Source organism: Streptomyces pyxinae (assembly GCF_024756275.1).
In the GTDB taxonomy this organism is placed as follows: Bacteria; Actinomycetota; Actinomycetes; order Streptomycetales; family Streptomycetaceae; genus Streptomyces; species Streptomyces pyxinae.
The window spans coordinates 1-56,736 of sequence record NZ_JANUGQ010000022.1 but is presented as its reverse complement, the minus strand read 5'-3'; the positions used below and the strand labels follow the sequence as shown (position 1 = coordinate 56,736).

Annotated in this window: 47 protein-coding genes and 1 pseudogene (1 of these 48 only partly in view); 18 read left to right on the top strand and 30 right to left on the bottom strand. The window is 76.0% G+C overall.

Annotated elements, in window-relative coordinates:
• The 4 genes from NX801_RS22805 to NX801_RS22790 form a co-directional block, all read right to left on the bottom strand.
• A protein-coding gene (locus NX801_RS22805) for a glycosyltransferase family protein (protein WP_258789722.1) crosses the window boundary here: on the bottom strand, positions 1–600 show its 5' portion. It extends 513 nt beyond the left edge of the window; 600 of the gene's 1,113 nt are visible here — the first part of the coding sequence; it begins with the start codon at positions 598–600; its stop codon lies beyond the left edge, outside the window.
• An 89-nt stretch (positions 601–689) separates the two neighbouring features.
• Positions 690–1,112 (bottom strand): STAS domain-containing protein, encoded by a 423-nt coding sequence (locus NX801_RS22800; protein WP_258789721.1) that lies wholly within the window; start codon positions 1,110–1,112, stop codon positions 690–692.
• A 21-nt stretch (positions 1,113–1,133) separates the two neighbouring features.
• Positions 1,134–1,550, bottom strand: coding sequence for a CBS domain-containing protein (locus tag NX801_RS22795; protein WP_258789720.1), 417 nt, complete (start codon positions 1,548–1,550; stop codon positions 1,134–1,136).
• A 239-nt stretch (positions 1,551–1,789) separates the two neighbouring features.
• Entirely contained in the window at positions 1,790–2,743 is a 954-nt protein-coding gene (locus tag NX801_RS22790; RefSeq protein WP_258789719.1) for a helix-turn-helix transcriptional regulator, read from the bottom strand.
• A gap of 474 nt (positions 2,744–3,217) precedes the next feature.
• On the opposite strand from NX801_RS22790, the gene NX801_RS22785 reads away from it, so the two are divergent.
• Together NX801_RS22785 and NX801_RS22780 are read left to right on the top strand one after the other, a co-directional pair.
• Positions 3,218–3,442, top strand: a complete 225-nt coding sequence (locus NX801_RS22785) for a hypothetical protein (protein WP_258789718.1) — start codon at positions 3,218–3,220, stop codon at positions 3,440–3,442.
• Between the two features lie 430 nt (positions 3,443–3,872).
• On the top strand, positions 3,873–4,535 hold the full coding sequence (locus NX801_RS22780; protein WP_258789717.1) for a hypothetical protein: 663 nt from the start codon (positions 3,873–3,875) through the stop codon (positions 4,533–4,535).
• 305 nt (positions 4,536–4,840) lie between these two features.
• Here the strand turns inward: NX801_RS22780 and NX801_RS22775 are convergent, their stop codons facing one another.
• The gene (locus NX801_RS22775; RefSeq protein WP_258789716.1) at positions 4,841–5,461 is read right to left on the bottom strand and encodes an L-threonylcarbamoyladenylate synthase; all 621 of its coding nucleotides are present in this window, start codon (positions 5,459–5,461) and stop codon (positions 4,841–4,843) included.
• Between the two features lie 151 nt (positions 5,462–5,612).
• On the opposite strand from NX801_RS22775, the gene NX801_RS22770 reads away from it, so the two are divergent.
• Complete coding sequence (locus NX801_RS22770) at positions 5,613–6,536, top strand: MurR/RpiR family transcriptional regulator (RefSeq protein ID WP_258789714.1); 924 nt, start codon at positions 5,613–5,615, stop codon at positions 6,534–6,536.
• A 299-nt stretch (positions 6,537–6,835) separates the two neighbouring features.
• Here NX801_RS22770 and NX801_RS22765 read toward each other — a convergent pair whose 3' ends face one another.
• On the bottom strand, positions 6,836–7,054 hold the full coding sequence (locus tag NX801_RS22765; protein WP_258789712.1) for a DUF5133 domain-containing protein: 219 nt from the start codon (positions 7,052–7,054) through the stop codon (positions 6,836–6,838).
• 344 nt (positions 7,055–7,398) lie between these two features.
• Here NX801_RS22765 and NX801_RS22760 point away from each other — a divergent pair, with 344 nt between their 5' ends.
• A complete protein-coding gene (locus NX801_RS22760; RefSeq protein WP_258789710.1) occupies positions 7,399–7,587 on the top strand; it encodes a DUF2795 domain-containing protein in 189 nt (62 codons plus the stop codon).
• A 107-nt stretch (positions 7,588–7,694) separates the two neighbouring features.
• Here NX801_RS22760 and NX801_RS22755 read toward each other — a convergent pair whose 3' ends face one another.
• From NX801_RS22755 to NX801_RS22715, 9 genes are all read right to left on the bottom strand, one after another.
• Entirely contained in the window at positions 7,695–8,423 is a 729-nt protein-coding gene (locus NX801_RS22755) for a class I SAM-dependent methyltransferase (RefSeq protein WP_258789709.1), read from the bottom strand.
• 184 nt (positions 8,424–8,607) lie between these two features.
• Complete coding sequence (locus NX801_RS22750; RefSeq protein ID WP_258789708.1) at positions 8,608–11,358, bottom strand: SpoIIE family protein phosphatase; 2,751 nt, start codon at positions 11,356–11,358, stop codon at positions 8,608–8,610.
• Positions 11,359–11,718: 360 nt separating this feature from the next.
• The gene (locus NX801_RS22745; protein ID WP_258789707.1) at positions 11,719–12,852 is read right to left on the bottom strand and encodes a DUF5954 family protein; all 1,134 of its coding nucleotides are present in this window, start codon (positions 12,850–12,852) and stop codon (positions 11,719–11,721) included.
• Between the two features lie 131 nt (positions 12,853–12,983).
• Positions 12,984–13,658, bottom strand: a complete 675-nt coding sequence (locus NX801_RS22740; protein WP_258789706.1) for an alpha-ketoglutarate-dependent dioxygenase AlkB family protein — start codon at positions 13,656–13,658, stop codon at positions 12,984–12,986.
• Between the two features lie 247 nt (positions 13,659–13,905).
• Positions 13,906–15,111 (bottom strand): serine hydrolase domain-containing protein, encoded by a 1,206-nt coding sequence (locus tag NX801_RS22735; RefSeq protein WP_258789705.1) that lies wholly within the window; start codon positions 15,109–15,111, stop codon positions 13,906–13,908.
• Complete coding sequence (locus tag NX801_RS22730) at positions 15,108–16,064, bottom strand: DUF6895 family protein (protein WP_258789704.1); 957 nt, start codon at positions 16,062–16,064, stop codon at positions 15,108–15,110. The genes NX801_RS22735 and NX801_RS22730 overlap by 4 nt, the downstream gene beginning before the upstream one ends.
• 2 nt (positions 16,065–16,066) lie before the next feature.
• Positions 16,067–17,158: a DUF6895 family protein gene (locus NX801_RS22725; protein WP_428986203.1), complete on the bottom strand. Its 1,092-nt coding sequence runs from the start codon at positions 17,156–17,158 to the stop codon at positions 16,067–16,069.
• 197 nt (positions 17,159–17,355) lie between these two features.
• A complete protein-coding gene (locus NX801_RS22720; protein WP_258789702.1) occupies positions 17,356–18,075 on the bottom strand; it encodes a hypothetical protein in 720 nt (239 codons plus the stop codon).
• A gap of 11 nt (positions 18,076–18,086) precedes the next feature.
• Entirely contained in the window at positions 18,087–18,275 is a 189-nt protein-coding gene (locus NX801_RS22715) for a hypothetical protein (RefSeq protein ID WP_258789701.1), read from the bottom strand.
• 360 nt (positions 18,276–18,635) lie between these two features.
• Between NX801_RS22715 and NX801_RS22710 the strand changes: the two genes are divergently transcribed.
• On the top strand, positions 18,636–21,494 hold the full coding sequence (locus tag NX801_RS22710; RefSeq protein ID WP_258789700.1) for a hypothetical protein: 2,859 nt from the start codon (positions 18,636–18,638) through the stop codon (positions 21,492–21,494).
• Between the two features lie 28 nt (positions 21,495–21,522).
• Here NX801_RS22710 and NX801_RS22705 read toward each other — a convergent pair whose 3' ends face one another.
• Together NX801_RS22705 and NX801_RS22700 are read right to left on the bottom strand one after the other, a co-directional pair.
• Positions 21,523–22,554, bottom strand: a complete 1,032-nt coding sequence (locus NX801_RS22705) for a polyprenyl synthetase family protein (protein WP_258789699.1) — start codon at positions 22,552–22,554, stop codon at positions 21,523–21,525.
• Positions 22,555–22,751: 197 nt separating this feature from the next.
• Entirely contained in the window at positions 22,752–23,795 is a 1,044-nt protein-coding gene (locus tag NX801_RS22700; protein WP_258789698.1) for a tetratricopeptide repeat protein, read from the bottom strand.
• Positions 23,796–24,351: 556 nt separating this feature from the next.
• Here NX801_RS22700 and NX801_RS22695 point away from each other — a divergent pair.
• Positions 24,352–24,789, top strand: coding sequence for an ATP-binding protein (locus tag NX801_RS22695; protein ID WP_258789696.1), 438 nt, complete (start codon positions 24,352–24,354; stop codon positions 24,787–24,789).
• Positions 24,790–24,948: 159 nt separating this feature from the next.
• Positions 24,949–25,374: a DUF6003 family protein gene (locus NX801_RS22690; protein WP_258789695.1), complete on the top strand. Its 426-nt coding sequence runs from the start codon at positions 24,949–24,951 to the stop codon at positions 25,372–25,374.
• A 279-nt stretch (positions 25,375–25,653) separates the two neighbouring features.
• Here the strand turns inward: NX801_RS22690 and NX801_RS22685 are convergent, their stop codons facing one another.
• Complete coding sequence (locus tag NX801_RS22685; protein ID WP_258789694.1) at positions 25,654–26,238, bottom strand: DoxX family protein; 585 nt, start codon at positions 26,236–26,238, stop codon at positions 25,654–25,656.
• A 139-nt stretch (positions 26,239–26,377) separates the two neighbouring features.
• Here NX801_RS22685 and pgm point away from each other — a divergent pair, with 139 nt between their 5' ends.
• Complete coding sequence (gene pgm / locus NX801_RS22680) at positions 26,378–28,018, top strand: phosphoglucomutase (alpha-D-glucose-1,6-bisphosphate-dependent) (protein ID WP_258789693.1); 1,641 nt, start codon at positions 26,378–26,380, stop codon at positions 28,016–28,018.
• 426 nt (positions 28,019–28,444) lie between these two features.
• Here the strand turns inward: pgm and NX801_RS22675 are convergent, their stop codons facing one another.
• A complete protein-coding gene (locus NX801_RS22675; RefSeq protein WP_258789692.1) occupies positions 28,445–28,996 on the bottom strand; it encodes an RNA polymerase sigma factor in 552 nt (183 codons plus the stop codon).
• Between the two features lie 407 nt (positions 28,997–29,403).
• On the opposite strand from NX801_RS22675, the gene NX801_RS22670 reads away from it, so the two are divergent.
• From NX801_RS22670 to NX801_RS22655, 4 genes are all read left to right on the top strand, one after another.
• Entirely contained in the window at positions 29,404–30,672 is a 1,269-nt protein-coding gene (locus NX801_RS22670) for a polyprenyl synthetase family protein (RefSeq protein WP_258789691.1), read from the top strand.
• Entirely contained in the window at positions 30,669–32,186 is a 1,518-nt protein-coding gene (gene crtI, locus NX801_RS22665) for a phytoene desaturase family protein (protein WP_258789690.1), read from the top strand. Before NX801_RS22670 ends, crtI begins: the two co-directional genes overlap by 4 nt.
• Positions 32,187–32,280: 94 nt before the next feature.
• A complete protein-coding gene (locus NX801_RS22660) occupies positions 32,281–33,318 on the top strand; it encodes a phytoene/squalene synthase family protein (RefSeq protein ID WP_258789764.1) in 1,038 nt (345 codons plus the stop codon).
• Positions 33,315–34,439 (top strand): DUF5914 domain-containing protein, encoded by a 1,125-nt coding sequence (locus NX801_RS22655; protein ID WP_428986202.1) that lies wholly within the window; start codon positions 33,315–33,317, stop codon positions 34,437–34,439. The genes NX801_RS22660 and NX801_RS22655 overlap by 4 nt, the downstream gene beginning before the upstream one ends.
• Before the next feature lie 60 nt (positions 34,440–34,499).
• Here NX801_RS22655 and NX801_RS22650 read toward each other — a convergent pair whose 3' ends face one another.
• From NX801_RS22650 to NX801_RS22640, 3 genes and pseudogenes are all read right to left on the bottom strand, one after another.
• Positions 34,500–36,050 carry an FAD-dependent oxidoreductase gene (locus tag NX801_RS22650; RefSeq protein ID WP_258789689.1) on the bottom strand — a complete coding sequence of 517 codons (1,551 nt, stop codon included), beginning with the start codon at positions 36,048–36,050 and terminating at the stop codon, positions 34,500–34,502.
• 197 nt (positions 36,051–36,247) lie between these two features.
• A pseudogene (locus tag NX801_RS22645) lies at positions 36,248–36,949 on the bottom strand (methyltransferase domain-containing protein); the annotation flags it as partial.
• Positions 36,946–38,580, bottom strand: a complete 1,635-nt coding sequence (locus NX801_RS22640) for a lycopene cyclase family protein (RefSeq protein WP_258789688.1) — start codon at positions 38,578–38,580, stop codon at positions 36,946–36,948. The pseudogene NX801_RS22645 and the gene NX801_RS22640, both read right to left, overlap by 4 nt.
• Before the next feature lie 325 nt (positions 38,581–38,905).
• On the opposite strand from NX801_RS22640, the gene NX801_RS22635 reads away from it, so the two are divergent.
• Complete coding sequence (locus NX801_RS22635; RefSeq protein ID WP_258789687.1) at positions 38,906–41,377, top strand: SpoIIE family protein phosphatase; 2,472 nt, start codon at positions 38,906–38,908, stop codon at positions 41,375–41,377.
• Positions 41,378–41,701: 324 nt separating this feature from the next.
• A complete protein-coding gene (locus tag NX801_RS22630) occupies positions 41,702–41,959 on the top strand; it encodes a WhiB family transcriptional regulator (protein ID WP_258789686.1) in 258 nt (85 codons plus the stop codon).
• A 159-nt stretch (positions 41,960–42,118) separates the two neighbouring features.
• Here NX801_RS22630 and NX801_RS22625 read toward each other — a convergent pair whose 3' ends face one another.
• Complete coding sequence (locus NX801_RS22625; protein ID WP_258789685.1) at positions 42,119–42,688, bottom strand: ATP-binding protein; 570 nt, start codon at positions 42,686–42,688, stop codon at positions 42,119–42,121.
• Between the two features lie 177 nt (positions 42,689–42,865).
• Between NX801_RS22625 and NX801_RS22620 the strand changes: the two genes are divergently transcribed.
• Complete coding sequence (locus NX801_RS22620) at positions 42,866–43,081, top strand: DUF397 domain-containing protein (RefSeq protein ID WP_258789762.1); 216 nt, start codon at positions 42,866–42,868, stop codon at positions 43,079–43,081.
• A gap of 87 nt (positions 43,082–43,168) precedes the next feature.
• Positions 43,169–44,071, top strand: coding sequence for a helix-turn-helix domain-containing protein (locus NX801_RS22615; protein ID WP_258789684.1), 903 nt, complete (start codon positions 43,169–43,171; stop codon positions 44,069–44,071).
• A gap of 138 nt (positions 44,072–44,209) precedes the next feature.
• On the opposite strand, the gene NX801_RS22610 is transcribed toward NX801_RS22615, so the two are convergent.
• The gene (locus tag NX801_RS22610) at positions 44,210–45,022 is read right to left on the bottom strand and encodes an SAM-dependent methyltransferase (protein ID WP_258789683.1); all 813 of its coding nucleotides are present in this window, start codon (positions 45,020–45,022) and stop codon (positions 44,210–44,212) included.
• A 564-nt stretch (positions 45,023–45,586) separates the two neighbouring features.
• Between NX801_RS22610 and NX801_RS22605 the strand changes: the two genes are divergently transcribed.
• Positions 45,587–45,778 carry a hypothetical protein gene (locus NX801_RS22605; protein ID WP_258789682.1) on the top strand — a complete coding sequence of 64 codons (192 nt, stop codon included), beginning with the start codon at positions 45,587–45,589 and terminating at the stop codon, positions 45,776–45,778.
• Positions 45,779–45,836: 58 nt separating this feature from the next.
• Here the strand turns inward: NX801_RS22605 and NX801_RS22600 are convergent, their stop codons facing one another.
• From NX801_RS22600 to NX801_RS22585, 4 genes are all read right to left on the bottom strand, one after another.
• Positions 45,837–46,076 carry a transglycosylase family protein gene (locus NX801_RS22600; protein ID WP_258789761.1) on the bottom strand — a complete coding sequence of 80 codons (240 nt, stop codon included), beginning with the start codon at positions 46,074–46,076 and terminating at the stop codon, positions 45,837–45,839.
• Positions 46,077–46,509: 433 nt separating this feature from the next.
• Positions 46,510–47,430: an isocitrate lyase/PEP mutase family protein gene (locus NX801_RS22595; RefSeq protein WP_258789681.1), complete on the bottom strand. Its 921-nt coding sequence runs from the start codon at positions 47,428–47,430 to the stop codon at positions 46,510–46,512.
• Between the two features lie 337 nt (positions 47,431–47,767).
• Entirely contained in the window at positions 47,768–49,228 is a 1,461-nt protein-coding gene (locus NX801_RS22590; protein ID WP_258789680.1) for a S1 family peptidase, read from the bottom strand.
• A gap of 452 nt (positions 49,229–49,680) precedes the next feature.
• Positions 49,681–52,608: a SpoIIE family protein phosphatase gene (locus tag NX801_RS22585; protein ID WP_258789679.1), complete on the bottom strand. Its 2,928-nt coding sequence runs from the start codon at positions 52,606–52,608 to the stop codon at positions 49,681–49,683.
• A 271-nt stretch (positions 52,609–52,879) separates the two neighbouring features.
• On the opposite strand from NX801_RS22585, the gene NX801_RS22580 reads away from it, so the two are divergent.
• The gene (locus NX801_RS22580) at positions 52,880–55,714 is read left to right on the top strand and encodes a SpoIIE family protein phosphatase (protein ID WP_258789678.1); all 2,835 of its coding nucleotides are present in this window, start codon (positions 52,880–52,882) and stop codon (positions 55,712–55,714) included.
• A 339-nt stretch (positions 55,715–56,053) separates the two neighbouring features.
• Here NX801_RS22580 and NX801_RS22575 read toward each other — a convergent pair whose 3' ends face one another.
• Together NX801_RS22575 and NX801_RS22570 are read right to left on the bottom strand one after the other, a co-directional pair.
• On the bottom strand, positions 56,054–56,233 hold the full coding sequence (locus NX801_RS22575; protein WP_258789677.1) for a CsbD family protein: 180 nt from the start codon (positions 56,231–56,233) through the stop codon (positions 56,054–56,056).
• A gap of 298 nt (positions 56,234–56,531) precedes the next feature.
• Positions 56,532–56,736, bottom strand: a 205-nt coding sequence (locus NX801_RS22570; RefSeq protein WP_258789676.1) for a sigma-70 family RNA polymerase sigma factor, incomplete at its 5' end; no start/stop codon positions are given.

Sequence of the window (56,736 nt, the reverse complement as noted above, 5' to 3'; positions counted from 1 at the left end):
GGCCATGTTGGGCCGGAGGCTCTTGGCGTGCACACCGGCCCGGAAGCCCTCCCGGGGCGTCCGGGGGCGGGCGATCAGCGGTGGCTCCACCACGTGCGGGTGCGGCAGCACGGTCGCCGTGCGGCCCCAGCGGGCGGCGATCTCGGCCGCCGCGCCGGGGGTGAGGGTGAGCAGTCCGTCGGCCGCCGGGACCAGCACGTCCAGTGCGGCCAGGTGGGGCCCCGGGTCGGCCTGGTGCGGGTTGCGCAGGTCGTGCGCGGTGTATACGAGCGGCTTGCCATGCCGGCGCAGCGCGGCGACCAGCTCGCCGAGGGCGGCGGGGCCCTGGGCGTCGAAGCCGAAGTGCAGATGGAAGACGTCGAACTCCCGGTGGTGCGCGTCCACCCACGCGGGATCGAGCATCACCGGTGGCCACCAGCGCTGTGAGGTGCTGGGCGCGCCGTTGGGCCGGGGATCGGCCAGCCGTACGACCCGGTCCGCCCCGGTGGGGTCGGCGCAGTGCCGTACGTAGACGTGCCCGGCCGGAACGGACGCCACCCGCACCGCACCACGGTGTGCCGCGTCCTGCCGGAGCGGCGGCGGGGCCACCTGATCGGTCATGTGTGCGCACTCCTCGTGCTCCGGTTCGGGTTCGGGCACGCCCGGGGCGACCGGAGGCCCTCGGTGGGCTCCGGTCGCCCCGGGCGTACTCATGGCGTGGTGGGCTCCGGCCCGTACGCGCCGTCCCGCCCGGGGTGGACGGGTATGGACCCGCCCGCGTCACACAGCGCCGGCAGCCGGGCCATGCGGACGGGCGGGGCCACCGGGGCGAGGCCACCGGCCCCGTGCGGTGCCCGGCGGTGCGGACGCGGCGGGCTGTTGAAGCCGGAGGAGTCGCGGACGGTGACGCCGGACAGGTCGAGGGCCGGCCGCCGGCCGCGCCGCGGGGCCGTGGCGCCCTTCCGGTACAGACCCGGAGCCGTCTCCCGGTCCAGCTCCCCGGACAGAGCCAGGACCACCGGGCCCCGGCCCTCCCGGCTGGCGGGACGGCTCTCCGCGTGCGCGGTGAGACGTACGGCGGCGGTGTCGGCGGGCCCCGCGGCTTTCCCCGGGGCGGTCATGGCGGTGCGCACGGCGCGTCTCCCCGGCGTCGTTCAGTCGGTGGAGAGCGCCGCGAGGAGTTCTCCGGCCTGTGGGTCCGACAGCGCGCGGGCGACATCGGCCTGGGCCACCACCCCCACCAGGTCGTGCCCGTCGATCACGGGGAACCGCCGCGCCTTGTGCTCGGTCATGGTGCGCGGGATCTCCCGGGCGTCGTCGGCGGCGCCGGCGGTGACCGCCTCCCCCTGGGCGAGGTCACCGGCGGAGCAGGTGAGGGGATCCTGGCCGGCGCCCAGCACCGCCACGACGATGTCGCGGTCGGTGAGCAGGCCCTTGAGCCGGTTGTCCGTGCCGCGGACCGGCAGGGCTCTGACGCCGGGCTCCGTCATCTCCCGCGCCGCGTCCAGCACCGTCTCCCCGGCGCCCACGCATCGCGCGCCACCGGTCGTGATCTCGCGTGCCGTGGTCATCGCACGTGCCTCCTCCAGCAGGGGCGCCGGCTCTCCCGCCACGTCCGTGACCGGGCCGCTCGCGGCCTCCTGGTGCCCTCGCGCCCACCGGCGAACCCCGTTCACCAGCCGCTCGGCCGGAGCATTTCGCCATGGCGGCCGCGGCGTTCGTTTTCCGGCCGGCCGGTCCCTTCCCGGCGGGAAACCGGCGGGACCCGGGCGGAGTCGGGCGGTGGGAAGGCGGCCGCGTGCCGGGGGCGTCAGGCGCCCGGCCGGTGCAGGGTGGTGGCGGGCGGCGCCCCGTAGGCCGAGCGGTAGGCGGCGGCGAAGCGGCCCTGGTGGGTGAAGCCCCACTTCGTCGCGATCGCGGAAACGGTGGTGGTACGCGGGTTGGCGGCCTTCAGTTCGGCGTGGGCCCCGTCGAGGCGGACGCGGCGCAGATACCCCAGCGGCGTGGTGCCCGCGTGGCGGCTGAAGGCGTATTGCGCGGCGCGGGGCGTGACGTACGCCGCGGCGGCTATGTCGGCGAGGCCGATGTCACGGTGCGCGTTGTCCTCGATGTACGTCATCGCCCGGCGCAGGGTCTCGGTACCGGCGTCGCGGCTGTCCGCGCGGTGCGCCTCCTCGGCCAGAGCGGTGTTGGGCAGCGAGGCCAGGGCGACGGCCGCCAGATGCCGTACGGCGGTGGCGACCACCAGGCCGTCGGTGTCCGGGCCGGCGAGCACCTGGTCGCGCAGGAACGCCATGGTCGCGCCCAGCCGCCGGTTCGCCACGGCGTCGACCGCGCGGTGCCCCGTGAGTTCGACCGGCCCCCGGCCGCCACGGGAGCCGGTGGCGGCGACATCGGTCAGCAGGGCGGGGTCGAACATGGCGACCGTGTAGCGCGCGGCACGGACCTCACCCGTGTAGGGGCGGTCGGGCCGGGTGATCAGGAACGTCTCACCGGGGCCGTAGACCTCGTGGCGGCCGCCGGTGGTGTCCACCACCGTGCCCGCGTGGATGGACAGCAGGGTGACCTTGTTCAGCACACCGGCGTCGTAGGCCATCGTGTAGTCGAGGGCCAGCCGGTCGACGCTGATGCCCTGACCTGCCCTGCGGACGACCAGGGTGCGGGTGTCGTGCGGCCGGCCGCCGATCCGCATGGGCGTGTACGCCCGCGACATGAACTCCTCGGTCGCCTCCAGACTGCCGCTGTCGAAACGAAGGGTTTCCATCCACTGCCTTTCACTCTTCTCGCGCCGGTCCCGCGCCGGGCGCCTACCCCCGTTCGGGGAACCCGCTCCTCCCGACCGTACGTCCGGCGCCCCCCGGACCCCGAAGGGGCCGATCGCGCCGGGCTCGCCCGGTCCCCCCGTGACGGGCACGGAGCGGCGGGGCCTCGCCGGGGGTGGCACCGGCACGACCCTCCGGCCCCCGCCGGGCCGGTCCTGTCGCCGGCGCCCGCGCCGGGCCCTCCCGTGGCTCGCGGATTGCCCGTCGCCGCTGGTGACAGACCGCCGTCCGGCACGGACAACAGCCGGCGGGCGCAGGCTTCCGGCCGAGGACGGTGGCCCGGAGGAGCGGCCACCGCATGCGCACAAAGGGTCTGATCATGGGAAGTCCGACAGCGCCTTCCGCCATCGGCGCCCCGCGGCGGGGCCGTCTTGTCCTGGCCACCCTCGCGCTCGCCGCGGCTGCCGCTTGGCCTGGTGGCGCCCCCGGCCGCCGCGCAGGTCAGCGGCTGCGGCAAGGGCTGCGTCAACGGCCGGAAGGCGTGGGGAACCCGCACCTCCGGATCCGGGCGCTGGAGCCTGACCGTCCCGTGCCATTTCCGGGGCGCCAACACCGCCTACGGCGACGGCCCCGGCAGCATCTACGCCACCTGCCCCCAGACCTCGTACATCACCGGCATCAAGCTGCGTGCCGAGGTCTGAGACAACACGGGCCGGTCCCCCCACCGCGCAGCGACGGGGGGACCGGCCGCGTCCGGCGCGGGCGGCATGACCGGGGCCACCGGTGCGGCCCGAGCAGCGGCGGCCCGGCGGGCCCGGTGCCGCTCCGCCTCGTACGCCTTCGCCCGCGCCCCGGCCGCCGCGCCCCGGCGCGGTCGCGGCTCGGTGGCCGTGCGCCCGGTCTCCCCGGCACCCGGGCACCGCGGTGGCGGCGGCCGTACGGGCTCCGGCCCTGGTCACGGGTGGCTGACGGGCCGCCGGCCGCGGCGGAGGGGCCGCCGCGCCGGAACGTCCGCCGGACGCCAGGGGGCGACCTTCTGCGGCTCACGGTGGTCCAACCGCCTGAACCGACACGGGAGGAACACGGCTCATGCGTACCGGACGACCGTGAACAGCCCCGGTCGGCGTCGGCGTGGCGACGCTCCTCGTGCTCGCGGGCTCGGGCTGCACGGCGGCGTCCGAGGAAGCCGACACCAGGGGATACAGGCTCGCCCCGCCGCGGTCGGTCGGCGAGTACAAGGAGTACCGCCGGTACGGGAACATCCATGTCGGGACCGTGGACTGCGCGGGCGAGCCCACCGACGCGGACTGCTACGCGGCCAAGACGGAACTCCGGGGTATCGGTATCGAGCCGGATGACGCCAACAGAATCGTGCACGAAGCGACCGGCACGGGCGCCGACTACGTGACGGGCGGCCTCGATGCGGACGGTACCCGCCACCTGGTCTTCCGAGGCCTCCAGGGGCAGATCCCCGACCCCGGCGAAGCGGTCGCCCGTATGTTCCGCTCGATCGAGAAGGACGAGCGGTTCCCTTTCTCCTTCGACTACACGAAGTGGGTCGGCGGCCCCGAAACGTTCGAACTGGAGAACTCCGCGGACGCGGTGATGAGGTGCCGGAAGCGTCTGCACACCTTCAAGGACGTGTACCGGAACAGTGTGACGAGGACACCGGGCGTGATCTGCGTCTGGGCCGACCACAGCACCGTGGCCGCCACCGGGCTCCTGAACGCGTCCCCGTCGAGGCCGGCCGAACTCACCGCCGAGCTCTACCGGACTTCGCGCGTCAGGATGTGACCCGCTCGGCGGCGACCATGATGCGGGCGGCATCGCGCGGCACGCTCGGCGTGCCCGGCACGATCGCGACGGCGCACAGCGGCGGTACCGACAGGACACGCCGTCGAGCCGTGCGGCAGGAGGCTTCCGTGTTCCGCGTCGTCGGGTCGGCGGCCCGCAGCGTGCGGACGGCGTCCGCCCCGCTCCGCGGCGGAGCCGGTGGACGCCGTCCGGCCGGGCCCCGCCCGGCGGGTCGGGCCGCCGGGCGGAACGGCTTCAGTGACCGGCGCTTCCCGGAGGGTGACGGCGGTGGCGGCCGCACCCCGTCACTCGAACCGCTCGGTGCTCCCCGCCCCCCGCCGTACGATCTCCGCCTCGCCGCCGGAGAAGTCGATGACCGTCGTCGGCACCGTCCCGCAGTCCCCCGAGTCCAGCACCGCCTCCACCACGTGATCGAGCCGTTCCTTGATCTCCCAGCCCTGGGTCAGCGGCTCCTCCTCGCCCGGCAGGAGCAGGGTGCTGGAGAGCAGCGGTTCGCCCAGTTCGGCGAGGAGGGCCTGGGTCACGACATGGTCGGGGATGCGGACGCCGACCGTCTTCTTCTTGGGGTGCTGGAGCTGCCTGGGCACCTCGCGGGTCGCGGGCAGGATGAAGGTGTAGCTGCCGGGGGTGGCCGCCTTGATCGCCCGGAAGACGTCGTTGTCGATCTGGACGAATCTTCCGAGCTGCGCGAAGTCCTGGCAGACCAGGGTGAAGTGGTGCCGGTCGTCCAGGCCGCGGATCGTCCGGATCCGGTCGACGCCGCCCCGGTTGCCGAGCCGGCAGCCGAGGGCGTAGCAGGAGTCGGTGGGGTAGGCGACCAGCGCGTCGCCGCGGATCGCGTCGGCGACCGCGGTCACGGTGCGCTGCTGGGGGTTGTCCGGATGGACGTCGAAGTACCTGGCCATGGGGCGAGGGTACGGGGTCGGGGAGGCGGGCCGGACCCTGAGATGCCGCTCCCCGTCCGTGCGGGGCCCCGCCGCCGTGACGGTCCGGCTCCGGGTCCCGGGCCGGTCGGTACTGTGGGGGCACCCAGCAGGACACGAAGGAGGCACACCGGTGCCATCAGGCCAGCAGGCGCGCGCTCAGGCGGCCGCGATCACTCCGGGCAGACGCTCCCCGGAGGAGCCGGCACCGCCGACGGACCGGGTGCTGGCCCTGTTCGGCGGTCACCGCCTCTCCCCCGGCCAGCGGCGCATCGCGCGGTACATCGTCGACCATCTGACCGAGGCGGCGTTCCTCTCGATCACCGATCTGGCCGAGCGCGTGGGGGTGAGCCAGCCGTCGGTCACCCGGTTCGCCACATCGGTGGGGTACACGGGCTATCCGGCGCTGCGGGAGGCGCTCCAGCCGATCGCGCTGAGCGCGGTGGCGGGTTCGCCGGACTCGCGCGAGGAGATCCGGCGCAATGAGCTCCAGGCGGCGATCGACGCCGAGATCGAGAACCTGGAGAATCTGCGCCGCCTGCTCGCCGACCCCCACCAGGTGCTGGACGTGGGCCGCGAGCTGGCCTCCTCGGTGCCGCTGACGGTGCTGGGGCTGCGGATCTCGGTGTCCCTGGCGGAGTACTTCGCGTACGCGGCGCGCCGCGTCCTGCCCGATGTGCGGCTGGTGACCAGGGGCGGGAGCGTCGCCTACGACGCGCTGCTGCAGTCCCGGGAGGCGGGCGGCAGCTGGGTGCTGGCGTACGCGATGCCCCGGCACGCCCACGAGACGCTGGCCGCGCTGCGGGCGGCCCGGCGGACCGGGCTGCGGGTGGCGCTGATCACCGATCTGACGCTGGGCCCCCTGGTGGAGGAGGCCGATGTGACGCTCACCGCCGGTACCGGATCACGGCTGGTTTTCGACTCCTACTCGGCGCCGGGTGTGGTCTCGGCCGCGGTGCTTCAAGCCATGGCGGACGCCTTCCCGGAACGGACCCAGGCCCGGCTGGAAGGCTATGAACACGTCGCCGAGGAGCACTCCTTCTTCTTGGAGGACTGAGAGGGCCGCGCCGGTGGCCGTATTTTTTCGGCCACCGACGGACATGAAATTTTTCATACTCTTGCTTACTCAACGGTATATATGTTTACTGCTGCCACGCCCGTCGTCCGCCTCTCTCCCCGGACGCGGGGCGGAAACCGGACACTCAGTGGCGACGACTCCTCCTCACGTCGCCCCGTGGTGTTCATCCGGGCGTTCCGCTCTCCCCTCGCGGAACTCCCGAAGCGGCGGCCCCGGTCAACCCCTGGACCGGGGCCGCCGAAGGCCCGTGCCACGCGAGCGGCCGGGGCCCCGCCGGCTCAGGTGGCGGGGACGGTGGCCAGCCTCGCCCGGGCCGCCGCGAGCGCCTGTTCGACCTGTCGGGTGCCCGTGGCCACACAGAGCGTGTACGCCACGTCGTCCAGCCGGCGTTTCAGGTCGGGCGCGACGGCCGGCCCCCGGTCCGGCCCGCCGGCCGAGCACAGGGACTCATAGCGGGTCACGAGCTCGCGAAGCACTGCGGGATGCGCCAACAGCATGGACGTACCTGCCTTTCCCACGCCACGAACACCGAACCCCGAGAAACACAGCGAACACCGGGAGCACCGGGAAGCCGCGAGGGAGGCACGGGGACACCGGTCTCCCGGGGCCGGTCGGTGCGCCGGCCACCGGACCGGGGCGCCCTGCCCCGCACCGGGGTGTGCCCGCGACCACCGGTCCGCTTACGACATTGTGCGGCAACCCCGACGGGTTCGCTCCCCCGGCGCCCCGGGCCGGACGAGCCCCGCCGTGCTCCGTGCCGGGCTCCGTCGCCGTGCTCCATTGCCGTGAAGACCCGGCGCCCCGCGTCGGCGGCGGCGACGGCGCGGGTACGCATCGGACCATGACCGTGAACCCCATCGCCATGCAGAAGGCCCTCGGCGGGATCAGCTACCCCGCCGCCAAACAGGACATCGTCGACGCGGCCCGCTCGAACGGCGCCGACCAGGACATCGTCAGCGCCCTCGACGGCATCCCGGACAAGGAGTACGAGACCCCGGCGGAGGTGAGCAAGCAGGTGGGCAAGGAGTAACGCCCCACCGCACCGACCGCGCGCATCGCACGGCGCCCGGCCGCCCCGGTCTCCCCGGACGGCCGGGCGCCGTCGGCTGCGGGCACCGGACGCGCACCACCCCGGGCTCAGTCCCGGCGGGCGGTGACCAGCCGGCAGCGGGGTGCTCCGTCCGGCCGGGTGCCCAGAGCGGCGAGCGGGGGCGCCGTCACCGAGAACCCGGCCGCCGTCAGCTCCCGCACCACGTCCGGGAGGCGGAAGGTGCGGTAGTACATCACGAACGGCGGCCGCCGGAGCAGATTGCGCGCCCGCATGGCGGTGTCGAAGCCCCACAGCGCCCAGTACGGCACCGAGCCGACCGGCGGCGGCGCGGCGACCGGGAAGACGAACCGGCCGCCGGGCCGGAGCGCCCGGCGTACTCCGGCGAAGAGCGCGGGCCGCTCCCGGGGCAGGAAGTGCCCGAAGGCGCCGAAGCTCACCGCCAGGTCGAAGGCCCCGGTGAACGGCAGCTGCCGGGCATCGGCCCGGACCCACTCCGGCCGGGGCGCTCCGGGCCGCGGCGGATGCGCGGCGGCGGCGCGGGCGAGCATCCCGGCGCTGAAGTCGACACCGGTCACCCGCCGCGTACAGAGCTCGCGCAGCATCCCGGTGCCCGCCCCGGTGCCGCAGCAGAGGTCCAGACCGGCGCCGAACGGGCCGAGCGGGCGGAGCGCCCCGGCCACCGCCGTCAGCACCCGGTCCGGCGTCCGGTAGGGCGTGTGGTCGAACTTCGGGGCCAGCAGGTCGTAGCCGGCACGGGTGGAGGAGAGCGCCTGCCCGGCCAGTTCGCGGAGGGTCGGGCCCTGGGGGGAGAACATGGCGGCCCAGCCTAGTCACCGGGGCCGGGCGGCGGGCTTGCCGAGGCCCGGGCAGCCGCCCGACAGCCACCGGAGCCGCGCGCCGGAGCCGTACGGCGACCGCCGGACCCGTACGGCGGAGGCAGACGGGAAGGGACGGCGACGGGCCGGGCGCGCGCCGGGAACCGGCGTACCGGGGCGGGACTCAGATCATCTCCGCGTCGAGTACGTCGAAGGCCGCCAGGCCCGCCGCCTCGGCGGCCTTGCCGCCCGCGCCGGGCTGCTGGGACAGCTCCGCCCAGATGACCTTGCCGTCCGGGGTGTACCTGGTTCCCCAGCGCTCCGCGAGCTGGGCGACCAGGAAGAGGCCCCGGCCGCCCTCGTCGGTGGTGGCCGCGTACCGCAGATGCGGCGAGGTGTTGCTGGAGTCGGAGACCTCGCAGGTCAGCCCCCGGTCGTGGAGCAGCCGGACCCGGACCGGGGCGGCGCCGTAGCGGATGGCGTTGGTGATCAGCTCGCTGAGGATCAGTTCGGCGGCGAACGTCAGGTCGTCCAGCCCCCACTCCTCCAGCTTGCCGACGGCGGCGGCGCGCATCTTGCCGACCGCGCCCGGGTCGAAGGGCACCTCCCAGTCGGCCACCCGGTCGTCCGGCAGGGCCTTGGTGCGGGCGACCAGCAGGGCCACGTCGTCCTTGGGGTGCGCGGGCAGCAGGGCGTCCAGCACCACCCGGCAGGTGTCGTCGGGGGTGCGGTCGGCGGCGCCGGCCAGGGCCGTGCGGAGCAGTTCCAGGCCCACGTCGATGTCCCGGCTGCGGTCCTCGATCAGCCCGTCGGTGTAGAAGACCAGCCGGCTGCCCTCGGCCAGCTCCAGTTCGGCGGTCTCGAACGGTATCCCGCCGAGACCCAGCGGCGGCCCGGCCGGCAGGTCGGGGAACTCCACCCTCCCGCCGGGGTGCGCCAGGGCCGGCAGCGGATGGCCGGCCCGGGCCATCACGCACCGCCGGGAGACCGGGTCGTAGACCGCGTACAGGCAGGTGGCGCCCGTCATCCCGGCGCCGGTGTCCCGGTCGCCCTCGTCCATGTCGATCCGCCCCACCAGGTCGTCCAGCCGGCCGAGGAGTTCGTCCGGAGGCAGGTCCAGGGTGGAGAAGTTGTGCACCGCCGTGCGCAGCCGGCCCATGGTGGCGGCGGCGTGCAGCCCGTGGCCCACGACGTCCCCGACGACCAGCGCGACCCGGCTGCCGGGCAGCGGGATGACGTCGAACCAGTCGCCGCCGACCCCGGACTGGGCGGGCAGATAGCGGTGCGCCACCTCCAGGGCGCTCTGCTCGGGCAGGGCGCGGGGCAGCAGGCTGCGCTGGAGGGTGACCGCCATGGCGTGCTCGCGGGTGTAGCGGCGGGCGTTGTCGATGCAGACGGCGGCCCGGGTGACTAGCTCCTCGGCGAGCGCCAGGTCCTCGTCCTCGAAGGGCTCGGGCTTGCGGGAGCGCCAGAAGTTGGCCACGCCGAGGACGACGCCGCGCGCCTTGAGCGGGACGGTGATCAGCGAGTGGATGCCGTACGCGACGATGCTGTCGGCCCGCTCCGGGTCCTGGGCGCGCCAGCCGGGCGCCCGGGAGAGGCGCGGGACGATCTCCGCCCGCCCGGTGCCGTAGCCGCGCGCCTGCGGGGTGGACGGTACGAAGTCGATGCGCAGCCCGCGCGGATAGAGCGGGTGGTCGTCGCGGACCCCGCTGACGGCGGTGCGCCGCATGTCGGCGCCGTTGCGGGACGGCTCCTCGCCGCGCAGCACCGGGTCGGCCAGATCGACGGTCACATAGTCCGCGAACCGGGGTACGGCGACATCGGCCAGCTCCTGGGCGGTGCGCACCACGTCCAGGGTGGTGCCGATGCCCACTCCCGCGTCGTACAGCAGGTTGAGCCGGTTGCGGGCGCCCTCGGCACGGCCGGTGAGCGCCTGGAGCTCGGTGGTGTCCCGGATGGTGACGACGGTCCCGGCGGGTCCGCCGTCGCGGTCGGTCGGGCGCTGGTTGACGGCGAGCAGCCGGTCCGCCGACGGCACCACCTCGTCGGTGGCCTCGCGGCCGGACATCAGCAGCTCGGAGATGCCGGGGGCGAGTCCGGGCAGGTCGCGGATGCGGCGCCCCTCGGCGTCCGGCGGCAACCGGAGCAAACGTTCCGCCTCGTCATTGGCGAGCAGCAGCCGGCCGTCGCCCGCGACGATCACGACGCCCTCGCGCACCGAGTGGAGAACGGCGTCGTGGTGCTCGTACACCCGGGTCATCTCGGTGGGTCCGAGGCCGTGGGTCTGGCGCCGGAGCCGCCGGGCCACCAGGGCGGTCCCGGCGGTGGCGAGAGCGAGTCCGGAGGCGCTGATGGCCAGGATCAGCGGCAGCTGCCGGTCCACCACGCCGGTGACGTTCTTGACCTTGAGCCCGGCGGAGACCAGGGCGATCACCTCGCCGTCGGGGCCGGTCACCGGGACGACCGCCTGCATCTCGTCCCCGAGCGGGCCGTTCACCCGTTCGGTGTACACCCGGCCGGCCAGCGAGGGTTGGATGGTGCCGACGAAGCGGCCACCGATCCGCTCGGGCAGCGGGTGGGTGTAGCGGATGCCCCGGGTGTCCATGACCACGATGAAGTCGACCCCGGCCCGGGTCCTGGCCTGCTCGGTAAGCGGCTGAAGCTCGGCGGTCGGATCGGGCGAGGCCAGCGCCTCCCGCAGCCCCGGCGCGTACGCGAACGCCTCCGCGACGGCGACCGAGCGGTTGCGGGCCTCGCGGTCGCTGTCGTGCCGGGACTGGAGGAGCAGGGCCAGGACCGCCCCGAGCACCAGCAGCACCACGAGCGCCACTTGCAGGACGAACACCTGCCCGGCGACGCTCCGGGGGCGCCGCTCGGTCAGTGACCGAACCGATACCCGGCGGAACCGGTCGAGAAGGGTGACCACGCTCATTTCTAACACTGTGACGGCGGTCACGACCATGAGTGGGCGCCCGCTCGCGCAAGAACCGGAACCGGGCGGTAACCGGAAGCCCGGCGGCGAGGGGCCCGTGCGGGCCCGGTGAGCGACGGCCCCGTCGGCGGCGGTCCGGTGGAGACCGCCGCGTGCGGTGGCCGTACGGCCGTCCCGCACGAAGGCGCCCCCGTACGGCGGCGGTCCGGCGCGGGCCGTCGCCGCGCCGGTGCTGCCGCCCGGGAGGCCGGCGCGGTCTTCCGGCCCGGCCCGCGCGGAATTCCGGCCCGGGGGGGGCGGGGCCGGGGCACGCGGCCCGGGTACGGGCACGGGGCCGCGCGGTCCGGACACGGTCCCGGATCAGCGGCGGCCTCGCTTCCGCTGTCCCTTCTGCCGTTCCTTCCGCCGCTCCTCGTCCTCGTCGCAGAGGGCCATCAGCCGCCGGGTGTCCTCGGACAGCTCCAGGGGCTTGGCGTCCTCCTCCTCGACGTTCACCCCCGCGTCCCGGAGCTGCTGGTTCTGGACCAGGACCGGGGGACAGGGGTCGGGGTCCGAGGGGCGGGGCGGCTCGGGGCCGTCCGGGCCGATCCGGACCAGCCGCTCCACCCGGACGATCCGGAAGCGGCGGCCCGCCACCTCCAGTTCGTCGCAGCGCTGGGCGTCGATGCGGTCGGCGGCCTCGTTGTAGGGCTCGCGCTCGGCGGGGCTGAGCTTCTCCTCCCAGGGGATCATCACCCGGAGCCGGTCGGCGATGCCGTCCCGGGCCGACTGGGGCGTGGCGTAGCAGACGGTGGAGTCCGGGCGCCACACCCCGCCGATCCGCTCGGAGGTCATGAAGGCGGCGGGCATCAGCACCCCGCCGGGATGGGTCCGGGCGGCCAGCAGGGAGTCGTGCCGGACATCCTCGGGGACCGATCCGACGGGGCGGACCAGGCCGAGCAGCTCGGTCTTGAGGATGCCCTCGGACATCCCGGTGGGGGACGCCGGGTCGATGACGAACCCCTCGGAAGGATCGGGCGCCCCGAAGCTCTCGCCCGCCCGGAGGGCGTCGGCGTCGGAGGGGCGCGGCGGCTCGGGCCCGTCGGGGCCGGAGCGGATGAAGCACTCGGCCCGGATCACCCGGTAGCGGACACCGAGGACGGTCAGCTCGTCCAGCGCCTCGCCCTCCAGCCGCTCCGCCGCCGCCATGGCCTCGTCGTGTCCGGCGGTGTCGCCGTTCTCCGCCTTGACGCGCTGGGCGAGATCGCGGAACTCCGGCCCCAGATCGTCCCGGGACATCTGCGGATAGCGGTTGCAGAAGGGGCCGAGCACTTCCCAGCCGCCCGCCTCCCGCTCGCGGACCAGTCCGAAGACGGGGTCACCGGCCGAGAGGATGTCGGGGTACTTGTCCCGGGCCTGCCACGCCTCCAGATCGGCGACGACGGCCACCGGCTCCTCGGGCGCGGTGATGCGGATCTTGCGGTAGGACGGCACATTCTCCACCGATTCGGTCATGCCAGCAGCTTGCCGCTCGCGGCACGGCTTCGGAGGCGTTTCCGGCAAAGAGCGCACCGCCGGGTGCACCTGCGGTACACGGGTCCCGGACCGGGCCCGGACCGGCCGGTGGATCCGGGGCCGGCCGGCGGTCAGCGCACCCCTCGGGGGCGGAACTGGACGCTGATCCGGGGGCCGGCGCCCCGGGCCGTCTTGGGTACGGCGTGTTCCCAGGTGCGCTGGCAGGAGCCGCCCATCACGACCAGGTCCCCGTGGCCGAGGGGCACCCGCCGGGCCGGCGCCCCGCCCCCACGGGGCCGCAGGGCGAGGTCGCGCGGTTCACCGACGGAGACGATGGCGACCATGGTGTCCTCGCGGGAGCCGCGCCCGATCCGGTCGCCGTGCCAGGCGACGCTGTCCCGGCCGTCCCGGTAGTAGCAGAGGCCCGCCGTCACGAAGGGCTCGCCCAGTTCGGCGGCGTACCGGGCGGAGAGCGCGTCCCGGGCCGCGTCCAGCGCGGGGTGCGGGAGCGGGTCGGCGGCGCCGTAGAAGGCGAGCAGCCGGGGCACGGCGACCTCGCGGTCGTACATGCGGCGCCGCTCGGCCCGCCAGGGCACCGTACGGGCGAGGTGGACGAAGAGGGCGTCGGCCCCGCTCAGCCACCCCGGCAGCAGATCGAGCCAGGCCCCGTCGCCCAGCACCGAGCGGCGGACACCGGTCAGCGGGCCGGGCCCGATCCCGCCGGCCCCGTCCGTACCGCCGGCGCGGCCGGCCGGGTCGATCGGGTCGGTCTGATCGAACAGGGAGCCCTGGAGGTGCGCGGCCATGGGGGCAGCGTACCCATGAATCGAACTAGCGTCCTATTTGATCACGGTCGCTCACCTACCGGCGGCTCGGCCGGCCGGCTTCCGGCGATCGCCCGGTCACCGGCCGGTGACCGTTCGGTGCCTGTGGTTCCGCCGGTGGCCGCCTGGCGCACGCGCTCCCGCCGGTGCCCGGCCTGCGCGTCCATGCCCCGCGCTCCGCCGTACTCCCGTCGACGGCTGCCCGTACTCCCCCGTCGACAGGGGTGGCTCACTCCCCCGCCAGCAGGGCGTGGGCGGTGGCGACGAACCGGTCCCGCCGGCGGAAGCGGCGGGTGCAGAGGGCCGCCACGGCGGTCCCGGTCTCCGGATGGAAGCCGAGGAACGCCTGCTGGCCGCTGGTGGCCCCGGCGTGGAAGTACATCGGCCCGTGGTCCGTGGGGTGCTGGAACCAGGCCAGGGTGTGGGTGTGCCGGTGACCGGCCCCGCGCCGCAGCACCGGCCGCCGCAGCGCGCGCAGCTCCGCCGCGGCCGGCGAGCGCCCGGGGTCGAGGTGGGCCTCCAGCAGGGTGAGCAGATCACCGGGGCGCGCCCGGACCGCGCCCGCCGCCCGGAAGCCGCCGATCCGCAGGGGCGGCACCGGGGTACGGCCGTCCGCGCGGTGGCCGGTGGCGTCCCCGGCCGAGCCGTCGCCGGGCACGGTGGTGGTGCCGGTCAGCCCGAGCGGGGTCAGCACCCGGTCGGCGAGCAGGGTGTCCCAGGGCACACCGGTGGCGGCCACCAGGGCATGGCCCAGCACCGCCACCCCGAAGTTGGAGTAGCGCCAGCGGGTGCCGGGGCGGTGGCGGGGACGGGCCCGGAGGAAGGCGCGGACGACCCGCTCCGGGGGGTAGTCGGCGTACGGGTTGGTGGACCACGCGCGCAGGGCCCGGGGGTAGAGGTCGGCGGGCAGCGGCGGGAGCCCGGAGGTGTGGGTGATCAGATGGGTGAGGGTGATCGGCGCCCGGCCCACCGGGCGGCCCGGCAGCAGCTGGGCGACGGCCGGGGCGTTCCCGGCCACCTCGCCGTTCGCGGCCAGCCGGGCCAGCAGCAGGGCGGTGTACGGCTTGGACGCCGAGCCCAGTTCATAGCGCAGCTCCTCCCGGGGCACGGGCGGCGGCGGGGCGGTGCCGCCCGAGCGGACGGTGCGCCGGCCGTTCCGGGAGAGGGCGAAGACCACGTCGGGGGCGTCCACCGCGCGGACCGCCGCCGCCAGCCGGGCCCCGTCGGAGCCGGGCGGATCGAAGCCGGGCCCGTCGGGGTCCGGCCGCCCGGGTCCGGCGTCCGGGACGTCGCTCGCGGGCCCGCCCGGAGCCGGTCCGCCGGGTTCCGTGCCCGCCCCGGGTGCTCCCCGCGCCGCGCTCGCCCCGGCCTCGCCCGGCGGCCCGGCCGCCCCGGACTCCCCGGCCGCCCCGGACTCCCCTGGCGCCGCGCTCACACCGGGTCCGCCGGGCCCTGGCCCGCCGGATCGGCGGAGAGCAGCGCCAGTGCCCGGGAAGTGGCCAGCACCGAGGCGAAGGCGGCGACCAGGGTGGAGTGGTACACCACGTCGAAGACCTCGTCGGGGTCGCCCTCCGGCATGGCGTCGATGGCGGGCATCGCGCCGTCCGGCTGCTGGGCGGCGGCGAATCCGGCCCAGGCGCGGGCGTCCAGGGTCGGCCGGGGCAGGCAGGCGTCCACCACGAGGAGTTCGCCCAGCAGGTCCCAGCGCTTCAGGTCCAGCCAGTCGTCCAGCCAGACCGGCAGCCAGAGGGCGAGGTACTCCGCCACATCGGCCGGCAGGCCGTCCGGGTTCTCGCCCCAGTCGGTGAGATGGAAGACGGTGTGGGTGATGTCGTAGCCGGTGTGGCCCTCGACCGTCCAGGGCTCGGGCCGGTGTCCCAGCCAGGTGCGCTCGGCGGCCTCCGGCAGCGGCACCCCGGGCAGCAGCCCGTACCGGTTCTCGAAGGCGGAGAGGCCGAGCCGCCGGACCGGGGTGTATTCGCGGTCGGTCCAGCTGCTGGTCCGGTGGCACAGCTCGACCATCCGCTCCAGCTCGGGCTCGTGGTAACCCAGTTCCCTGAAGGGCAGGTACACCTCGAACGGGATCGGTGACAGCGGCTCGGTCCGCTGACCGCGCACCAGCATCCGGCCGCCGTCCAGGTGTTCCCGCCAGGCGTGGTCGATGAGCTTGCGGGCGAGGTCGGTCTGCCGGGAGCCGGACACCCCCTCGCGGAACAACACCTTCGCGATCAGGGCGAGTTCACCGATGGGCTTGAACCGCTGGAGAAAGCCGGTCTCCGGATCGGCGTCCGGCTCCAGCCGGAACCGGTCCCGCTCGGCGTGGAGCCATTCGACGGCCCCCACGCCCACGGCGTGGACGAGTCGGGTGTCGGCGGATGCGATGGCCATGGTCATGACGGACCTTCCCGGCCGGCCGGTGCCGGGTCCCGGCGGAACCGGGCCGCGACCAGGGTCCCGGCGAAGACGGCCATCAGCGTGGAGTGGTAGCAGTGGGCGAAGTCGCGCGGTACGGGCCCACCCTGACTCCCCGGTCCCACCTCCGGGATGGCGCCCCCGGCGTCCCGCGCCCCGGCGAGCAGGGACCAGACGGACGCGGACCGGGCCGTCTCCGGGCCCGACCGGAGAGCGGCGGGCCGGGGCGGGTGGCCGGAGCGCCCGGGCGCCGGGGCGTCCGGCAGGCTCGCGGCGACGGCCAGCAGTTCGCAGCCGAGGTCCCACTGCTCGTCGTCGAGACAACCGTCGAGCCAGGCCGGCAGCCAGTCGTCCAGATAGCCGGCGAGCCCCGGCGGGATGCCCCGCGGCCACCGCCCCCAGTCGGTGAGGTGGAAGACCACATGGGTCAGGGTGTAGCCGGCGGCGCGTTCGAAGAGCCAGGGCTCCGGAAGCGCGCCCAGCCAGGTGATGTCCAACCCCGCCGGGTCCGTCGGCCCGCTGTCCGTCGGCCCGCCGTCCGGTCGCACCGCGTCCGCCGCCGGGCCGGGCCGGACACCGTACGGCCCCGCTTCCGCGCCGGACACCCCGGCGGCCGGGAACGGCGCCGGCCCGGACCTCAGCCCGGCGCGGCGCTCGGCGTTCCGCACGCCCAGCCGCCGGTTGGGGTGCATCTCGGTGGCGCGCCAGCTCCGGGTACGGACCAGGGAGCCGGCCAACTCCTCGTAGCCCGGGTGCCGGTAGCCGGCGGAGGCGAAGACGGCGTATACCTCCAGCGGATAGGTGGCGGCGGGCTCCAGGCGCTGGAGGTCGAGGAGCAGGGCGCCCTCGCCGGTCTCCCGCCAGGCGAAGTCCAGCAGTTCGCCGGCGATCCGCCGGGCCGGGCCGCCGGGGGCGCCGTGCGAGCGCACCCGGGCGCACACCTGGGCCAGTTCGCCGAGCGGCTTCCAGGAGCGGTTGACGTCGGCGGCCGGATCCAGCGCGTCCGGGCCCAGCCGGAAGCCGTCCCGGTGGGCGGCGACCCAGTCCAGCGAGGTCCGGGTCACCTCCACGAGGTCCTCGGGCAGGCCCCCCGGGCGGGGACGGGGGCCCCGGGAGCCGGCGGGACGAACGGGCGCCGCCGGCGCGGTCGCCACCACCCCGCCGCCGGCCGGGTGCCCGCCACCGGCCCCGGTCGCGTACCCGTCACCCCCGGCCCCGGCCGCGTACCCGCCGTCGCCGGGGGCAGGGCGCTCGCCGTTTCCGGGGGTCACACCGGCACCCCCGTCCGCAGCAGCCCGGCCGCCCGCAAGTGAAGGACGACCCTCGGGTCCGTACCGCCCATCAGCCCCACGAACTCGAGACCGGTGCCGAGTCCCAGGGTGTCCGGTACGCCGTCCAGCAGGGTCAGCCAGCGTCCGGCGCCCGCCGCCTGGAGCCAGTCGCGCCGGCGTACGGCACGGACGAAGCCCCGGGCCACGTCGACCGGCCGGGCCGCGGCGACCCGGGCGATCCCGGAGTCGCAGCCGGGTACGGCGAGGGCGGCCAGGACGGCGAGCTGATGGGTCAGCACCGGCCAGGGGGCGTACTCGAGCCAGGCCGTGTCGGGTTCGGCGGTGGCACCGCCCGGTTCCCCGCTGCCGCCCGGTTCCGCGCTGCCGGGCGCGAGGCGGCGCAGGGCGCCGGCCATCGCCCAGTGGCTCCACGCCGTGGTGGGCGCGGGCGAGGCGCCGGGCGGAAACGCCCGTACGGCGCGCGCGACCAGCGCGACGGCGGCGGGGTCGGCGGGCCGGAACGACAGAGCGTCCGGCAACAGGGTGTCGGCGCCGAGGACGCGTACGGCGGCGACGGTGATCTCATCGTCACCCGTGCTCGGGGGGAAGGCCCCGCCCACAGGGGAGTGGCCCCCGCTCCGAAGAGCGGAGACCACCTGTGCGGCGAGGTCCCGCACCGCGTCACTGAGACGGGTGGTAGGACCGGACTGATCCATTCAGTCCTCCGTCAGCCCTTCTTGGGCCGGGGAGTGGGAGGCGCGAGGAGGAGCTTGCCGCCGCCGCCGAGCAGGGCCAGCGCCGCGCACTCGCGGGTGTCCCGGTAGAAGCCGTCAACCTCGATGGGGTTGAGAGCGGACTCGATCTCGGTGTCCAGAAGCTTGGTGCGGTCCTGAACCTCGGGGTCGATGGAAGACATACCACCATCTCCTTGGTCTGCCGTAGAGACTGCAGTTCCTCCGTCCAGTGGACCGCACCCTGACAAAGCATGCAAATGCGGACAATTGCCACGACCGATCGTGGCTGGTCACGGCCCCTCACTCCCCCACTCACCCGGCGCCGGGTGACATGCCGTTATCGTCCAATTTTCAACGGCAAGTTGAAGGTGCAATATTCACCTGGGCAACCACCCGTTCGCCGTAACCCCACCCCCGTCTGCCACGGCCCGTTGGCGCGTTTTCCCGGCATGCCCTCTAGATGGACCGACGCGCCCTCCTGGCGCGTTCCTGACCGACACGGTGTGTGCCTCACCGCGACGCACGGCGAACGGAGCCGCGCCATGACAACCGAACCCACAACTCCCCCGCCGACGGCCCCGGACGGCGCGCCGGGCCCGTACGGTGCCGCGCCCGGACACCCGGTGGTTCCGCCGGGTACGGCCGGGCCGGCGCCGGACGCGATCCGCGCCGAGCCACAACCGGACCCGGCCCATCTCCCGCCCCGGGTCCCGCCCGAGGTGCTGCCGGGCGCGCTGGGCGGCGTGCCCCGTTCCGAACCGCACCCCGAACCGGTCCGCCGGCCGCTGGCCCCGGAGTACCGGGCCCCGCACTACCTGCCGGAGGGTCAGAGCACCGCCGTACGGGCGGATCCGGCCGGATCGCGGGGCGACTTCGCGGCCCCGGCGGCGGACTTCGGGGCTCCGGGAGGGGACTTCACGGCGCCCGTGCCACCGGACTCCCGGTCCGGTGGCACGGTCCCGGAGTACGAGGCGCCCTCCACCCGGCCGCATCCGCCGGCCCCTCCCGTCCCCCCCGTCGTCCCTCCCGTTCCCCCCGTCGTCCCCTCCGTTCCCCCTGTCGTTTCCGCCGCGCCGCCGGCCGGTGGCGGTGTCAGGGAGTCCGGCGCGGCGGAGACGGGCGAGCGGCCCGCCGCCGTCACCGGTCGCGAGTCGCGGCGGTACGAGGACCCGGAGCGGGCGGGTGAGCCGGCCGCGGCCGAGCGGCCGGCGTACCCCGGGACAGGCCACGGGGCGTCCGCCGGGCCGGAGCCGGCGGCACCGGCCGGGGCCCGGACGACCGGGCTCCCGGCGGCGGTCCGGGAGCAGCACCACCGGGCCGACGGGGCGCCGGAGGACCACACCCACCCGGCACGGCCCGGCGGCCCGGAGCAGCACAGCGGGCCCGAGCGGCACGGCGCCCCCGAGCACCACGGCCGGCCCGAACAGCAGCACGGTGACCCTGGACACCACGGCGGGCCCGAACAGCACGGCCGGGCGGAGGAGTACGGCGCCCCCGGGCAGCACGGCGGGCCCGAGCGCCACGGCCGCCCGGAGGGGCACAGCGGGCCGGAGCAGGAGCCGCGCCCGGCGGAGTCCCGTACGCCGGACCACCGTCCGGTGCCGTTCCGGGCCCCGCACTTCGAGACGCCGGGCTCACCGGCCACGCCGTTCCCGGTCCCGCCCTTCTCGGCGCCGCCGTTCTCCGTCCCGCCGTGGGACACCGCCGCCGCCCGGCCCGCCGCCGGTGCGGAATCCGCCCCGGGCGGGGCGCGGGAGGACGGCACGTCCGGCACCGGCGCACGGCCGCGGGACACCGCTGGGACCGCCGGTCCGGGGACGGCGCCGCGCGGCCGGGACAGCGAACGGGACGAGGCCAGGCGGCGCCGGGTCGCGGCCGGCGCGACGGTGACCGGCACCGGTGCCCAGACCCCGGACAACGGGGACAACCCGATACACACTCTGCTGTGGACGGCCGCGACCCACCGGCCGCTGGAGGAGGTCGCCGCGCTGGTGGCCCTGCTCAAGCGCACCGGCGCGGTCTCCAGCCCCGGCGACGAGGCGCTGCGCGCCGCCGCGGTCTCCCGTCCGCTGGACGAGGTCAGGCAGCTGGTGGTGCTGCTCAACGAGGCGCACCACGACCTGGAGGAGGCCGACACCGCGCTGCGCGCGGCGGCCGTGGGACGCCCGATCGAGGAGGTGGCCCAGCTGGTGAGCATCCTCGGCACCGAGGGCGACACCGCCTGGCCCACCGGCCCCCGTAACGGCGCCCCGGGCGTGCCGGTGCCCCCCACCGGGATCGGCACCCCGCCCGGCGCCCGGCCCGCCGCCACTGACACCGGTACGGCCGCGACCGGCGCTCCGCCGGCCGGCCCCGGCCCGGCCGGCGGCACCCAGGCCCCGGCGCCCGGGTTCGCGGGCGGGTCCGCCGCTCCGGCCGGGCCGGCACCGGGCGGCCCGGCCGGCGGCACGGCGACGGAACCCGCCTGGCTCCGGCCCGCCGCCGGACCCGTCGGCCCCGTCGAGCCGGTGGAACCGGTGGAGCCGGCCGCACCCGTCGAGCGGGCCCGGCCCGCCGCGCCGGCGGAGCCCGTCGCGCCGGTGGCACCCGCCCCGGTGGAGCCGGTCACCTCGGTGATGCCCGCCGTGCCGGCGGCGCCCGCCGCGCCCGTGGTACCCCCGGTGCCGGTGGTCCCGGCCGCTCCGGTGGCGTCCCCCGCGCCGGTGGGGCCCACCCCGGAGTTCGCGTACGGGAGCCCCCAGGAGGACGAGCGGGCCAGGGCCGGGGCCGTCCCGGCCGTGCCGCTCCGCTCCGGGTTCCGGCTGCCGGCCGCGGTGTCCCTGCTGGGCTGCGGGCTGGTGCACATGCCCACCGACATGGGCACCTTCGGCAACGGGGACAACACCGATCTGGTGTGCCTCGGGGTCACCGTGTTCTGCGCCCTGACCAGCGGCTGGCTGCTGATCCGGGACACCGCGCGGGCCTGGACCGTCACCGCCGCCACGGCGGTGGGCGTGGTCGCGCTGCACGCGGTGGCGGCGGTCGGCGACCTGCCGCTGCTGGACGGCGGACTCGGCGCCCGGTTCCCGTGGGCCGAGACGGCCGCCGTGGTGAGCGCGGCGGTGGCCGCGGCCCTCGCCGGTACGGCGCTGCTACGGCACCTGCGGGACGTCGACGTGCCCGGCACCGGCACCGGCGCCGCCTCCGGATCCCCGGGCGCGGCGCCCGAGGCGGGCACGGGCACGCCCGGGCCCACCGCCGGGACGCCGGACCCCGCGCCCGGGGCCCCCGGGGCCGGGAGCCATGTGCCCGCGGCCCCCGGGACGACCGGCGCCCCCGGAGCCCCCGGCGGAGCGTCCGGGACACCCGGGGCCGGGTACGCCGGTCCCGCGGATCTGCCCGGCACCCCCGGTCAGCTCTGAGGCCGGCCGCACGGCGCCGCTCGCCCGGTCAGCCGCTCCGCCCCACGGCGAACGGCAGCAGGGCGAGCAGTTCCGCCGCCGGCTCCGGCCGCAGCGGAACGCTCCCGAGGCGGCGCCGGGCCCGGCCGAGGCGGTGGTCCGCCTCGGCCAGCGCGGCGTCCCGGCCACCGGCCGCCTCCACCAGCTCCAGGGCCCGGCGCAGCCGGTCACCGTCCGGCGCGCCGTCCGCCGTGAGCAGGGCGGCGAGCCGGTCCGCCGCCGGGGCGGGTCCGGCGAGCGCGGCGAGCACCGGGAGCGTCTTCTTGCCCCGGCGCAGATCGGCGCCGACCGGCTTGCCGGTCACTTCCGGGTCGCCCCACAGCCCGAGCACGTCGTCCTGGATCTGGAAGGCCGTGCCCAGGTCCCGGCCGGCCGCCGACAGGGCCTCCACGGTGGCGGCGGGCGCCCCGGCGAGCAGCGCCCCGAGGGCGGCGGCACAGCCGAGCAGGGCGCCCGTCTTCCGTTCCGCCATCGCCGTGTACGCGGCGGGGTCCACCGCCTCGGGACCCGTCCAGGGCCGGCCCTCGAAGAGCAGGTCGTCGGACTGGCCGGCCACCAGTTCGCGCAGGTCGCGGGCGAGCCGGCGCACCGCCGCACCGCCGTGCGGGGCGTCGGCCAGCACCTCGAAGGCGAGCGCCAGGAGCGCGTCGCCCGCCAGTACCGCCGGCCCCGTGCCGTAGGCGGCCCAGAGGCTGGGGCGCCCCCGGCGGGTCTCGTCGCCGTCCATGATGTCGTCGTGCAGCAGCGAGAAGGTGTGCGCCAGCTCCACCGCGACGGCGGCGTCCACCGCGACCGCCCCGGGGGCCCCGGCGGCCTCGGCGCACAGTACGGCCAGCGCCTGCCGCAGCCCCTTGCCGCCGGCCGCCCGCCCGGACTCCGGCCGCCCCTCGGCGTCGTTCCAGCCGAAGGCGTAGCCGGCCATCCCGGCGGGCCAGTCGTGCAGCCGCGCCACCCGGTCCCGCAGCGCGGGCCCGACCAGGGCGCGGCAGCGGTCGAGGACCCGTCCTGCGGTGGCCGCCATGTCCTCCCGGGAGCCGCCGGAACCCGCAGTGCCGAGACCCCCGGGGCCGGGACCTCCGGAACCGGAGCCGTCCGGCCCGCCGGCCGTACCGGTGGCGGCCCCGGGGCGGGGGCCGGCGGCTCCGGGGCACCCCGGGGGGTGGCCGGAGACGGAGTCCTCGGCGACGGGCGCGGACCGTACGGTCGTCGTCCGGCGCGTCACCGGGTCTCCTCCGGTGCCGTCAGGCCCAGTTCGCCGTGGGCCCGGTCGACCATCTCCCGGGCGTGCCGGAGCCCGATCCGGTCCAGCACCACCCGCAGCTCCGCCAGTTCGGCCGCCGTGCGCGCGGGGTCCTCGCCCAGCCTGGCCCGGCACTTGACGCCGCCGAGCCGGGCCAGCGCCTCGCCGCGCGGCTCGTCCATCTCCCGGAACTCCCCGAGCGCCAGTTCGTACATCCGGGCCGCCTCCGGGTAACGCCCGGCCCGGTAGAGGACGTTGGCGCGCATCTTGTGGTTGTAGGCGAGCGCGCTGGACAGGTTCATCGTCCGGCAGGTGGCCTCGGCGCGGGTGAGCAGCTCCAGCGCGTGGCCGGTGTCGCCGTCGCGTACCGAGACGATGTCGGCCAGGCCCCGCAACGCCCAGGCGTGGCCGCGCCGGTCGTCGGCGCGCTCGGCTATCTCCGCCGCCTCCTCGAACATGGCGTAGGCGGTGTCGTAGCGGCCGGTGTTGCGGTGGATCTGAGCGATGCCCTCCAGCGCCCAGACGGTGTGCCGGGCCTCGCCGCGCCGCCGGGCCTCGGCCAGCAGTTCGCCGTGGAGCGCCTCGACCGCCGGGTAGTCGCCCTGGATGCGGCCGGTCTCGGCGAGCCCGGCCAGCGAGTAGCCGTACGCCACGACGTCGCCGCTCCGCTTGCCGGTGTCGGCGGCGTGGCGCAGCAGCCGGAAGGCGAGCGGCAGGGCGCCGCGCTGCCGGGCCAGGGTGCCGCCGCTCCACAGCGCCCAGGCCATGGCGGAGGCGTCACCGGCCGACCGGGCCGTGCGGTAACTGGTCTTCCACGCCCGGTCGGCGGCGCGTATGTCACCGAGCCTGCGGTGTGCCTCGGCCACGGCCAGGGCGGCACGTGCGGTCTCCCGCGGGTCGCCGCCGCGCCGGGCGGCGGCCATCTGTTCCTCGGCCGCGGTGAGTACCTCGGTGAGGGAGGAGTTCACCGACAGGTCGCTGAGGGCGCCCTGGTACTCGGGAGCGAGCGCTTTGCCGTACATGAGTGCCTTTCCCTCGGGGAGGACCGCCGGCCCATAAGGGCGTCGGACGTGCCACGGTGGTCCTCCCTCTCGTCCGTCTTCTGCGATTGATCGCGCGCGCTCGGGAGGGAAGAGGATCTTCCGCCCGTGGAGGTTCCACCCCGGGCGGGACGATTCGCGGCGCTCCCGGACGGCCGGCGACGGCGACCGGGACGCGCTCCGGGGACAGCCACCGGAATTCACCCCGGGACGGCCACCGGGATTCGCTCGGGGGACACGGCCACCGGGATTCGCTCGGGGGACAGCGACCGGGGTTCGCTCTCGGGGAGGCGGACACGCCGTGTGAGCCGGTCGGCTCCGGCGCTCCCGGGCGGCCGGCGGCCGGGCACCGGCCGGGGCGGTGCGGGCGCACCGCCGGACTGGCCGTTCCGCCGGGTCCCGGGGGCCCGTCGCACCGCCGTGCGCGTGGTTCGCGCCCCGCCGTGCGCCGGGCGCTCCCCGCGCTCCGCTTCGGGCGCCATGAGGCGGGCGCGGGCGGGTATCCGCACGAGGTCACTTACCGCATGGGAGAGGTGCCATGACCGATTCGTCGATCAGGGCGGTGGGCTGGGCCCAGTCGTTTCCGATCACCCGCGGGGTGCGGGCCGGACGCCAGTGGGCCCGGGACCATCTGGACGCGCTGCCGTGGACCGCCGGCGCGCCGGAGACGGTGGACGCGGTCCTGCTGACCGTCTCGGAGCTGATCACCAACGCCCATGTGCACGCCCACAGCAACGCTCAGCTGGTGCTGACCTGGGACAGCCGGTGTCTGCACGTCAGCGTGCACGACTCGGGTCCCGGGCTGCCTTCGCCCCGGCGGCCGGACACCGTCTCCCCGCACGGCCGGGGGCTGGCCATCGTCGACGCGCTGGCGGACAGCTGGGACATCCATCCGCAGACGGACGGCAAGACCATCACCGCCTGCTTCACGCCGCCGGGCCGGCCCGCGCGCCACCCCTCGCACCTTCCGGGCTGAGGCCGTACCGGTGAGGGCTCCGGCGGGATTCCGGCGGAGTTCCGGGCGTAATTCCGGCGGGGTTCCGGCAATGGGGTGACAGTGCTGTCATGGGGCGGCCCGGAGCGGGTATCGGGTCCGCGACCGACGGCACAGCAGTTCCGGGAGAGTGAACCCACCATGACGGATGACGCCTACCTGTTCCTCGCGGACGACACGGCCGGGTGGCAGGGCATTCCCCTGTCGCTCGTCGGTGAGCTGGAGTGCCTGGAGACCCCGGCGGTACGGGCCTGGTTCGCCGCCCAGCGGATGGACGCGGCCTCCCCCGCCGTACGGGTGGCGGCTCCCGAGGAGACCGGGATGATCCCCGAGGACGCCGAGCGGCTGCCGGTGCCGCTGGCCGACGAGGAGCTGGAGCGAGTGCGGCGGGCCGGGGCGACGGACACCGTCGCCCGGGTCGAGGAGGAGCTGCTCGCCTTCCGGGACACCGCGGAGGGCCGGGACGCGCTGCTGCGCAAGGCACTGGCGGCGGGCGTCCCGGCGCACCGGATCGTCGAGCTGACCGGGGTGGAGCCCGCCGAGCTGACCGCGGCCGCCGCGGTCTGACGAGACCTGAGTGTCTGAGCACCGGGCCCCCGGCGACGGGCGGCCCGGATTCCCGTCGACCGGCGAGCGACTGGCTACTGGCTACTGGCTACTGGCTACTGGCTACTGGCACGGTCGGCCGGCGGCCGACACGGTGGAGGGCGGCGGACCGATCGGTCCGCCGCCCTCCACCGTGTCCCCGTCGTCACGGCGCCCCGGCCCGGCTCACCGGACGCACCCGGTGTCCGCCGGATCCGCCCGGGTCGCGCCTGGCGCCGTACGCCCGCCCGCCGGAGCCGGCTAGCCGACCGGCAGCCGCTTGCCGGCCGTGTGGGCCGCGGAGCGGGCGCGGGCGGCGGCGCGGCCGGTACGGGCGGAGACCGCCCCCGCGGCCAGCCGGGCCGAGCGGTCGGCCGTCCGGGCGGAGCGACGCGCGGCGCGGCGGCCCTCGGTGGCGGCGCGGCGCGACCGGTGGGCGAGCGAGGGCTTGCCGTGGGTGTCGGCGGCGGCGATCAGCAGCCCGCCGACCAGCGCCACGTTCTTGAAGAAGTGGATGCGCTGCTGGGCCCGCCGCTCCGGGTCCTCCTCCGCCCAGAAGGCGTGCCCGGCCAGGGTGGTGGGCACCAGGGTGGCCGCCAGGGCCAGGGCGGAGAGCCGGGGCACCCGCCCCAGGGCGAGCAGGACGCCCGCGCCGACCTGGACACCGCTGCTGAGCCGGACCAGCTGGGCCGGGTCCTCGGGGAGCAGCGGGATGCGCGCCGTGAGGGGCGCGGTCACGGGTTCGGCCACCGGGGCCAGTTCCTTGGGGTGGCGCAGGGCGTTGAGGCCCCCGGTCACAAAGGTGGACGCGAGCAGCGGACGGGCCAGTTTTCGGAGAATCGCCATGGGGGACGGGTGCCCGCGCGCGCACGGGGCATGCCGGAGGGGTACGGCCGCGCGGAGCAGCGGACGGACAAAATGAACACCAACGGGCGATCATGGTGAGCACACCGGTCGCACCGAACGTTTTCCCAGGGAGTGGACGATGCCGAACGAGCGTGCGGGACAGCAGGCGGGGCCGGAGGACCTCACCGATGTGGCCCGGCTGGTGACCGCGTACTACAGCCTGCACCCGGACCCGGCGGACCCCGCCCAGCGCGTCGCCTTCGGCACCTCGGGCCACCGCGGGTCCTCACTGGCCACCGCCTTCAACGAGGACCACATCGCGGCGACCAGCCAGGCGATCTGCGAGTACCGGACCCGGCAGGGCATCGACGGCCCGCTCTTCCTGGGCGCGGACAGCCACGCCCTCTCCGAGCCGGCCCGGGTGACGGCGGTGGAGGTGTTCGCGGCCAACGGGGTGACGGTGCTCATCGACTCCGCCGACGGCTACACCCCCACGCCCGCCGTGTCGCACGCGATCCTCACCCACAACCGGGGGCGTACGGCGGGACTGGCCGACGGGGTGGTGGTGACGCCCTCGCACAATCCGCCGTCCGACGGCGGTTTCAAGTACAACCCGCCCAGCGGCGGCCCGGCGGACTCCGGGGCCACCGGCTGGATCCAGGACCGGGCCAATGAGCTGATCACCGGCGGCCTCAAGGACGTCCGGCGGCTGTCCTGGTCCCGGGCGCTGGCCGCGCCGACCACCGGGCGGTACGACTACCTCGGTTCCTACGTCCGGGACCTCTCCTCCGTGCTCGACCTGGACGTGGTGCGGGCGGCCGGGGTGCGGATCGGCGCGGACCCGCTGGGCGGGGCGTCGGTGGCGTACTGGGGGCGGATCGCGGAGGAGTACGGGCTCGACCTCACGGTGGTCAACCCGCACACCGATCCGACCTGGCGGTTCATGTCGCTGGACTGGGACGGCAAGATCCGGATGGACTGCTCCTCGCCGTACGCGATGGCCTCCCTGATCGAGGCGCGCGACCGGTACGCCATCGCCACCGGCAATGACGCCGACGCCGACCGGCACGGGATCGTCACGCCGGACGGCGGGCTGATGAACCCCAACCACTATCTGGCCACCGCGATCCACTACCTCTACCGCCACCGGGAGCGCTGGCCGGCCGGGGCGCGGGTCGGCAAGACGCTGGTCTCCTCCGGGATGATCGACCGGGTCGCCGCCGATCTGGGCCGGGAGCTGGTGGAGGTGCCGGTCGGCTTCAAATGGTTCGTCCCGGGGCTGCTCGACGGGACGCTGGGCTTCGGCGGGGAGGAGTCGGCAGGCGCCTCCTTCCTGCGCCGGGACGGTTCGGTGTGGACGACCGACAAGGACGGCATCGTGCTGGCGCTGCTCGCCTCGGAGATGCTGGCGGTGACCGGCCGGACGCCGAGCGAGCACTACACGGCGCTCACCGAGCGGTTCGGCGAGCCGGCGTACGCCCGGATCGACGCGCCCGCCACCCGGGAGGAGAAGGCGGTACTGGGCCGGCTCTCCCCCGAGCAGGTGGGCGCCAAGGAGCTGGCAGGGGAGCCGGTGACCTCCGTACTGACGGAGGCCCCGGGCAACGGGGCGTCGATCGGCGGGATCAAGGTGAGCACGGAGTCCGCCTGGTTCGCGGCCCGTCCCTCGGGCACCGAGGACGTCTACAAGGTGTACGCCGAGTCCTTCCGCGGCCCGGAGCACCTGGCCCGGGTCCAGGACGAGGCCCGCGCCGTGGTCGCGGGAGCGCTCGCCGGCTGAGCCCTTGCCGGGCCCCCCGGCGCTGCGGTTCTGCGGGTCCCGGTGCTGCGGTTCTGCCGGGCGGGCCCTGGGGCCATGGACCGGAGCCGGCCGGGGCCTGTACGACCGGGGGCCGGCCGGAGGTTCCGGGGCCCGCCTGATGCTGCGGGGCGGGCCCGGCCGTACGGGGCGGACCCGGCGATTCGGGCTCCCGGGCGGCCCGGGCGCGCCCGGGGAACCGGCCCGCTCCGGTCGTGAGGCACCGCTCCGGTCCGTGGGGCACCGCCCGGGGCCGGCCGGCGCGTACGCGGTCCCGGGCGGTGGTTCGGGGCCCCGCGGGTCCGGGCCGGGCGGGCACAGCGGGACGGGGCGGTCAGGGGAGGTGGTCCCCGGCTGCCCCGGCGCCCCCGGCCCTCCGGGAGCGGCCCGCCCCCGGGGGCCGGGCGGTCAGGGCCCGGAGGATTCCTCGACGCGGTCGCGGAGCCGGCGCAGACCCCGGCGGACATGGCTCTTGACGGTGCCCAGCGGAATGCCGGTCCGTTCCGCGATCTGGCTCTGGGTCAGGTCGGCGTAGAAGGCCAGGCAGAGCACCTCCCGCTGGGCGCTGGGCAGCCGGCCCAGCTCCCGGGCGACCACCAGCCGGTCGAGCAGCTCGTCAGGGCCGGGACCGGGGGCGGCGGCCGGCGGTGCGGCCGGCAGATCGGTGCGGCGCCGGCGGGCGGCGAGCGCGTCGACCGTCTTGCGCCGGGTGATCCCGACCAGCCAGGCGGCGAGCGGCCCGCGTTCCGGCCGGAAGCCGGCCCTGCCCCGCCAGGCGGCCAGGAACACCTGCTGGGCCACGTCCTCCGCCTCCCGGGGGTCCCCGAGGGTGCGGGCCGCCAGGGTGGTGACCAGCGGGTTCCAGCGCCGGTAGATCGCCTCGAAGCTCCGCTCGTCGCCGCGCAGCAGTCCGCGGGCGAGTTCATCGGCCGCGCGGTCGGCGGTGGCCGTGGCGTCCATCCTGTTGCTCCTCCCGCCCGGCTCGGGCGGAGCCGCCCGGACCGGGTGACCCGGCGTCGGTCCGGTCAGGATTGATCGTCCGGAAGGGGCCGGGCAAGGTGCGTCGTTCGTGCACAGGTAGCCCCCCGCCCGCACCCGAACGGGTGAGACCGGGGTGGTACGCGCGGTGCGGACGGGTGAACGGACGGGCTCGGGCGCATCCGGAAGCGCTCCGGCGGCCGAAGTACTGACGTACTCCTGGAGCACTCCCGTACGCGCGCCACCCATGTGCTCACGCCACTCACGGACTCACGCCACCCCCGTACCGCCGCACCTCCCTCTCCCGAGCGCCCCTCCCCCGATCGCCCGAGCGCTCCCGATCGCCCTGATCACCCGTCGCAGACCGCATCCGAACCGAAGGGGCCCGCATGCCCGGTACGCAGGTGACACCGACCGGCCACCCAGGCCGTCACCCCGCCGGTACGCACCGGGCCGGGGCGCGCCCTCACCCCGGCGCGGCGGGCGACGGCGGGCCGGGAGCGGACGCCGATGTGGCCGGGGCGGTGGAGGCGGTGCTCGGCGCCTGTGTGCGGGAGCGGATGCGGGAGGCGGCGGAGGTGGACGCGCTCTTCGCCGGAGACCTGGCCGGCCGGGTGGCGGACTTCGCGCTGCGGGGCGGGAAGCGGTTGCGGGCCGGGTTCGTGTGGTGGGGCCACCGGGCCGGCGGCGGGACCGGGCGGGGCCCGGCGGCGGGGGCCGCGCTGCGCACCGGGGCCGCCCTGGAGCTGATCCAGACCTGTGCGCTGATCCACGACGATCTGATGGACGAGTCGGCGGTACGGCGCGGGGCACCGGCCGTGCACACCCGGCTGGCCCATCAGCACGCCGGGGCCGGGCTGCGCGGCTCCAGCGCGGCGTTCGGCTCGGCGGGCGCGGTGCTCGCCGGCGATCTGGCGCTGAGCTGGGCCGACGATCTCTTCGCCGAGACCGCCGCCGGGGTACGGGAGTTCGACGGGCCCGAGCGCGCCGGGGCGCTGCGCCGGGAGTGGCGGGCGATGCGGACCGAGATGGTGGCCGGCCAGTATCTGGACCTGCGTGCCCAGGCCGCCGGGGCGGTGCCGCCCGAGCGGGCGATGCGCATCGCCCGCCTCAAGAGCGCCCTCTACACGGTGGAACGTCCGCTGGCGCTGGGCGCGGCGCTGGCGGGCGCGGACACCGCCACCCTGGAGCTGCTGCGGTCGGCCGGGCGGTGCGCGGGCGTGGCCTTCCAGCTCCGGGACGACCTGCTGGGTGCCTTCGGGGACCCGGCGGTGACCGGGAAGCCGTGCGGCGAGGACGTACGGGAGGGGAAGCCCACCTATCTGCGCGCGGTGGCCCGCCGACTGGCCCGGGAGGCCGGTGACACGGCGGCGCTGGCGGCGCTGGAGCCCCCACCGGGCGGCCGCGCCGGGGCGCCGTCGCCGGACGGGTCCGCCGGAGCGCCGCCACCGGACGACGGGCGGCTGGACGCGGCGCTGGCGGCGCTGGAGTCGACCGGCGCCCGGGCGGCGGTGGAGCGGGAGATCACCCGGCTGGCCGAGCTGAGCCACCGCCGGCTGGCCGGGCTGCCGGGCGATCCGGAGGTGGCCCGGCGCATCGGTGAGCTGGTGGACCGGGCGGCGGGCCTGGTGCCGGCGGCCGGCGGGGAGCGCGGATGAGGACGGTGCCGGGGCGGACCGACCATGTGGTCGTGGTGGGCGCCGGGCTCGCGGGGCTTGCGGCGGCGCTCCATCTGCTGGGCGCGGGCCGCCGGGTGACAGTGGTCGAGCGGGAACCGGGTCCTGGCGGCCGGGCGGGGCGGGTGCGGCTGGGCGGCGGCTATCTGGCCGACACCGGGCCGACCGTACTGACCATGCCCGAGCTGGCCGACGAGGCGTTCGCGGCGGTGGGCGACTCGCTGGCCCGGCGGGTGGAGCTGCTGGAGCTGCATCCGGCGTACCGGGCGTGGTTCGCGGACGGCTCCCGGCTGGACGTGCACACCCGGGCGGACGCCATGGAGGAGGAGGTGCGCCGGTTCGCCGGCCCGCGCGAGGCGGCCGGGTACGTCCGGCTGCGGGTGTGGCTGGAGCGGCTGTACCGGGCCCAGCTGCGCCGGTTCATCGACGCCAACTTCGACTCGCCGCGCCAACTGGTCCATCCGGACCTGGCCCGGCTGGCGGCGCTGGGCGGCTTCGGCCGGCTGGACGCGCGGATCGGGCGGTTTCTGCGCGACCCCCGGCTGCGCCGGGTCTTCTCGTTCCAGGCGCTGTACGCGGGGGTGCCGCCGGCCCGGGCGCTGGCCGCCTACGCGGTGATCGCCTACATGGACACAGTGGCCGGGGTGTACTTCCCGCGCGGCGGAATGCACGCGCTGCCCCGGGCGATGGCGGAGGCGGCGCGCGCGGCCGGGGCGGAGTTCCGGTACGGGCGGGAGGTGACGGCGCTCCCCCGGGCGGCGGACGGCCGGATCGGCGCCGTACGGCTGGCCCCGCCGGGCGGTTCACCCGGCGACGGGGAGGAACTGCGGTGCGACGCGGTGGTGCTGACGCCCGATCTGCCGGTCGCCTACCGGCTGCTGGGCCGGGCGCCGCGCCGCCCGGTGTCCCTGCGGTACGCGCCGTCGGCGGTGGTGCTGCACGCGGGCACCCGCCGCACCTGGCCGGGCCTTGCCCATCACACCCTGTCGTTCGGGGACGCCTGGGAGCGCACCTTCGACGAACTCACCCGCGCCGGACGGACGATGAGCGATCCCTCGCTGCTGATCACCCGGCCCACCGCGCACGACCCGGGCCTCGCGCCCCCGGACCGGCATCTCCACTATGTGCTGGCCCCCTGCCCCAACACGGCGGTGGGCCCGCCGGCCCGGGCCTGGTCCGAACTGGGGCCCCGCTACCGGGAGTCGCTCCTGGAGACGCTGGAGAAGCGGGGGCTCGGCGGCTTCGGCGCCTCGGTGGAGGAGGAGCTGCTGGTCACCCCGGCGGACTGGGCGGGGCTGGGTCACGCCGCGGGGACGCCCTTCTCGGCGGCGCACACCTTCGCCCAGACCGGCCCGTTCCGCCCCCGCAATCTGGTGCGGGGCGTGCCCAACGCCGTACTCGCGGGCTGCGGCACCACCCCCGGTGTGGGGGTACCCACCGTGCTGATCAGCGGAAAGCTGGCGGCCTCGCGCATCACCGGAGCCCGGAGCGCCTGACACCATGACACCGCACCCCACCGTGACATCGTCCCCCGCCGGGACACCGCCTCGGGCCACCACACCGCCTCCGGCCATGGCACCGCCCTCGGCCCTGACACGGCACGAACTCGACGCGGCCGGGATCACCGAACCCGCGCTGCGCGCCGCCTACGCCCACTGCCGGCGGCTCAACTCCCGGCACGGCAAGACCTACTTCCTCGCCACCCGGCTGCTGCCGGTGGAACGCAGGCCGGCCGTGCACGCGCTGTACGGCTTCGCCCGCTGGGCCGACGACATCGTGGACGACCTGACCACCGGGCTCGGCACGGCCGAGCGGGAGGCCGGGCTCGCGGCGCTCTCGGCGCGGCTCACCGCCGGGCTGCGGGACGGGCGGAGCGACGAACCGGTGGTGCGGGCGGTCGCGGACACGGCCCGCCGGTACGCCATTCCGCACGCCCACTTCGAGGACTTCCTCGCCTCGATGCGCAGCGATCTGACCGTCACCGACTATCCCACCTACGACGACCTGATGGGTTATATGCACGGGTCGGCGGCGGTGATCGGGCTCCAGATGCTGCCGGTGCTGGGCACGGTGACCGACCGGGACACGGCGGCACCGCACGCGGCCGCGCTGGGGGTGGCCTTCCAGCTCACCAACTTCCTGCGGGACGTGGGCGAGGACCTGGACCGGGGCCGGATCTATCTGCCCGGCGATCTGCTGGCGGCGCACGGGGTGGACCGGGAGCTGCTGCGGTGGTCCCGGGCGACCGGCCGCCCCGACCGCCGGATCCGGGCCGCCCTGGAGGCCACCGCGGCGCTGACCCGGGGCGTCTACCGGGAGGCGCACCCGGGCCTGGCGATGCTGGAGCCCCGGACCCGGCCCTGCGTCCGGACCGCGTTCGTGCTGTACGGGGGGATCCTGGACGCCGTCGCGGCGGACGGCTACCCGGTGCTGCACCGGCGCTCGGTGGTGCCCCGGCGGCGCCGGGCGGCGGTGGCGCTCACCGGTCTGGCGGCCGTGCTCGGCGCCCGGCTCCGCCCGGCGGGCGGACCGGTGGCGGCGGGTCGGGCGGTGACGGGCGCGGTGGCGGCGGGCTCCCCGGTGACGGGTCCGGTGACGGCGGCCGGGCGGGAAGGGCGGCGGATGTGAACAGCGGTACGGCGAGCGGCGGTACGGCGGGCAGGGGTACGCCTCCGGGGCGGCGGCGCGGGCTGCCGCTGCGGGTGCGGCGGCCCGAGCCGTGGGAGCGGCAGGCCCCGACCTGGCGGGCCGCGCGCCCGGGGCTGATCGCGGCGGCGGTGAAGCGGGCGGCGGCGCGGCCGTCCGGCAACTGGTATGTCCTGGGCGCCTCCCGGGAGATCGCGGCGGGCCGGGCCCGGCCGTTCGGGCGCACGGTGGCCGGGGTGGAGGTGATCGCCTGGCGGGGCCCGGACGGGGAGGTGCGAGCCGGTCAGGGGAGCTGTCCGCATCTGGGCGCCCCGCTCGGGGAGAGCCGGGTGGTGTGCGGGACGGTGGTCTGCCACTGGCACGGACTGGCCCTGGACGGAAGACCGTTCGCCGGCTGGGAGCCGTTCCCCGTCCATGACGACGGGGTGCTCGTCTGGGTGCGGCTGGACACGGTGGGCGGGGAACCGCCGCTGGAACGGCCGGTGGTGCCGGTCCGCCCCGGGCGCGGCGCGGTGGACGCGGTGCACACGGCGGTGGGGCGGTGTGAGCCCGAGGACGTGGTGGCCAACCGGCTGGACCCCTGGCACGGCGCCTGGTTCCACCCGTACTCCTTCGTCGGTCTGACGGTGGTGTCGGCGCCCGGGGAGGAAGCGGCGGGGGGCGGCTCGGCGGTCGGTCCGGGCGAGGCGCGGGCGGCGGGTGCGGAACCGGGCCCCGGCACGGACGCCGCCGTGGACGGGGACGCGTTCGTGGTGGATGTGTCGTTCAGGGTGGCCGGGCGGCTGGTGGTGCCGGTGCGGGCGGAGTTCACGGCGCCCGGGCCGCGCACCGTGGTCATGCGCATCACGGGGGGCGAGGGCGCCGGCTCGGTGGTGGAGACCCATGCCACCCCGCTGGGCCCGGGGCCGGACGGCAGCCCGCGCACGGCGGTGGTGGAGGCGGTGGTCGCCGCCTCGGACCGGCCGGGGTTCGCGGTGGCCCGCACCGCCGCCCCCGCCCTGCGGCCGCTCATCCGGTGGGCCTCCGGGCGGCTCTGGCGGGACGACCTGGCGTACGCCGAGCGGCGGTGGCTGCTGCGGAGCACGGGACGGTTCCCGGGCTGAACCGGGGCTGAGCCGGGGGTGGCGGGGCGGGGCCCGCGCGAGGCACCCGCCCCTCCCCCGCTACCGCCGGGCCGCCCCGGGTGCCGGGCCGGCCAGCCGGGCGAGGGCCCGGAGCGGGGCGTACCGGCCCCGGCGGGGCACGGTCCAGAGCGGGTGGCCGCGTACGCCCCAGCGGCGCAGCAACCGGTTGGCGGCGAGGAAGCCGGTGGTGGCGGCCCGCTCCATCAGCGCCACCGGCAGCTCGGTGCGCAGGTGGTCGCCGGCGAGGACGAGCGCCGGGTCCGGAGTGTGCACGGTCGGCCGGGCGCGGTAGCCGCCGACCGGGAAGTGCGGGCAGTCGGCGCGCCACTCGTGGCGGGCGTCCACCACCCGGGCGCCGGCCGACTCGGGGTAGACGGCGCGCAGTTGCTCCAGCAGCAGCTCCTGGACGGCGCCCCGGTCGGCGGCCGGGTCCACCGCGTATCCGTGGAGTTCCACCACCGAGCCGCCGGTCCGCCGCGCCCAGCGGGCCGCCTCGCCCTCCCAGCGGTCCAGCACACTGATGTTGTCCAGGCCCCGGTAGCCGCTGGTGCCGAGGAAACCGGGCCGGCCGGCGCGGAGCGGACGGTCCAGCCAGAGCCGGGAGACCAGGAAGGGCGGCGCGACCGGCTGGGCGGCGATCCGCTCCCGCCAGGCGGCGTCCCCCAACTCGGGTGAGGCGGCGACCAGTCGGCGGGCCCCGGTGACATCCAGGGCGAGCACGGCCGCGGTGTACTCCTCGGTGGTGCCGCCCGCGGTGACGGCGAACCCCCCGTCGGCGGTGGGCTTCAGGGTGTCGACGGCGGTGCCGGTGCGGATCCGGGCGCCGAGCCGGTCGAGCCGGGCGGCGAGCGGGTCCCAGAGCGCCTGTGGGAAGGGCTCGCGCACCACGTCGAAGAGCAGCCCCTCGGCGGACCCCAGGAAGTAGATGTGGAACATCACCAGCAGCTCGGCGGCGGAGAGGTCGGCCGGGTCCGCGAAGAAGCTGCGGGAGAAGACCTCGAAGGCCAGGTGGTGGGCGGCCTCGGGAAAGTTCACGGCGGCCAGGAAGTCGGTGGCGCTGGTGGTGTCGTACCGCTCGTACACCTCGGGCACCCGTACGTCGAGCAGCGGCAGGGCCGCCCGGGGCCGGAGGGCGGCCAGGTCACGGGGGCCGAAGCTGGGGCTGAGCGCGGCGAAGCCGAGCGCGCTCCAGGGCGGGGTGCGGGGCACCCGGGCGAAGCTGTCGGTGAGCCCGCCGCTGTGCCGGAGCGGATAGTCGGGCAGCGGCACCAGCGCGGAGAGTCCGGGGTCGGCACGCCGCAGCAGGGCACGGAGGTTGTAGTACTGGCGGAAGAAGGCGTGGAAACCCCGGCTCATGGTGGCCGCCGAGCCGTCCGCCAGCTCGGTCCGCCAGCCGGCCAGCCGGCCGCCGAGCACCGTCTCGCGCTCGTACAGGGTGACCCGTACACCCCGTTCGGCGAGCGCGGTGGCCGCCGCGAGTCCGGCGATCCCACCGCCGACGACGGCGGTGCGGGGTCCGTCGTCCGGGCAGCGGTGGCGCCCGGGGACGACGGGCAGCAGCTCGGCCCGGCGGTCCCGGCCCGGCTTCACGCTCCACCGCCCCGGCCGGCCCGGCCCCGCTCGCCGGCCCCGGTGCCCCCGGCGGCACGGGGGGCCTCCGCCGTCCCGGGGGCACGAGCGCCCGTGTCGTCGCCGTCGCCGGGCGACCCGGTGGTACGGGCGTCCGGGCCGAGGCCTTCGATGCCTTCGGGGTCTCCGGGGTCCCCGGGGTCCTTGCCGGCCGGGGGGTTGCGGGCCACGAAGGTGTGCACCACCCCGGTGCTCCAGCCGGGCACCGGCACGCCCCGGACCCCGGTGAACCCGGCCCGGGCGAGGCGGGCGGCGAACGCGGGCGCGGTGTCGAAGCCGAGCACACTGCGCCAGAGGTGGCGGTAGAGCCCGGCGTCCCCGGTGAGCACCCCGGCCGGCAGGATCACGCCCCGGCAGACGGCGGTCCATACCGCCCGGTGCGCCGGGGAGCCGCTGAGGCTGTAGTCGTGGACCGCCAGCCGGCCACCGGGGCGCAGCAGGGCACGGACGGCGGCCAGTACGGCGTCCGGGTCGGCGACATTGCGGAAGAGGTAGGCGGCGAACACCGCGTCGAAGGGCCCGGTGACGCCGGCCTCGGCCAGCCGTTCGGCGGGCGCGTGCACAAAGTTCACTTGTCCGGGCCAGCGTTTGGCGGTGGCCCGGGCCAGCATGCCGGCCGAGGCGTCGGCGGCGGTGATCTCCGCGTACGGGGCGGCGCGCAGCAGCGCCCGGGTGGAGGAGCCGGTGCCGCAGCCGAGGTCCAGGACCCGCAGCCCCGCTCCCCCGTCCGACAGCCGCAACCGCCGGGCGGAGCGCCGCAGATCGGCGTGGTAGCCGGGGTTGAGTCCGGTGAGCCGGTCGTAGCCGGGGGCGGCGTGGTCGAAGGCGCGGGCGAGGTCCGCGTCCCGCAGAAGGGTCATGGGCTGCTCTTCTCCCTGGTGTCCCGGACGGTCGGAGCCGAAGCGGGTGGGGTGGGTTGTCCGGAGGGCGGCACGGGGTGCTCCGTCCGCCGGAGGAAGGGGAGTTCGGCGGCGGTGCGGAGCATGGGGACGACCGGGGTGGCGAAGCCGATCGACAGGTCCTCCCGGAGCCGGGTGCCCCCGTCCAGGAAACGGAGCATCCGGTCGAACGGCACGCTGCCGAACAAGCGGGCGAAGAAGTCCGGCCCGTCGATCCGCCCGGTGTCCAGGGCACGCAGCAGCACGGCGTCCATGGCGAGCGCCCGGCGCGAGTGGGGCGGCGGCGGGGGCCGGTCCCGCCCGGCCCGCAGACCGGCCGCGATGGCCGCGCTCTGCCGCTGGACGGCGGCGAAGGTGTAGCCGGTGGCGGGCCGAGTCGCCCCGCCGGCCGCGCCGATCCGGAAGACGCCGCTCCCGGTGCGGCGCGGCAGCCGGGCGTCGGTCATCGGGATCACCCCCTGCTCGGCGGCGGTGACCTCGAAGGCGCCGAGCCCCAGTGCCCCGGCCGCGTACCGGCCCAGCGCCTCGTCGTACTCCGGCCGGGAGAGCGGGCGCCGGGAGAACTCGGTGTACTCGACCAGCGCCTCGCGCTCCCCGAGCGGCAGCACATAGCCGAAGGCCAGGCCATGGGCGGGCCGGGGCACCCGGAAGTCCATCAGGGTGGCCACGGCCGGGTCGAAGGCCGGCCGGGCGGTACGGACGAACCAGCCCCGGAAGTGCTGGAGCAGGGTGGTGCGGGCGGGCGGCAGGGCAGCGGGCGGCCGGGAGTCGTACACCCACCGGGCCCGCAGAACCGTCCGCCGCCCGTCCGGCGCCGCGCAGACCACCTCCGCGCGAGGCGCGCCCCCGCCGGGGCCGAACCCGGGTCCGGGCGAGGCCCCGGGACCGGGCGGGGCTCCGGGCCCGGCCTGGGCCTCGGGCCCGGGCGAGGCTTCGGGGCTCATCCGGGCCCCGGGGCCGGGCGGAGTCTCGGGCCGGCGCCGGGCTTCGGGACCGGACGGAGTTTCGGGACCGGGTCGGGGCCGGGCCTCAGGTGCGGGCGGCGTCTCGGGCCCGCCCCGCACTCCGGCTCCGGTCCGGAGTCCGCCCCCGGGCCGGGCCTCGCGCCCCGGCCGGGCCCCGGGTCCGGGCGGGGCTCCGGGGCCGGTCCGGGCTCCGGGCCCCGGGCGCGACCGGTCCCCGGGCCGGTCTCCGGCCGCCGGGAGGTCGCGGATCCGCTCCACGGTGGCCCGCAGCAGCCGTACCCCCGGCCGGGCGGCGAGCCGGGCGCCGACCAGTTCGGTGAAGCGGGCGGACCGGATCATCTTGTACGTCAGCGGCGCCGGCGCCCCGTCCAGGGCGGTGCCGTCCGGGGCGTGGACCCGCAGCAGGTCCCAGCGGGCCGCCACCGCGTCCTCGTACGGGCCCTCCCCCGCCTCCCAGAAGCACCAGGTGCGCTCCGGCGGGCGCAGCGGGCCGTCCGGTGCCTCCACCAGGGTGACGGAGCGGGGCCGGCCGGCCCCGGGGGCGGTCAGGGCGTCGGCGAGCGAGAGGCCGGCCGCGCCCGCGCCGACGATCACCACGTCGGCGTACTCCGCGTACTCCGCCGCCACGCGACCACCTCGCTTCCGCTCGCCGTCATCCGTCGTCCGTCACCGTCGTCCGTCACCACCGCCCGCCCGGCGCCATCGACCGTCCGGCGCCGGAGCGCGGGCCCCGGCCGTCCCGCCCGGGGCACCGGCGCCCTGGCCCGCGCGCCGGGACCGCGTCCCGGTCCGGGCTCCTGCCTACCCTCCGGACCGGCCGCTTCCGGCGCCTTTCCGTACTTCGGTGCCCCGGCCCCGGCCGGATGCACCCGTTCGGTGGTATGCCGGGGCGTGCCCCTCCCCCGGCGGCAAGCGCGTGCGCGTCCCGGGGTGCCGGTGGACGATGAGAGGGATGACCGGACCCCTGACCCCGTTGAGCGAGAGCCCGGAGGACCCGTTCTCACCGGCCCGCGCGGTCTCCGTGGTGCTCGACGGCCGCGCTCGTGTCGTCGGCTGGAGCGAGCGCGCCCGGGAGTTGCTCGGCCACCCGGCCGAGGCGGCGCTCGGGCGCCCCGCCGCGTTTCTGCTGCCCCCGGAGGACCGGGCGGCGGTACGGACGGTGGCGGAGGGCGTCGGGGAGCGCGGCTGGTTCGGGGTGCTGCCGGTGCTCTGCGGCGACGGCGTCGAACGGGACTTCGGGGTCCGCGCCCGGCTGGTGATCCGGGACGGCGGGATCCGGGAGTGGTATCTGGAGGCGGCGCCGGCGGCGGACGTCACCCAGTGGGAGATCGAGCGCTCGGTGATGGACGGGCTGTTCCGCCGCTCCCCCATCGGGATCGCGGTGCACGATCCGGAGCTGCGGATCCTCCGGGTGAACCGGCCGATCGCCCGGATCAGCGGCATCACCCCGGAGCTGGCGCGCGGCCACCGGACCGGGGACTTCCTGGTGGAGCAGGACGCGGCGACGGTGGAGAGCGGCCTCCGCCAGGTACTGGCCACCGGGGATCCGATGATCTTCACCGAGCAGTCCTGCCGGCTGCGCACCGATCCCCGGCGGGAGCGGCTGGTGGCCGTGTCGGCGTTCCGGCTGGACGACGCGGAGGGCAGGGTGCTCGGGGTGACCCAGCTGGTCGAGGACGTCACCGACCGGCACCGGGCACGGCACAGGCTGGCGATGCTCAACGAGGCCAGCTCGGGGATCGGGACCACACTGGACGTGACCACCACGGCGAACGAGCTGGTGGACGTGGCGGTGCCGGGGCTCTCCGACTGCGTCACGGTCGATCTGCTGGAGCCGGTGCTGCTGGGCGAGGACCCGGTGCCGGGCGCGCTGGGGCCGCTGCGCCGGACGGCGCTGAAGACGGTGGCCTCCAAGGCGGAGAACCTGCTGATGCCGGTGGGCACGCTCCGGTCCTTTCCGGGCGATACCCCGCAGGGCCGCTGCCTGGCGACCCGGCAGGCGGTGCTGGTGGCCGAGTTCGACCCCACCGGGCCGTTCTCGGGTCTCGACGAGCTGCGCGCGCGGCACGCCCGGGAGCGCGGGGTGCACTCGCTGATGGTGGTGCCGCTCACCGCGCGCGGGGTGGTGCTGGGGCTGGTCAGCCTGTGGCGGTACCGGCTGCCGGACCCGTTCGAGGAGGACGATCTGGCGCTGGCGGGCGAGTTCGCCGCCCGGGCCGCGCTCTCCATCGACAACGCCCGCCGCTACACGCAGCAGCACCGGACGGCGCTGGCGCTCCAGCGGCGGCTGCTGCCGCGCGACTTCCCGGAGCATCCGGCGGTCGCCGTGGCCCACCGCTATCTGCCGGCCGGCGGCACGGCGGGGGTGGGCGGCGACTGGTTCGACGTCATCCCGCTCTCCGGCGCCCGGGTCGCCCTGGTGGTGGGGGACGTGGTCGGGCACGGCATCAACGCGGCCGCCACCATGGGCCGGCTGCGTACCGCCGTGCACACCCTGGCCGATCTGGACCTGGAGCCCGGTGAGGTGCTCTCCCATCTGGACGACCTGGTCACCCGGCTGGCGGGCGAGCAGGAGCGGGACGACGAGGGCGGGTCCGGCGAGCAGGTGGTGGGCGCCACCTGTCTGTACGCGGTCTACGACCCGGTGAGCCGGATCTGTTCGCTGGCCCGCGCCGGTCATCCGCCGCCCGCGCTGGTCACTCCGGACGGGACGATCGCGCTGCCCGAGCTGCCGCCCGGTCCGCCGCTGGGTCTGGGCGGGCTGCCGTTCGAGGCGGCCGAGCTGGAGCTGTCCGAGGGCAGTGTGCTGGCCCTGTACACCAACGGGCTGGTCGACGGTCTGGAGCACGACATCGACCTGGGGCTCGAACGGCTCCGTACGGTGCTGGCGGCGGCACCGGCCCGGCCGCTGGACGAGACCTGCCAGTCGGTGGTGGAGGCGCTGCTGCCGGTCCGGCCAGCCGACGACGTGGCCCTGCTGCTGGCGCGTACCCGTACCCTGCCGGACGACAAGGTGGCCTGCTGGGAGCTGTCCGCCGAGGCGACCGCCCCGGCGCGGGCCCGGGCGGTGACGACGGCCCAGCTCGCCGAGTGGGGGCTGGAGGAGCTGACCTTCACCACCGAGCTGATCGTCAGCGAACTGGTGACCAACGCCTACCGCTACGCGGGCGGCCCGGTCACCCTGCGGCTGATCCACCACCACCGGCTGATCTGTGAGGTCTCCGACCCGAGCAGCACCTCGCCCTATCTCCGCCGCGCCCGTTCCACCGACGAGGGCGGCCGGGGGCTGCTGCTGGTCGCCCAGCTCACGGCGCGCTGGGGCACCCGGCACGCCCGGACCGGCAAGACGGTCTGGACCGAGCAGGAACTGCCGGGCACCCCGCTCGCCGAGCGTCCCGAGGTGGATCTCACCGCCCTGCTCTGAACCGGTTCCGGCGAACCGGTTCCGGCTCCGGCTCCGGCTCCGGCTCCGGCTCCGGTGCGCGTCTCCCCGCTTCCGGCCCGGATGAGCCGTCGTACCCGTTCCGGTACGCGCCCTCGCCTACCGGAACGGCCGGAATTCCGGTCGGCCGGGTGGTCGCCAACCGCCCCCGGACAACGGCTGGTTGAGGCGTACGACGGCGGCCGGGCGGGGTGTCCGGGCCCCGGAATACACCATTCCCCGGTTTCAGCCCGGCGCGGGGCGGTGACCCGAGACAGAACGCCGGAGGCCGGGAAGGGCCCCGGTGTACCCCCCGAGGAGGCGACGATGGAGAACTGGCGGAACGCGGCGGCGTGCCTGGAGGAGGACCCGGACCTGTTCTTCCCGATCGGCACCGGCGGGCCGGCGGTGGTGCAGGCCGAGGAGGCCAAGCGGGTGTGCCGCCGCTGCCCGGTGCGCGAGCAATGCCTGGAGTGGGCCCTGGAGACGGGACAGGACGTGGGAGTCTGGGGCGGCCTCGCCGAGGACGAACGGCGGGCGCTGCGCCGCCGCCTCAACCGCCGGGCCCGCTCCCGGAGCGCCTGAGAGCAGCGCTCGTCCGCGTTCCCGCGCCGCCGCGGGGCCGTTGGGGGCCGACTTGGCCCGGACGGCCCCGCGGCGGCGGGCTGTGCACCGGACGGCCACGACGACGGCGAGCGGTGGGGGGACGGGGCCCGGTCGGCCGGATCGGGGCCGGGAGCCCGGTCAGCCGAGGGGGGCCGGGGCCGGCAGGGTGGCCCACACCGCCTTGCCCCGGGGCGGCGTCAGGGACCAGGACCAGGATTCGCTCAGCGCGCCGACGAGCGCGAGCCCCCGGCCGCCCTCCGCCGCCTCGTCCGGCGAACACGGCCGGGGCGGTCGGGTACTGGGGTCGGTGACCATGCAGACGAGCCGGCCCGGAGACCGGAAGAGCCCCAGCCAGACCGGACACTCCGGCTCCCGGTCCGGAGCGGCACCGAGCGCGTGCCGTACGGCGTTGGTGACGAGTTCGCTGACGACCACTTCGAGGTCGGGTACCAGACCGGGGAGGGACCAGGTGCCCAGGGTGGCGGTGGCGAAGCGCCGCGCCTGACCGGCGCTCTCCAGCCGGCCCCCGAGTCCGCAGGCGGCGAATCCGCCGGGGATGACGAAATCGCGCGGTGGATCGCCGTACACGTCCGGTTCGTCGGGCTCCTCCGGTACGGACAGCGGTGGATTCGCGCCAGGTTCGGCCGTGTGGCTCCAGAAGCCCGGTGCGGTGAGAGCGGTCGATAAGGCGGACATGTCTGTCGTCACGGGTCATGTCTCCCTGCGAGCTTCGGAGTTCGATGCTGCGGATGCCGGTGCGGGACGAGTATTGTCGAGAGCGTCCAGCAAATGCAATTGCACCTGGGATTGCATCGACTGGTTTCCGGAGCAGTACGCGCCCATGAACTCAAAGAGGAGCTGGTACACGTGGAGTTCACCAACGGCATGCGGGCCACCGAGCTCACCTCGGCCACCTGGACCAAGAGCAGCCACAGCAACCCCACGGGCAACTGCGTGGAGCTGGCCGCCCTGCCGGACGGCGGCGTCGCCGTCCGCAACTCCCGGGACCCACAGGGGCCGGCACTCATCTACACCCGCGACGAGATCACGGCCTTCGTGGCGGGCGCGCGGGACGGGGACTTCGATTTTCTGATCGGCTGAATTCCGCCCCTGTGCCGCCGCCTCCCCGTGGCGGCGGCACACGCGCCCCGGTTACTGTCGGGTTCCCACAGTCCGCAGGAGCGCGTGATGGCAACCGCCGAACCGAGTCCGTCCCTGTTCGTCCGCTCGTTGAGCACGGTCGAGCACAATCCGACCGCGCTCAAACTCATTCTCGGCGCCAAGCTGCGCGAACTGCGCACCGGCGCGGGGCTCGAACCGGCGGACGTCGATCTCAAGCTCGGCTTCTCACGCTCCAAGACCAGCCGGATCGAGCTGGGCCGAACCGGCTGCAAGCAGGGTGACGCGGTGGCGCTGCTGAGCCTGTACGGAGTCGAGGGCGACGCACGGGCGGAGGAGTTCCTGCGGCTGGTCGAGCAGTCCCGCCAGCCGGACTGGTGGCGGTCGTTCAGCGATGTCCTCTCCGACTTCTTCGCGCCGCTGGTCGCTCTGGAGGGCGCGGCGGCCACCATCCGTACCTATGAGCCGTTCTACGTGCCCGGACTGCTGCAGACTCCCGACTACGCGGAGGCGGTGGTGACGTCCGGACCCGGCCGGCTCCTTCCGCACGACGTACGGCGGCGGGTCGATCTGCGGCAGCGCAGACAGCGGCGGCTGACCGAGCCGGACGGGCCCCGGCTGTGGGCGGTGATCGACGAGTCGGTGCTGTTGCGGACCGTCGGCGGACCCGGTGTGATGCGCGCCCAGTTGGAGCACCTGATCACCCTGACCGAGCGCTCCAATGTCACCCTGCAGCTGGCACCGCTGGACGTCACGGCCGCCATCGGCGTGGGCACCGGTGTCACCTATCTCCGGTTCGCCCTGGGTGACTTGAAGGACGCGATCTACATCGAGCACCTGACGGACAGCACCTTCAGCCAGAAGCCGCAGGTGGTGGAGCAGTACCGGGACATGCTGGACCGGCTCGGCGCCTGCGCGCTCACACCCCGGCAGACGACGGAGGCGCTGCGCGACCGGCTGAGCCGGCTCTGAGCCGCCGTACGGAAAGGCGCCCCGCCGCGCGTCCGCCCCGTCCGGGCGGCGCGGCGGGGCGCCTTCGGTTCTCCGGCCACCGGCCGGGCGCTTTCCGGGCCCCCGCCGGCGGCGGGGCGGCCCGGTCACGCGGGGCCGTCACGGCAGTCGCGCCACGCCGCCCCACTCGATCCACTCGTCGGTCTGCTGACGTGGCGCCAGGTCGGTGTCCTTGCGCCAGGTGGAGACCTCCACGAGGCCGGGCGGCAGGATCTCCAGCCCGTCGAAGAAGCCGGTGACCTCGCTCTCGGTACGCACCCGGCCCCAGTGACCGCCGGTCGCCCCGGCCATGAAGTCCGTGACGAAGTCCCGGATGTGCCGGTGCTCGCTGACGAGCTGGCAGACGACCAGGTAGCTGCCGGGAACCAGGCGTTCGGCGACCCGGCGGACCAGACCGGCCGGGTCGTCCTCGTCGGGGATGCAGTGGAGCACCGAGACGAAGAGCGCCGCGACGGGCTGACTGAAGTCGATCAGCCGCCGGGTCTCCGGGTGGCCGAAGATGCCGTCGGTGTCGCGCATGTCCGCCTGGATGACCGCGGTGCGGTCGTTCTCCTCCAGCAGCGCCCGGCCGTGCGCGAGCACGATCGGATCGTTGTCGACGTAGACCACCCGGGACGCCGGATCGGCCGCCTGGGCGACCTGATGGACGTTGTCCCGGGTCGGCAGGCCGGAACCGTGGTCGACGAACTGGCGGATGCCGTACTCCGAGGCGAGCACCCGCACCACGCGCCGCAGGAAGTGCCGGTTGTTGACGGCCAGTTCGGCGGTGCTGGGCACCTCCCGCAGCAGCTCCGCGCACGCCTCCCGGTCGGACTGGTAGTTGTCCTCCCCTCCCAGGAAGTAGTCGTACATACGCGCCACGCTGGGCACCTTGGTGTCGATGGCATCCGGGCGCCACGACTTGTCCGCCATACAGTCCTCACCCGTGTTGACCCGCGTCGGGAGTGCCGGTCGGTGAACCGGCCCGTGAGACGCACATGTTAGGGACGCTCCGAGCCCCCGAACAGGCGGTGCCCGCGCTGACCGAAATGCACAACACCCTTTCGGCCAAGGCGAGATGACCGCGCCAGGGGCCCGAACGCCGCATATCGTGCCGGACGGGTGACGGAGCGGCCCGGGCGCGGCCCACCCATCCCGGCGCCTCCTGGACCGCGCTCGGGGACGAACCTCTTTCCCGACGGCCGCCCGCGATCGGAAACCCTGGCCGAAAGCCGCACAGGGGGAACAATTGAGCGAATCAGAACGGTTGCCGCGCCGGGCACGGCGACCGGAACCCGGAACGGCCGGAGCACCGGTTCAGCAGGGCGGGCATCCCGGCCCCCCGGACGGCCGGACGGGAGGTGTGGATCACCGATGGCGAGGAAGCAGGGAAGGGAGCGCCTCCCGGGGACGGGCGGGTGCGCGGAGGCCAAGATCCCTCCGCACAGCCACACAGCCACACGACACAGCGAAACGACGGAACGAAACGAGAGCACCATGGGCGAGCGGCGGCACCGGACCGACGACACTGCGGCAGACGAGGTCCTGAAGGAGTTCGAGGACGCCGAGCTGAAGCTGGACGACGGCGAGCAGGACGAACACGACCGGGAGGCGGCCGACGCGGTGTCGCCGAGCGAGGAGGCCCAGGAGTCGGTACAGCCGAAGAAGCGGGGCGGCGACGGGCGCTGACCACCGGCTTCCCCGCCCGGCCCGCGGCCCTGACCGGCGGGCCGGCGCTGCCGTGGGCTCAGGCGCAGGACCAGGCGCCCATGCCCTGGATCCGGGCGAGCCGCTTGGCCACCGCGATCTGCTCGGAGCGGGTGGCCAGATCGGCGCGGGGCGCGTATCTGCGGCCGCCGGCCGCCTCCCAGCTCGACTGGGTGAACTGAAGCCCGCCGTAGTGGCCGTTGCCCGTGTTGGCCTTCCAGTTGCCGCTCGACTCGCAGCGGGCGATGGCGTCCCAGTCCACCCGGCGACCGGACGACACCTTGTTCTTGCCCTTGGCGCTCCTGACCTTGGTGCTCTTTGCCTTGGTGCTCTTTGCCCCAGCACTGGTGCCCTTGGCGGCCTTGGTTCCGGACTTCGGCTTGGCCTTCGCTTGCGGCTTGGCCTTCGCCTTGGACTGTGCCGGGGGCTTCGCATGCGGTTTCGCGCCGGGTCTCGTCCGGTGTTTCGCCTTCGGTCTCGGTTTCACCGGTTCGGCGGCAAGGGCGTCCGGGAGCCGCACCGGCTCGGCGTGGGCGCCGGGAGCGGCGAGCAGCACGGCCGTCTGGAGCGCGGCCGCGGTCAGGAGGGCCTTGGCGGCGCGGGAGAGGGACGGACGGGCCGACCGATGACTGTTCATCAGGCTCCTTGGTGGGGCGGGCGATGCGCTATCGACCGTAGGGGCGGCCCGCCCCACCCGGCACCCGGTGGTGCTCCTATCGGGTCGCGGCGGCGGCCCGGTCGATGTTTCCGGTGAGCAGCGCGGTGGTGTCGGCGACACCGATGTGCTCCTCGCCGTCGGCGGCGGGAAGCAGTCCGTCGGCGGCGGCGAGCCCGTTGAGCGCCGCGTCGATGGCGCGGTGCGCGGCGAAGAGACACGGGGTGCTGTAGATGGCCAGATCGACGCCGAGGGCGGTCAGCTCGGTGAGCGAGAGACGGGGCGACTTGCCGCCGGCGATCTGGTTGAAGACCAGTGGCTTGTCCCCGGCCGCCGCGCGGACCGCGCGCATGAGGTCGGTGCTGCGCACCCCGTCGACCAGGACCGCGTCGGCACCGGTGGCGGCGAAGGCCGTCACCCGCCGCAGGATGTCGGCCTCGTCGGTGGCGTCGGTGCGCGCGACCACGGCCAGGTCCGTACGGGCGGACAGCACCGCGTCCAGTTTGCGCAGGTAGTCGTCGAGCGCCAGCACCTGCTTCCCCTCCAGGTGCCCGCAGCGGCGCGGACGGCTCTGGTCCTCCATGACGACCCCGGAGGCACCGATCCGCTCCAGGCGCCGCACCACATGGCAGGCCACCTCGTGGTCGACGTAGCCGTCGTCGATGTCGACCAGCAGATGGTGCCGGGGAAGGGCGCCGCGCAGCCGTTCGGTGAAGTCCACCATGTCCGGCCAGGCGATGAACCCGATGTCGGGCAGACCGTAGTAGGAGGCGGCGAAGCCGAACCCCGAGACGAAGAGGCCGTCGTAGTGCCGGGCCGCCAGAGTGGCCGAGTACATGTCGTACACGCCGATCAGCGGGGTGGTGCCGGGTGCGGCTGCCGCCGACCGGAGTGCGGCCCCGGGCCGGCCGGCCGGGGCCGCCCTGACCGTGGCCGGACCGCCGCCGGTCGCCGGGGAAGGGGTGGTGGACGCGTTCATCGGGTCGTTCTCCTGTGGGCCTGTGGGGGTGGGGAGGGGAGAGCCGGTGGTGCGGGACCGGTCCCGATGCATTAAGGACGCGCGGCGGAAGAAGGTCACGCGGAATCGCCGGATCGTACGCCTGTCCCCCGGCGTGTCGGCCGCTGCGGGAGGCGTCCCGGTACCGCTCGCGGAAAGCCCCCGGCCCCGGGCGGTGGTCCGCCCGGGGCCGGGTTGGTGTGAGTGTGTGGGTGCGTGGGGGTGGGTGATGGACGGGTCTGGGTGGGTGGATGGGTGTGGGTGGGTGGGGAGCCGGGGCGGAACCGGCCGGGCCGGCCGTGGCGGGAGGTGCTCCCGGCTACCGCTGTCCGCCGCCGGCGGGGGCACGGCCGGAACCGGACGCGCCCCCGTGGCCGTACGCGTCGCCACCGGCCGCCGCGCCGCCGCCCGGCTCGCCGGAGCCGGCCCCGTCACCGCCGTCCGCCTCGCCGGTCATGGCGCCGGAGTCGCCGCCGTCGCCCGTACCACTGTCGTCGCCCATGCCGCCGTCGCCGCCCGCGCCGCCGGAGGTGTCGTCACCACCGCCCGACGCCGCGCCGCCGTCGCCCGTACCGCCGTTCTGCGCGCCGCCGTCGCCGGTACCACCGGCCTGCGCGTCGCCGTCGTCGCCGGCGCCGCCCGTCTGGTCGCCGCCGCCCCCGTCCGCGCCGATCCGGGCGCCGACCGCGGCCAGGGCGGTGGTCACCGGCTGGAAGAAGGTCTCGCCGCCCGCGGCGCAGTCACCGCTGCCGCCCGAGGTGAGCCCGACCGCGGCGCCGTCGCGGGTGAAGAGCGAGCCGCCGCTGTCCCCCGGTTCGGCGCAGACATTGGTCTGGATGAGCCCGGACACGGTGCCCTCCGGGTAGTTCACGGTGGCGTCGAGGCCGGTCACCTGACCGTCGTGCAGCCCGGTGGTGCTGCCCATCCGGAACACCTGCCCGCCGACCGTCGCGTCGGCGGCCCGCTGGATCTCCACGGTGCGGCCGCCGCCCACGTCCACGGTGCTCGGCGCCTCCGTGCCGGGGTCGTCATAGGTGACGAGCGCGAAGTCGCCGTCCCCGGGGAACACCGCCCGCTGGACCGTGCCGACGGGGGCGCCGTTCTGGTCCGCCGACCACTGCCGGGCGGCCACCCCGCAGTGTCCGGCGGTGAGGAAGGCGCTCCGGCCGTCCCCGGTGGTGACATTGAAACCGAGCGAACAGCGGGAACCACCCCCGAAGATGGCGTCGCCGCCGGCCACGAAGGGCTTGAACTCCCCCGCCGACTTGCGGATCCGCGCCATCCCGCCGCCCAGTTCCCGGACGGCGGACTCCAGCCGGTCCCAGCGGTCGCCGGTGACCGTGCGGTCGGCGGTGACCACCACCTGGTTGGACCGGGGGTCGATCGCCCAGGAGGTGCCCGGGACGGTGGCCCGCCGGCCGAGAGTGCGGGTGGCGGCGGCGAGGGCCCGGGTGCTGTTCCGTACGGTACGGGGCACCGCGCCCTCCCGGCTCACCCGGTCGGCGGACGCCCGGTCGCCGCCGACCACATTGACGACCAGCTGCCGCTTGCCGGCGTCGTAGTAGGCCCCGCCGTAGGTGTCACCGAGACCGGCGCCGAGCCGGCGGACCAGCCCGACGGCCGCCGCGGCGCTCATGGTGCGGGCGGTGGCCGCCGGCCCGGGATCCGTGCCGGACTGGGAGGCGTTGGCATGCGGCAGCAGCACGGCCGCCGCCGCGATGCCCACCGCCCCGCCGGCGGCGAGGGCGGCGTGTCTCCTGGGTATGCGCCTGTGACTCAACTCAACGTCTCCTGCGGGTGGTTCGGACTCCGGTCGCCGTCGGCGGCCGGGGGACGCGTCCACCCTCTGTACGGGTCGCCCCGGCGCCGCGTTCAGCCGGCCGCGCGAATTCCGGGACCGACCGGCGCCGGACGTTCCGGGACCGGCGCCGGACGTTCGACAACCGGCTGTGCGCAATCCAACCCGGCTCGGGCGCTCCGGGGCCGGACAACACACCTCGCCGTTGCATCGGCGGTGTCTCCGGGTTCCATCGGCCGTCCGGCGGGGGCCGTAGTGTCACTCCCCGGCGGCGCGGGTGCACGGTCCGGCCGGCGGAACTCCGGCACCACCGCCCGCCACCGCGGTGGTCGTCCACCGCCGCCGGTCCGGAGTGCCGGGCCCCCGCGCCGGTGAAGCCGCTCCTCGTCCCGGGAGCGGCTTCACCCTTGTCCGGAGCCGGTCCGGTGACTCGCTCAGCGGCCGGACGGGCGCCCGGGCAGGGGCTGTTCGGCCCAGATGGTCTTGCCCCGCCGGGTGTACCGGCTGCCCCAGCGGCTGGTCAGCTGGGCGACCAGGAAGAGGCCCCGGCCACCCTCCTCGGTGGAGCGGGCCCGGCGCATCCGGGGCTGGGTGGCGCTCGGGTCGGAGACCTCGCAGATCAGGGTGGCCGCGCGGACCAGCCGCAGTTCCACCGGACCGCCACCGGCGTAGCGGATGGCATTGGTGACGAGTTCACTGGCCACCAGCTCGGTGGTGAAGGCGAGTTCGTCCAGTCCCCAGGCGGCGAGCCGGTCGGTGAGCAACCGCCGGACCTCCGCGACGACTTCGGGCCGGGGCTCCAGGGTCCAGGTGGCCACCGACTCCCCGGGAACGGCCCGGGTCCTGGCCAGCAGCAGGGTCACGTCGTCGGCGGGCAGCCGGGGCGCGAGGGTGTCCACCACCTCCCGGCCCACCTCCCGCAGCGGCCGGTCACCGGGGCGGGCGGCGAGGAGTTCACGGCGCAGCGCTGCCAGGCCGGCGTCCACATCGGTCCTGCCCTGTTCGACCAGGCCGTCCGTGAAGAGGGCCAGCACACTGCCCTCCTCGACATGCAGATCGAGGCGCTCGAAGGGCAGACCGCCGACGCCGAGCGGTGGGCCGGGGCTGATCTCCGGGTAGCCGGCGGTGCCGTCCGGGGCGAGCACCAGCGGCGGTGGATGGCCCGCGCTGGCCATGACGCAGTGCCGGGTCACCGGGTCGTAGGTGAGGTAGAGGCAGGTCGCGCTGAAGGAGTCGTACGCGTCCCCGGCGGCGGACTCCTCCTCGTACTCCTCCGCCCAGTCCCCCCGGCCCGGACTCCCCCCGTCCCGGCCGCCGCCACCCCGGCGAGCCCCGCCCTCCCGGCCCCGGTCGTCGCCGTTCCGGTCCCGGCCCCGGTCGTCGTCGCGCCGGTGGTCCCGGTCCCGGCCACGGTCCAGGTCGTCGCCGTTCCGGCCGTCCCGGTCGTCCGGGTCGGGCCGCCCGTCCGGGCGTGGCTGCCCCACCCGGCCGTTCCGCCCGTCCTCCCCGGGGTGCCCGGTCGGCGGCTCCGGGCCCCAGGCGCCCTCCCCGGGGCCCGGCTCCGGGCTGGTCTCCCGGGCCAGCTGGGCGACCAGGTCGTCGAGGTGGGCGAGGAGTTCGTCCGGTTCCAGATCGAGGTCGGCCAGGGTACGGACGGCGGTGCGCAGCCGGCCCATGGTGGCGGTGGCCCGCAGTCCGTGGCCCACCACGTCCCCGACGACGAGCGCCACCCGGGCCGAGGAGAGCGGGATGACGTCGAACCAGTCGCCGCTCACCCCGGTCGCGGCGTCGGTGGGACGGTAGACGCTGGCGGTCCGGACGGCGGTGCTCTCGGTGGTCGCCGGGGGCAGCAGGCTCCGCTGGAGGCTCACGGCGACCCGCCGCTCGCGGGCGTACCGCCGGGCGTTCTCGACCACCAGGGCGGCGCGGGAGCCGATCTCCTCCAGCAGCGAGAGGTCGTCCGCCTCGAACGCCGGCCGGTCCCCGGTCCGCCAGACGGTGATCCGGCCCAGCGGCATGCCACCGGTCAGCAGCGGCACGCTCATGCCGCCACGGGTCTCCTCGCCGCCCCCGGGGCCCGGGTCGCCGCCGGGTACGGGCTCCGCCGGGCCGCCGCGGTCCGGCCAGCGGCTGCTGCCGGGCGGCTCGCCCGGGCCGGTGACGAGGACGGCGCCGGCCGGCGGGGCCGGGGTCCCGGGGCGGGCGGCCGTGGCGACCCGGCGCAGCACGGTCGGCCGGGCCCGGGGCGCGGGCCGTTCCGGTGGTCCGGGGTCGCCGGGGCGGGTGGCGCCGGGGCGCGGGTCCTCGCCGGTGAAGACGAGGTCCGCGATGTCCACGGCGGCCAGGTCCCCGAGTCCGGGCACCAGCACCCCGGCCAGGTCCCGCGCGGTCTCCGCGACCGCCAGCGAGCCGCTCAGCACCTCGGTGGCACGGTGCAGCAGCCGGAGCCGGGCGCGGGCCCGCCACTCGTCGGTGACATCGGTGAAGAGCGCGGTCACGCCCATCACCTGTCCGTCAGGTCCCTGGAGCCGGAACGCCGACATGGAGAGCGTCCGGCCCTCCCGGGGGTCGATCCGGGTGCGGATCAGCACCTCGGTGTCGACGAGCGGGGCCCCGGTCTCCAGCACCCGGATGAGTCCCGCCTCGACGGCCCGGGCGTCGGCCGGCTGGAGGAAGTCGGCCAGCTGGTGGCCGCGCAGCTCGGCGGGGAGCCCGGTGTAGGGCAGCAGCGGGGTGTTGGTGCGGATCAGGGCGAGGTCGCGGTTGAAGACGGCGAGGCCGACCCGGTTCTGCAGGAACAGTTCGGTGGTGAACGCGTCGTCGTGCCGGCGCTGGTCGACCAGGTCGCAGGGGGCCGCGACGACCAGACAGTGGGTCTCCGCGCCGGTCCCGCGCCCGGTGCGGAGCGGCACCAGGCGGTAGGCGACGGCCAGCTCGGAGCCGTCCCCCTTCCGTACCGTCGTCTCGCCGTCCCGCGCGCCGGCCCGGCAGCGGGCCACCTCGTCGGCGGCCGCCTCTGAGTCGGCCAGGAGCCGGTGCACGGGAGCGCCGCACAGCTCGCGGGCGGGACGGCCGAGCAGCAGCTCGGCGCTCTCGGTGCAGCGGAGGACCACCGCGTCCGCGTCCAGCTCCAGCACGGCGACGGCGGCTCCGGTCAGCTCGCTCGCGACAAAGGCCCCGGCACTGCCGCCGCCCGCCCGGCCGCCGCCACCGGGCCGGTCAGGGCCACGGCCGCCGGGCCGGTCACGGCCGCCGGGGCGGTCACCGTCACCGGGCCGGTCAGGGCCACGGCCGCCGGGGCGCCCGCCGGCCCCGGCCGGGACGGCGCCGGTCCCGGAGTGGTCGCTGCCGGCGCTCCCCATACCCACCTCATTCAGTGGCCGGTTTCCCCGGTCGTACGGCCCGTTCCCCGGTCATTCTGTCCCAGCCCGCGCCGGACGGCGTGGCGGGCCGGGACGGCTTGGTCCATTCGGTGACGGCCCCCGCCGCGCCTCCCGGCCCGGACCCACGGACCCACGGACCCCCGGACCGACGGACCGACGGCACGCCGGGCTCCGGACCGGCGAACCGAAGGCACGCCGGGCTCCGGGCTCCGGGATGGCGCGGGACCGCCGCCGATGAGACAAAGAAGGCATGAGTGGAGGGTCCCCGGATGCGCGCCGCCGCCCGTTCCGCCGACCCGTACGGTCCCTGTTCCGGGCCCGCAGCGCCGCCTCGCAGGTGTTGCTGCTCCAGATCCTGGTCGCGCTGCTGCTGATCACGGCGGCCGTGATCGCCCTGGTCCTCCAGTCCCGCCCGGACGGCGAGCAGGCGGCGGAGCACCACGCGCTCGCCGCCGCCGAGTCCTTCGCGCAGGCGCCGGGGACCGCCGCGGCCCTGCGCTCGCCCGCACCGGGCGCGGTGCTCCAGCCGGCCGTCGAGCGGACCCGGCGGGGGGCCCGGGTGGACTCGGTGTCCGTGATGTCGCCGGCCGGCCTCCGGTACGCCGACTCGGACCCGGCTCTGGTCGGCACCCGGGCGGCGGGCGCGGCCCGGGCGGTACGCGGACCGGTCACGGAGGTCTCCGGGGACGGGCCGGCCGGTACCGCCCGCGCGGTGGTGCCGGTCACCGGTGCGGACGGTACCGTCGTGGGCCTGGTGAGCGCCGGGGTGGCGGTCGGGCGGGCCGGGCATCCGGTGGACCGGCACCTCCCGGCGCTGCTCGGCTCCGGAGCCCTGGCACTGGTGCTGGCGGCGGGCTGTTCGGCGCTGGTCAGCAGACGGCTGCGGCGCCAGACGCACGGGCTGGGGCCGGCCGAGATGACCCGGATGTACGAGCACCATGACGCGGTGCTGCACGCGGTGCGCGAAGGAGTCGTCATCGTCGGCGGCGACGGCCGGCTGACCCTGGTCAACGACGAGGCCCGGCGGCTGCTGGAGCTGCCGGCCGACGCCGAGGGCCGGCACGTCGGCGCGCTGGGCCTCGACCCGGCCGTGGCGGCGCTGCTGGCCTCGGGCCGTACCGTCACCGACGAGGTGCGGCCGGCGGGCGACCGGCTGCTCGCCCTCAGCACCCGGCCGACCGCTCCGCACGGCGGCCCCCCGGGCACCGTGGCGACGCTCCGGGACACCACCGAGCTGCGGGCCCTCTCCGGCGCGGCCGAGGTGGCCCGGGAGCGGCTCAAGCTGCTGTACGAGGCGGGGGTGCGGATCGGCACCACGCTGGACGTGGTGCGCACCGCCGAGGAGCTGGCGGCGGTGGCCGTCCCCCGGTTCGCGGACTTCGCCACCGTGGAGCTGCTCGACCCGGTGCTCGGCGGCGAGGAGCCGTCCGGCCCGCTGACCGCGATGCGGCGCGCCGCGCTCACCGGGGTCGATCCGGCCGGTCCGCTCCAGCGGGCGGGCGAGCTCATCGCCTTCGACGAGCCGACCACCCCGATGGCCGCGGCGCTGGCCGGCGGGCACGCGGTGCTGGAGGCGGATCTGCGGGTGGCGCACGGCTGGCGGGCGCAGGATCCGGCCGGCGCGGACCGGACGCTGGCGTACGGCATCCACTCGCTGGTGACGGTGCCACTGCGGGCACGCGGGGTCACCCTGGGCATGGCGAACTTCTGGCGCTCGGCCCGCCCGGAGCGCTTCGACGCGGAGGACCTGGACTTCGCCGAGGAACTGGCCGCGCGGGCCGCCGTCGCCATCGACAACGCGCGCCGGTTCACCCGGGAGCACACCGTGGCGGTCGCCCTCCGGCGCAGCCTGCTGCCCCGGGTGCTGCCCGACCAGGACGCGCTGGACGTGGCGTACCGCTATCTGCCGGCCCGGGCGGGCGGGGGCGGGGAGTGGTTCGACGTCATCCCGCTGCCGGGCGCCCGGGTGGCGCTGGTGGTCGGGGACGTGGTGGGCCGGGGGCTGCACGCGGCCGCCTCGATGGGGCGGCTGCGCACCGCCGTGCACACCTTCGCCGCGCTCGACGTGCCGCCGGACGAGATCCTGGGGCATCTGGAGGAGCTGGTGGCCCGGGTCGACCGGGAGGAGGCCCACGAGGAGACGGAGTCGGCGGCCGGGTACGGCACGGAGGCCGACGCGGCGGCGGGGGCGGACCGGGGGTCCGGGACGGACACGGGATCCGGGACGGACACGGAGGCCGGGACGGGGGCGAGCGGGGCGGGGCTGACCGGCGCCACCTGTCTGTACGCCGTCTACGACCCGGTCTCGGGCGGCTGTGAGCTGGCGGCGGCGGGGCATTTCTCGCCCGTGCTGGTCCGGCCGGACGGCACGGTCGAGGAACTGGAGCTGCCCGCCTTCCCGGCGCTGGGGCGGGGCGGGCTGCCCTTCGACTCCACCGCTCTCGAACTTCCGGAGGGTAGCCGCCTGGTGCTGTACACCGCCGGACTGCTCGCCGGTCCCGGCCGGGACACCACGACCGGCCGGCGGCTGCTCCGGGAGGTACTGGCCGGCTGCGCGGACCGGCCGGCGGAGGAGATCTGCCGGACGCTCCACGAGACACTGCTGCCGGACCACCACACCGAGGACGTGGCGCTCCTGGTGGCCGGGACGAAGCGGCTGGACGCCTCCCGGGTCGCGGAGTTCGACGTGCCCCCCGACCCGGCGGCCGTCGCCCCGGTCCGCGCCGCCTGTGTGCGCCGGCTGGAGGGCTGGGGCCTCGACGAGCTGGGCTTCGCCACCGAGCTGATGCTCAGCGAGCTGATCACCAACGCCATCCGGTACGGGTCCCCGCCGATCCGGGTGCGGATGCTGTACGAGCGCGGGCTGATCTGCGAGGTGTCCGACGGCAGCAGCACCGCTCCGCATCCGCGCCGGGCCGCCGACACCGACGAGGGCGGCCGGGGCCTGTTCCTGGTCGCGCGGTTCGCCGGGCGGTGGGGCACCCGGTACACCCCGACCGGCAAGGTCATGTGGGTGGAGCAGCCGCTGACCGAGGGCGCCGGGCCCGCCCCGGAGGACCTCTTCGACCTGGACGGCCCGCTCTGAACCACCCGGGCGCCCCGGGTGCCCCGTCCTGCGCCCTTGGCCGTCGTCTCGCCGCCGGCCCGCCCGCAGGCCCCGTGCTTCACCGGCCCGGCCCCTTGCCTCACCGGCCCGGGCCCTCTTCACCGGGGCGGCTTCCTCGTCGCCGGGCCGGTCACTGTTCGGCGGGCCGACCGCTATTCGCCGGGCCCGGTGTTTCGCGGAGCCCGGCGAATTCCCGGCGGTGTTCCGGACGGCGTTCCGGACGCGATGGGGCCAGGGTCAGGAGTTTTCCGACATACGCGTGGGGCCGGCCCGATGGGCCGGCCCCGTCACGTCGGCGCGGTATTCTCGCGCCCGCCCTCAGTGCTTGGGCTTGAAGGCGTCCTTGGTCTTCTCCTTGGCCTCCCGGGCGTCGCCGCGGGTCTGGTCCGCCTGGCCCTCGGCCGTCATGCGCTCATTGCCCGCAGCGCGGCCGACGCCCTCCTTGACCTTGCCCTTGGCCTGCTCGGTCTTCGCCTTGGCCTTCTCGTTCGCCGACATGCCAACCTCCGGATCGTGTCGTGGTGTCCTGCGGATCTCTGTGGATCGCTGACACCAGGACATGTGACCGTTGTGCTTTCCGGCAAACTCCCCGATGCGAAAAATCGCTCATTCTTCTGCCGTCCGGCGCCGGTTCAGCACTCAGGGCGCCCTGCGGGGGAACGCGATGATTCCCGCCGTCCCGCAGGGCGTGCGCCCAGAGGCGTACAACGGGAGAAGGGCCCCTCCCCCGCACGAGAGCACGAAAACTCTCGGCCGGGGAGGAGCCCGGTGCGGCTCCCGGAACCATGAAGTGGTCTCAGCGGTTGGTGAGCAGCCCCTCGCGCAGGCGCTTGAGGGTGCGGGAGAGCAACCGGGACACATGCATCTGGGAGCAGCCGAGGCGCTCGCCGATCTGCGACTGGGTCAGCTCCTCTACGAACCGCAGATGGATGATCTGCCGGTCGCGCTCGTCCAGGCCGGCGATGAGCGGGGCCAGCGCGTGGAAGTCCTCGACCAGCTCC

What these genes read in the sequence shown, in the direction of transcription:
- NX801_RS22595 (WP_258789681.1), bottom strand. Translation starts at nt 47,430, where the DNA reads ATGAACGCGTCCACCACCCCTTCCCCGGCGACCGGCGGCGGTCCGGCC.
- NX801_RS22750 (WP_258789708.1), bottom strand. Translation starts at nt 11,358, where the DNA reads ATGAGCGTGGTCACCCTTCTCGACCGGTTCCGCCGGGTATCGGTTCGG.
- NX801_RS22615 (WP_258789684.1), top strand. Translation starts at nt 43,169, where the DNA reads ATGGCAACCGCCGAACCGAGTCCGTCCCTGTTCGTCCGCTCGTTGAGC.
- crtI (WP_258789690.1), top strand. Translation starts at nt 30,669, where the DNA reads ATGAGGACGGTGCCGGGGCGGACCGACCATGTGGTCGTGGTGGGCGCC.
- NX801_RS22745 (WP_258789707.1), bottom strand. Translation starts at nt 12,852, where the DNA reads ATGACCGAATCGGTGGAGAATGTGCCGTCCTACCGCAAGATCCGCATC.
- NX801_RS22675 (WP_258789692.1), bottom strand. Translation starts at nt 28,996, where the DNA reads ATGGACGCCACGGCCACCGCCGACCGCGCGGCCGATGAACTCGCCCGC.
- NX801_RS22705 (WP_258789699.1), bottom strand. Translation starts at nt 22,554, where the DNA reads ATGGCGGCCACCGCAGGACGGGTCCTCGACCGCTGCCGCGCCCTGGTC.
- NX801_RS22775 (WP_258789716.1), bottom strand. Translation starts at nt 5,461, where the DNA reads ATGGCCAGGTACTTCGACGTCCATCCGGACAACCCCCAGCAGCGCACC.
- NX801_RS22740 (WP_258789706.1), bottom strand. Translation starts at nt 13,658, where the DNA reads ATGGCCGCGCACCTCCAGGGCTCCCTGTTCGATCAGACCGACCCGATC.
- NX801_RS22605 (WP_258789682.1), top strand. Translation starts at nt 45,587, where the DNA reads ATGGGCGAGCGGCGGCACCGGACCGACGACACTGCGGCAGACGAGGTC.
- NX801_RS22685 (WP_258789694.1), bottom strand. Translation starts at nt 26,238, where the DNA reads ATGGCGATTCTCCGAAAACTGGCCCGTCCGCTGCTCGCGTCCACCTTT.
- pgm (WP_258789693.1), top strand. Translation starts at nt 26,378, where the DNA reads ATGCCGAACGAGCGTGCGGGACAGCAGGCGGGGCCGGAGGACCTCACC.
- NX801_RS22730 (WP_258789704.1), bottom strand. Translation starts at nt 16,064, where the DNA reads ATGGCCATCGCATCCGCCGACACCCGACTCGTCCACGCCGTGGGCGTG.
- NX801_RS22795 (WP_258789720.1), bottom strand. Translation starts at nt 1,550, where the DNA reads ATGACCACGGCACGCGAGATCACGACCGGTGGCGCGCGATGCGTGGGC.
- NX801_RS22700 (WP_258789698.1), bottom strand. Translation starts at nt 23,795, where the DNA reads ATGTACGGCAAAGCGCTCGCTCCCGAGTACCAGGGCGCCCTCAGCGAC.
- NX801_RS22715 (WP_258789701.1), bottom strand. Translation starts at nt 18,275, where the DNA reads ATGTCTTCCATCGACCCCGAGGTTCAGGACCGCACCAAGCTTCTGGAC.
- NX801_RS22690 (WP_258789695.1), top strand. Translation starts at nt 24,949, where the DNA reads ATGACGGATGACGCCTACCTGTTCCTCGCGGACGACACGGCCGGGTGG.
- NX801_RS22695 (WP_258789696.1), top strand. Translation starts at nt 24,352, where the DNA reads ATGACCGATTCGTCGATCAGGGCGGTGGGCTGGGCCCAGTCGTTTCCG.
- NX801_RS22760 (WP_258789710.1), top strand. Translation starts at nt 7,399, where the DNA reads ATGACCGTGAACCCCATCGCCATGCAGAAGGCCCTCGGCGGGATCAGC.
- NX801_RS22755 (WP_258789709.1), bottom strand. Translation starts at nt 8,423, where the DNA reads ATGTTCTCCCCCCAGGGCCCGACCCTCCGCGAACTGGCCGGGCAGGCG.
- NX801_RS22575 (WP_258789677.1), bottom strand. Translation starts at nt 56,233, where the DNA reads ATGTCGGCGAACGAGAAGGCCAAGGCGAAGACCGAGCAGGCCAAGGGC.
- NX801_RS22710 (WP_258789700.1), top strand. Translation starts at nt 18,636, where the DNA reads ATGACAACCGAACCCACAACTCCCCCGCCGACGGCCCCGGACGGCGCG.
- NX801_RS22585 (WP_258789679.1), bottom strand. Translation starts at nt 52,608, where the DNA reads ATGGGGAGCGCCGGCAGCGACCACTCCGGGACCGGCGCCGTCCCGGCC.
- NX801_RS22635 (WP_258789687.1), top strand. Translation starts at nt 38,906, where the DNA reads ATGACCGGACCCCTGACCCCGTTGAGCGAGAGCCCGGAGGACCCGTTC.
- NX801_RS22630 (WP_258789686.1), top strand. Translation starts at nt 41,702, where the DNA reads ATGGAGAACTGGCGGAACGCGGCGGCGTGCCTGGAGGAGGACCCGGAC.
- NX801_RS22620 (WP_258789762.1), top strand. Translation starts at nt 42,866, where the DNA reads ATGCGGGCCACCGAGCTCACCTCGGCCACCTGGACCAAGAGCAGCCAC.
- NX801_RS22670 (WP_258789691.1), top strand. Translation starts at nt 29,404, where the DNA reads ATGCCCGGTACGCAGGTGACACCGACCGGCCACCCAGGCCGTCACCCC.
- NX801_RS22610 (WP_258789683.1), bottom strand. Translation starts at nt 45,022, where the DNA reads ATGGCGGACAAGTCGTGGCGCCCGGATGCCATCGACACCAAGGTGCCC.
- NX801_RS22765 (WP_258789712.1), bottom strand. Translation starts at nt 7,054, where the DNA reads ATGCTGTTGGCGCATCCCGCAGTGCTTCGCGAGCTCGTGACCCGCTAT.
- NX801_RS22790 (WP_258789719.1), bottom strand. Translation starts at nt 2,743, where the DNA reads ATGGAAACCCTTCGTTTCGACAGCGGCAGTCTGGAGGCGACCGAGGAG.
- NX801_RS22720 (WP_258789702.1), bottom strand. Translation starts at nt 18,075, where the DNA reads ATGGATCAGTCCGGTCCTACCACCCGTCTCAGTGACGCGGTGCGGGAC.
- NX801_RS22580 (WP_258789678.1), top strand. Translation starts at nt 52,880, where the DNA reads ATGAGTGGAGGGTCCCCGGATGCGCGCCGCCGCCCGTTCCGCCGACCC.